Source organism: Enterococcus sp. DIV0183, from assembly GCF_050541505.1.
GTDB classification, from domain to species: domain Bacteria; phylum Bacillota; class Bacilli; order Lactobacillales; family Enterococcaceae; genus Enterococcus; species Enterococcus faecalis.
Window position 1 is genome coordinate 1,516,888 of record NZ_CP172932.1, and the last position, 57,671, is coordinate 1,574,558.

Here is a 57,671-nt window from a genome sequence, read left to right on the forward strand (position 1 = left end):
AATGCTTCTGGCAAAATAACTTTTTTAACTGTTTCCCAACGTGAAAGACCTAAGGCTAACCCCGCTTCACGCTGTGTATAATGAATGGCTTTCAAAGATTCCTCAACATTTCTAGTCAATAATGGTAAGTTAAAAAATGTTAATGCTAACGCACCTGATAAGATTGAAAAGCCATATCCGATTTGTACAACGAAAATCAAGAAGCCGAACAGCCCCACAACAACGGAAGGCAATGAACTTAAAATTTCAATCGAGGTACGAATTAAATCAGTTAACCAATTCTTTTTCGCATATTCCGATAAGTAAATTCCAGCACCCAATGAAATTGGAATACTAATAATCATTGTAATCAATAGTAAATATAGTGAGTTAAAAAGCTGAATACCAATCCCACCACCAACTTGATAGGCTCTGGATGGTTGTGTTAAAAATTCCCACGAAATATGTGGAATTCCTCTAGCTAAAATGTAAATCAGTAAGGCCGCCAAAATTAAAACAATGACGCCAGATACGGCATATAAGATACCTGTTGCGATTTTATCTGCTTTTTTTGCATTCATTATTTTAAGGCTCCTCTCTTACCGATAATTCGGATAACAATGTTGAATAGTAAAGACATCAACAATAGAATCAAGGCTAAAGACCAAAGAACGTTGTTTTCAACTGTTCCCATAATTGTATTCCCAATCCCCATTGTCAAAATACTTGTTAGTGTCGAAGCTGGTGTTGTCAAACTAGTTGGCATCACAGCTGCATTTCCGATTACCATTTGGATTGCTAAGGCTTCACCAAACGCACGAGCCATACCAAAGACAACCGCAGTTAAAATACCAGGCACAGCTGCCCGCAAGACAACTTTATAAATCGTTTGCCAACGCGTAGCACCAAGCGCCAACGACGCTTCACGATAATGTCGAGGCACAGCTTTTAATGCATCTACGGTCATCGTAGTAACCGTTGGTAAAATCATGACAAATAGCACAAACGTACCAGCTAAAATACCGAAGCCAGTTCCGCCAAAGATTGAACGGACAAAAGGAACAATGACAGATAAGCCAATAAATCCATAAACAACAGAGGGAATCCCTACAAGTAATTCAATAACTGGTTGTAAAAATTTCGCTCCTTTTTTAGGTGAAATTTCTGTCATAAAAACAGCCGCTCCAATCGCAAATGGCGTCGCAACAATCGCTGACAAAAACGTTACAATAAAGGAACCCGCAATCATTGGTAAAGCCCCAACCATAGGTTTACCGTCTGCGCCGATATCACTTGGGTTCCAGTTTGTTCCAAATAAGAAATCAAACACATTAATCTTATCTTTAAAGAATGTAGCAAGTCCTTTACTTGCAACAAAATAGAAAATTGAAACAACCACTGCTACAATTAAGGCAATACATAGGAAACTAATAAATTTCCCTCGTTGCTCCATCTTGGCTCTTTTCGATTTTGTTAATAATTTTTTCTGTACATCTTCCAAGAATATTTCCTCCTCAAACAATCCAACTTTTACAGATAAAAATAGTGTACCTTTTTTACATCAATTTGTTTTTAATAACATGTAAATTTTATGTTAAGTTTGTAAATTTTGTGTTAAGAGAATTACTTAATGACATTTCCTTGCCAATCCCGTTCAATTTCCATTTTCGAAACAGGAATATACCCTAATTGACCAATCACACGTTCTTGGATATCATCTGACAACATAAAGTCTAAAAACTCTTTGGTTAAATCACTTGGATTTTTACGGGTGTACATATGTTCATAAGACCAAATAATCCATTTATTGTTCATTACATTTTCATCTGTTGGCTGAACACCATCAATACTTAACGTAGCTACTTCATCAGTAACATATGAAAATGCGGTATAACTAATCGCTCCTGGTGTATCAGAAACAATGGAACGAACCATGCCGCTGGAATCTTGTTCTTGCGCACGAATGGCTGTTTTATCTCCCAAGACCCATTTTTCAAAAGTCGCACGCGTACCACTACCGGCCGCTCTGTTCAAAATAACAATTTTTTGGTCTTTCCCACCAAGTTCTTTCCAGTTTGTTACTTCACCTAAAAAGATTTTCTTTAAATTTTCCATTGAGATATCTTTGACACCGACATTTTTGTTAACGATTGGTGTAATCCCAACGACAGCAACTTTATGATCAATTAGGTCTTCCGCTTTGATGCCCTTTTTCTCTTCTGCAAATAAATCAGAATTACCAATGTCTACCGCGCCAGATTGGACTTGACTCAAACCTGTTCCGCTTCCGCCACCTTGGACATTAATAAATCTTCCCGGATTTTGGCTTTGATATTCCTCACTCGCTGTCTCTACTAATGGTTGTAAAGCTGATGAGCCTACCGCTGTGATGGATTCACCACGATCAATCCATTTTGCACATCCTGTCAAAGTAAGTATACTTGCCAAACCAATAAATAATAGCAATCTTTTTTTCATCGATTCATTATTCCTCCAATTAATTTCAATCTATTCTATTTTACCATTATATGTAGGACTTGAAAATTATAAGTTATCAATTTGTTGGTACAACTGAGAAAACTCTTAAATTAAATAACAAGTATTTTAAAACTAAAACAAAAAAAGCTCTCCAAAATGGAGAGCTTTTTTTCGTTTAAATTTTCAAGAAACGACGCATTGAAATAACTGAACCTAGTGATCCAATAATCATTCCTGTTGCAATCATTAATAGATTGACTTTCCAGATAAAATCTTCTGGACGAATTAATGAATAATTCGAACGCAATAACTGCGGGTTGAACATGTTATAAACTTGATGGTAGCCTAACGTCATAATAATGACTGGCACGATTGCGCCAATCAACCCAATCCAAGCACCTTCTAAGAAGAACGGCCAACGAATGAAACTGTTTTTCGCTCCTACAAGACGCATAATTTGGATTTCTTTTTGACGAGATAAAATCGTAATCCGAATGGTATTGGAAATTAAGAACACTGCAACGAATAAAAGTAATGCAGCAGCTGCTAAGCCCCAAGTTCGAACGGTTTGAGCGATTTTAAAGATTTTGTCTGAGTTTACACCACCGTAATCGGCTTTAAAAACACTTGGGAATTTAGCTGCTTGTTTCGCAATATCTTTCGTGTCTTCTGGTGTTTTCGCACGGACATAATACACATCGTATAATGGGTTACTGTCGCCTTCGAAAAGATTCCAGGCATCCCCCATTTGTTCTTGGATTTTTTTCAATTGTTGATCTTTGTTTGAATAAGAAATATCTTCAACATTGTCTAATCCTTTAAGTTGTTTTTCTAATGTTTTCATTTCATTTTGTTTTGTACCAATATCGACAAAAACAGACACTGTCACGTTTTTTTCGACATCATCAGCAAGTTTCGTTGCATTAAAAATAACGCCCATAAAAATACCAACTAAAACTAATGTAATTGTAACCGCACTTGCTGAAGCAACAGTCATCCAACCGTTCCGTTTTAAACTTTTGATACTTTCAAATAAATGAGAAAAGAATGTTCTAATCATCGTAGCCGTATTCTCCTTCCACTTGGTCACGGATAATGCGACCATTTTCAATGGCAATAACACGGTGACGAATCGTATTTACAATTGTACTATTATGCGTTGCCATCACGACTGTTGTTCCTTGTGCGTTAATCCGGTCCAACAATTTCATGATTTCCCATGAATTCTCTGGATCTAAGTTCCCAGTTGGTTCATCGGCAATTAAAACTTTCGGTGTATTTACGATTGCTCGTGCAATGGATACCCGTTGCTGTTCCCCACCAGAAAGTTCGCTTGGAAAAACACGTACCTTATGTTTTAGACCGACTAAATCTAAAACTTCCATCACGCGTTTTTTGATTTCGCGAGGACGTCGTCCGATAACTTGCATCGCATAGGCCACGTTCTCATACACAGTTTTCTTTGGTAATAGTTTATAGTCTTGGAAAACGATGCCGATTTCACGACGTAAATAAGGAACTTCTTTATTTTTTATTTTCATTAAATCATGACCTGCAACTGTCAAATTACCTTTTGTTGCTTTTTCTTCACGATACATTAATCTAATAAAGGTTGATTTCCCTGCACCTGAGGGACCAACCACATAGACGAACTCGCCTTGGTCAATCTCTACTGAAATATTCCGAATCGCTGTTGTACCATTCGAATATTTCTTCATTACATCTTTCATTTCAATCATGGCGTTCTCTCCATCTCTTTTTTCTTCAATCCTACTTATTATAACATGTGAATATTGCAAACTTCTTGCATTAAGTTACATTTTTATTTCAATTTAATGAAGAGCTTAACGTAAGCGCTGTTTTAAGTAGGCATCAATGAAACCATCAAGGTCTCCATCCATCACAGCTTGTACATTGCCGGTTTCGTAATTTGTCCGATGGTCTTTGACCATTGAATACGGATGGAACACGTAAGAACGGATTTGTGAGCCCCAGCCAATTTCCATTTGTTCACCACGTAAACTTGCTGCTTCTTGGGCTTTCTTTTCCATTTCCAATTGATATAATTTGGCTTTTAACATACTCATTGCTTGCTCACGGTTTTTTAATTGAGAACGTTGTGCTTGGCTTGCGACAACGGTGCCTGTTGGAATATGTGTGATTCGAACAGCCGATTCTGTTTTATTAATATGTTGACCACCGGCACCACTTGCTCGATAGGTATCAATTTTTAAGTCATCTGGATTGATCGCAATCTCTATTGTATCGTCTAATTCAGGCATTACATCAACTGAACAAAACGAAGTATGACGGCGTTTGGCGGAATCAAAGGGCGAAATTCGCACAAGGCGATGGACACCTTTTTCAGATTTTAGGTAGCCATAAGCATTGTAACCTTTGATTAATAAGGTGACACTTTTAATCCCTGCTTCATCTCCAGCTTGGTAATCCAACGTTTCAACTTGGAAACCGTGACTTTCTGCCCAACGTGTGTACATTCGTAAAAGCATACTTCCCCAATCTTGTGATTCAGTACCACCGGCACCAGGGTGTAATTCAATTAGGGCGTTATTATGATCATATGGCTCATTTAGTAGTAAGGATAGCTCATACGTTGTTAAACGTTCTTGCAAGAGATGAATTCTTTCTCCCAATTCTTCTTGAATCTCTGCATCATATTCTTCTTGTTGTAATTCAAACATCACCGTTAATTCGTCAAGTTCCTCAGAGAGCTGATGAAATTGTTGATATTTTTCTTTCAAACTATTGGTTTCATTAATTAGCTTTTGAGCCGTTTCTGTGTTGTCCCAAAAACCAGGTTCTCCCATCCGATTTTCCGCCTCGGCAATGTCTTCTTCTAACTGGTCTAAGTCAAAGAGACCTCCTGAAGCTAGTAATTTTTTGTGTCATTTCGTCTAATAATGTACGAATTTCTGGGTTTTCCAAAATGATTCCTTCTTTCTTTTTATTGTAAAAAGAGCAAAGGCGGGACAAATTGCCCCACCCTGCGTTTTTTCTTTAATTAAGCGTTTCTTCCATGACAATTTTTGAATTTTTTGCCACTTCCGCATGGGCATAAATCATTACGGCCCACTTTTTTATCTACACGCACAGGTTGACGCTTCGCACTTGTGTTGCTTTGTGCAGCTGCATCTTGTTCTGTTTCTGGATGTTCCGCTTGTCCTTGAGCTACTTGCTCACGTTGGACATTTTGGCGAATTTCCGATTTCATGAATAAACGTGTTACTTCATATTCGATTGAACCCACCATATTGTTATACATAGAATAACCTTCTGTTTGATATTCTACTAATGGGTTGTTTTGACCGTACGCACGTAACCCGACAGATTGGCGTAATTGATCCATTGCATCAATGTGATCTGTCCATTTAGTATCGACAACACGCAAGATGACTACTTTTTCAAATTCTAGCAATTGTTCTTGGCCATTCAATTGTTGAGATTTTTCTTCAAATACTTCTTGCGCACGTGCCACTAAGTAGTCTTTGATTTCTTCAGCTGATTTATTTTCTAAATCTTTTTTAGAAATCGTATCTTCATGGACAAGTGTTGAGGCTGCAAAATCGACAATCCCATCTAAATTCCATTCTTCTTTTTCTAATTGTGTATGGCTATCCACCACTCGGCCAATCGTCCGTTTTACCATGCCCATCAATACATCAGACAAGTCATTTTCTTCCATAATTACTTCTTGTCGTTGCGCATAAATAACTTCACGTTGCTCGCGCATCACGTCATCGTATTGTAAGACATTTTTACGTGTGTCATAGTTATTTCCTTCCACACGTTTTTGAGCAGACTCTACTTGGCGAGTAAACATTTTACTTTGAATAACTGCATCTTCTTCTTGCACATTCATTCGTTCTAAGAATGTTTTAATTCGTTCTGAACCAAAGCGTTTCATTAAGTCATCTTCTAAAGATAAATAAAATTGTGAAACCCCTGGATCCCCTTGACGTCCTGCACGTCCACGCAACTGATTATCAATACGACGTGACTCATGACGTTCTGTCCCGATAACCGCTAGACCACCTAGTTCAAGTACACCTAAACCAAGTTTAATATCCGTTCCACGACCAGCCATATTTGTTGCAATTGTAACTGCGCCTTTTTGACCGGCATTCATAATGATTTCGGCTTCTTTAAAGTGATTTTTCGCATTTAATACTTCATGAGGAATTTTAGCTGCGTTTAATTTATCAGAAAGTAATTCTGACGTTTCTACCGCAACAGTCCCCACCAACACTGGTTGCCCTTTGTGGTAACGTTCTTTAATATCTTCCACCACTGCATTAAATTTACTTTCTAAGGTTGGATAAAGTAAATCTGGACGATCGTCACGGATAATTGGACGATTGGTTGGGATTTGAATGACTTGAATATTGTAAATTTCACGGAATTCTTCTTCTTCTGTTTTAGCAGTACCAGTCATCCCGGCTAGTTTTTTGTACATCCGGAAGTAGTTTTGGAACGTAATCGTCGCCATTGTTTTTGTTTCATCTTCAATTTCGACGCCTTCTTTTGCTTCAATCGCTTGATGCAAGCCATCAGAATAACGACGACCATCCATGATACGACCAGTAAATTGGTCAACAATTAAGACTTTATTGTCTTGAACCACGTAATCAATGTCTAGTAACATGATATAGTTTGCCCGTAACGCTTGATCTAAATGGTGCGTTAATGCTGTATTTTCAATATCGTACAGGTTATCCAATCCGAAAGTTTGTTCAGCTTTTTCAATACCTGCTTCTGTTAAACCAATTGTTTTAGACTGAATATCAATTTTGTAATCTTCGTCTTCTTTTAAGCGTTTGACAAAATTATCGGCACGCGTATAGAGTGCTGTCGATTTTTCAGCTTGTCCAGAAATAATTAATGGGGTTCTTGCTTCATCAATTAAGATTGAATCCACTTCATCGACAATTGCATAGTTTAATGGACGTTGAACCATTTGGCTGCGATAAACAACCATGTTATCACGCAAATAGTCAAATCCTAATTCGTTATTTGTACTATAAGTGATATCACAGTTATACGCTTCGCGTTTTTCATCAGAAGATTTAGAGTTAATGTTTAAGCCAACGCTTAAGCCTAAGAAATTATATAATTCTCCCATTTCGTTAGAGTCACGGGTTGCTAAGTATTCATTAACTGTAACAACGTGTACTCCTTCGCCAGATAGTGCATTCAAGTATACAGGCATTGTGGCAGTCAAGGTTTTCCCTTCACCTGTTCTCATTTCAGGAATGTTCCCGTCATGAAGTACAATCCCACCCATTAATTGGACACGGTATGGGAATAAACCTAGTACTCGTTTAGCAGCTTCACGGACAACCGCAAACGCTTCTGGTAATAGTTCGTCTAAGGTTTCCCCTTTTTGATAACGGGCTTTAAATTCATCTGTTTTTTCACGTAATTGTTCATCGCTTAGTTGTTCCATTGCACTTGCATGTGCATCAATTTTATCGGCGATTTTTTCTAATCGTCTTAATTCTTTTTTATCGTTTTCAATCATTTTTTTCAAAAAATTTGCCATTGGTATCTGTGTTCCTTTCAATTACCTCTTTTTATTTTTGTATCCTTTTTGTACAAGAAGCACAATCTATCCGTTTTATTTTATCATTACTTGACGAGAAAGAAAACCATTTCTCTCTATTTTGCAGACATTTTCCTTTAAAAGAGGAACTTTTAAAGTTATTTTATGTATTTCTTTATTTTTTCTTTACTCCGTGCTTTAAAGATGTTTAAAGAGCTGAAATGCACGAAGGCATTTCAGCTCTTATTTTAAGCTTTAGTCTGTTTCAATCAAGCCATATTTGCCATCTTTACGACGGTAAACAATGCTTGTTCCATTTGTTTCAGCATCTTCAAAAATGAAGAAGTTGTGTCCTAACATGTTCATTTGTAAAACAGCTTCTTCACTGTCCATCGGTTTTAATGATAGACGTTTTGTACGAACGATGTCTAATTCTGAAGGTGTTTCTTCTGTTTCTTCACCAACTAAGAAGACAGCGGCTTTTGTATTGTTACGTCCTGTTTCACGAGATTTTCTGTTGATTTTTGTTTTAAATTTACGAATTTGTCGTTCTAATTTATCGACAACCAAATCAATACTTGCGTATAAATCAGGTGACGTTTCTTCAGCTCGTAAAACTAGATAAGGAAGAGGAATAGTAACCTCGACTTTGGCTGTTTTTTCAGTGTACACTTTCAAATTCACGTGAACCGTTGCTTCAGGTGAATCGCTGAAATATCTTTCTAATTTACCGACTTTTTTCTCAACATAGTCTCGAATCGCTTCGGTTACCTCGATATTTTCTCCACGTACATTATATCTAAACATAACAATTACCCCTTTCATCTACCAGTAAAGAAAAGATTAAAGGACCACTCTTTAATTCCCTTCTTCTTAATTTCATTATATCGAATAATCTGGGTTTTGCCAACAAAATAGTCATCAAATTTATGAATTCTTTTCTTTTTACCGCGCGAGAGTAAACGTATTCAAACTTTTAGGATAACAGTCATTGATAACAGCAGCTGCGTGGAAAAGAGTTCGTCCAGTGGTATAGATGTCATCCACCAAAATAACAGAACAATTTTTTAATTTTTTTTGGTTTTCTTTTTGGATGGCAAATGGTTGTTGCAACTGCATCCTTTCCTTTCTAGTTTTCTTAGATTGAGGAACATTTTCCTCTTTTCTAATTAAAAAAGGGCTGTACGTAACATCAGCCGCTTCTAGTAAGCCAATTACTTGGTTGAAGCCTCGTTCTTGCATTCGTTTTTCGGATAAGGGCACCGGAATAATATAGTCCGCAGATTGTTGCCGAAAGTAAGAGTTGATTTCCTCATTAAAACACGTTCTTAAGCGATAGTCTCCTTGAAATTTATAGCGTTCCATCCACTCTTGCATTCCTTCATCATAATGAAACAACGCTGCATTATGAAAAGAATACTCGGGATAAAGCAGCTGCCACCTTTGACAATCAAAACAATAGCGCTCTTGGCTGACGCGACTACAGCCAAAACAAGTGCCTGTCATTGGCAGTTTCTGGAACTTTGCTTGGCAGTGTTGGCAAAGTGAAGGCCTCGCCCATTTTTTAAAACGTAAGAGCATTTTTAATGTTATCTCCAAACGAATGGGGCTTGCGCAATTTTTACAATCCATCTAACATCCCTCGTTTGCTAGCCAAGCGATTCATTTGCTTTATTTGCCGAATTGCCTCTTTCATGTCTCTTGTTTCCCCATCATGTAAAAATAAAACTTCGCCGTAATTGAATTCTTGTCTTCGATCGACTCGGCCCGCAATTTGGACAAGTGTTGAAGAAGTGAAGACTCGATGATTGGCACCATAAACAATAACTGAGACTGCATCAAAAGTCACACCACGTTCTAAAATGGTTGTAGTGATCAAAATATCCGTTTTCTGCTGACGCATTGCTTGAACTTTTTCTAGGCGAAGCTCATCACTACCATAAACGGCGACAACTTCTTTGTCGGAAAATCGCTCAGCTATTAATGCATGCAATTGGTGAATTAATGGAATGCTTGGGCAAAATAATAAAACTGAATTACGCACCAATAAACGTTTCAAATGATGTGCAATGATTTTAATATTTTTGGTAGAAATACGTTGCCACGACTGAACCCAAAATCGGCGTGGCACAGGTAATGGCCTACGATGATATCTTGCTGGCAAAATACTGGCCGCTAACTTCTTTTGCTGTAAAAGCTTCCGTAATTCTTTCGTAGGGGTTGCTGTTAAGTACACCAAACTACTTCTTTTTTTTCGTGCGTTACGCACTCCATAATAAAGATGCTCGTTATTAACAAAAGGAAAAGAGTCGACTTCATCAACGATAAGTAAATCAAACGCTTGATGGAATTTCAATAATTGATGGGTGGTGCAAATCACTAGTTTCGTATAACGATACGCTTCTTGACTGTTTCCATGAAGTAAAGCAATTGCTTCGTGAGGAAAAACCGCTTGGATTCTGGGAAACAGTTCTAAGCAAACATCGACACGCGGCGAAGCCAGCGCAATCCGCCCCCCTTCTTGTAAGGTTTGGTGCAAAACAGCAAATAACATTTCTGTTTTGCCTGCACCTGTAACTGCCCACACTAAGCGATTCTCTCTTGCTTTTGCTGTCTCACAAAGTTCAACCGAGATCGCTTGCTGTCCCTTTGTTAATTGTCCAGACCACTCAAAAAAGACAGTTCTTGGGCTATTGAGCCTTTCTGGTAAATGACAAAATTTTTGACAAGAAGTCACACGGCCTAATTGAATGCATGCATGACAGTAGTATACATTTGTCGCCAGTCTGTTTTCTTTTTTGGATACGACTTCCCCGCACCGCTGACATTGAATTGTTAGGGGTGAACGCTCTAGCATTGTTGGTAAATAAACCAGTTTTGTCTGTATTGAACGTTCTGTTTCTTCAATAATTATTTTACGTCCATGCAAATCTTCCATGTTAACCACCTCATTTATAAAATACGCATTTCTCTAGCTTTTTTGCGAAAAAGGAAATCTCCCACCGTTATCTTTCTATTCTTATCTAGTCGTTACCTACTAAACAAACTCTTGATACGCTTTATTGTTTACACGAATCTTCCACTTTCGACTTACCTATATGCAGATTTTTTATAACAAATTTATCTACCTTTAAAGAAAAATTAATGTTAAAGTATATCTAGTAATTCAAGCTTTAATTTGAAAAGACTAGAGAGGAGCAAGCTTTATCATGGAAAATATTTTTTTAAAAAGACTAGAACTCAAAGCTTTTGAAGAAGATTCTGTTTTTTCAAAAATTGAAGGGCTGAATAAATTTAATTCACTAAATTTTAAAAAACCTATTACTTTTTTTTCAGGTGAAAATGGAACTGGAAAATCCACTTTATTAGAAGCAATCGCAGTCAATTGGGGATTTAATCCTGAAGGCGGTAGTATTAATTTTAATTTCTCTACAAACGATACTCACTTGGATTTACATAATTATTTAACTGTTGGAAAAAGTGTAAAGCGTGCTAAGGATGGCTTCTTTTTAAGAGCTGAAAGTTTCTACAATGTTGCTACATATGCAGAAAATATAGACTTAGATTTTTCTGAATATGGCGATAAATCCCTACATCATCAATCACACGGCGAAAGTTTTTTGAATCTGGTGAACCATCGGTTTAGAGGAAATGGTCTGTACCTGTTAGATGAACCTGAAGCGGCTCTCTCACCTCAACGCCAACTAGCCTTAATGATATCTATAAAAAAACTAATTGATGAGGGGTCTCAGTTTATTATTGTCTCTCATTCACCTATATTACTTGCAATGCCTGACTCACAAATTATTTCTTTTGATAAAGATAGTCCTTTAGAAATCACGTATGAAGAAAGTATGCCTTATGAAATAACCTCATTATTTTTAAACAACAAAAACAGAATTCTCTCTCATTTATTTGCTGAATAAGTCTGTTATTCGAATTGCTTATGCCATACTGTAATGACTTGTATATAATAATATTGTTAATCATTCTTTGAATTACTACTTTCAGACTACGGAAAAAGGCGTTCATTATTCAGAAAATAGATTGTTAAGTATGTTTTTTTAGTATCTAGATTAAAGTAAAAAATTAAAGACAGTTGTCTTTCTCTAGCTCACAGGACTAATTTCGGCTCTATAATTTATGGAACTGATAAACCAGAATGACTGCTTCAGCTCAATTCCAATTAACTAAAGTCATAAAAAAAGACAAGTTGCTTTTTCGAAGATTCTCGAAAAAACAACTTGTTTTTACTCTTTTTTATCTGCTTGTGCTAACAAACCCAAGGCTTGTTCCAGCACTTTTTCCCCGTTCATTAAGCCGTAATCAGACATGCTAATGACATCTGTTGGGATACCTTTTGGTGATAGACGCTTTTCAAAATCACTCTTCATATAACGAACTTGTGGACCTAACAATAACACATCGACTGGATTATTTTCTAAATTTGTTTCTGCTTCCGATGCAGAAGCCGCAAATATATGGGCATCTAAGCCTTGATTAAATGCTGCTTTTTGCATTTTTGTAACAAGTAAACTAGTACTCATTCCTGCGGAGCAAACTAACATAATTGTTTTTTTTGACATTTTAACAGCCCCTTTTACCATTGCCTTTTTCAATTTTCAACATTATCTATTAAAAATATTATAGTGTAAAGTTAATTTTTGTCAATCATTCTTGTTTTTTAAAGCGGATACAATCCTAGTTTAAACGTACCATGCTGACTTCAGCAATTTATTAAATACCACATATTCTTTTTCCAAATTCACTTGAACTACTTGGTAACTCGCATTCAACCAACCATAAGCGCCCTTTTCTGGATGCTTATAATCGTTCGCCCACCAATCGACATCTGTTTTAGCAGTTTTTGGTAAACCAGAATGAGGGAATAACAATTCATCAAACTGAGTAAAAGTCAAAGTAACTTGGGAACCGCCATTCGTTTTCAAATAATGAGTAATTGTATCATATTTTTTCTGTCGTGTATGTACCATTTTCCAGCGCCTCCCTTTTCTCTATCATACCTTATTATAACGTTTTTTTCCAAAAATCTCACAAAAAAGATGAGAGAAAAAGTTGCTATTCAGTTGATTCTTTTTTATACTGACTTTATTACGAGAGAAAAGGATGCCCATATGTTAGAAAGCTATATTACAGTCAAACAAGATGGTTTCAGCGAGATTGAAATCAAGAAATCGCGGTTTATCTGTTCTGTAAAGCGCGTAACATCAGAAGAAGAAGCAAAAGCCTTTATCGCCGCAATAAAAAAAGAACATTGGAAAGCCAATCATAATTGTAGTGCTTTTGTGATCGGCGAAAAAAATGACATTCAGCGGAGCAGCGATGACGGCGAACCTAGTGGCACTGCTGGTGTTCCAATGCTGGAAGTCTTAAAGAAAAAAGAGTTAATCAACGTAGTGGCTGTTGTCACTCGTTATTTTGGCGGAATAAAATTAGGCACTGGTGGTTTAATCCGAGCATATAGTCATGCTCTTTCCCACACTTTAGATGAAATTGGTTTAGTCATTGGCAAATTGCAACAAGAGCTATTGATTACGATCGCCTATCCTTTATTAGGAAAAGCCCAAGCCTTTTTGGAACATAGTCCCTACACGCTTAAAGAAACTATTTACACAGAGTCTATTCAGTTAATTTGTTTAGTAGATGAACAAGCAACAGAAACATTTATAGCTGAAATGACGGATCTACTTAACGGCCAGTTGACAATTGAAAAAGGCGCAACAAGCTATCACGAACTACCATTTAACGAAAAAGGAGCACAAGCAAATGACATTTGAAGAAGTATTGCCACAGATTAAAGCAGGAAAAAAAGCCGTACGTAAAGGCTGGAGCGGTTTTGAACTTTTTATTGAATTACGTGATGAAATTGGCACCTCCGAAGGTGAATTTTTACAAGTTACCCCGTATTTTTTAATCAAAACTTCTGATGAAGGCTACAGCATGTTTTCACCAACACCTTGTGATATCTTAGCAGAAGATTGGGTGATTGTTGAAGCATAACTACACACATAAGGTCTGGCAGATTACGGCGATTGCTCGTTCTTCCAGACCTTAATTTTTAAATGTTTAAAGGAGTTTTTCTTATGCCAAAAGAATTTGAAACAAAACGGGTGCTTGTAACTGGTGCAGCTTCAGGGATTGGCCAAGCACAAGCAATTGCCTTTGCTGAGCAGGGCGCTGAGGTTATTGGCATCGACCTAGACGAAACGGGGTTAAAACAGACAGCCGCACTGGTTAATCCAGATTCTACTAAGCCATTTACTTATTTTGTCGGTGATGTGTCTTCTCCCTCATTTGTGCAAGCCACGATGAATCAAATTGTGAAAGACAACGGCCAAATTGATATTTTATTAAATACGGCAGGTATTTTAGATGATTATCGTCCTTCTCTAGAAACTTCGGAAGCTTTATGGGATCAAATTTTAGCAACCAATTTAAAAAGTGTCTTTTTAGTGACCAATGCTCTATTACCTTATTTCCTCCAACAAAAAAAAGGAGTAATCGTTAATATGGCATCTATCGCTGGCTTAGTAGCTGGGGGCGGCGGCGCAGCATACACTGCCTCCAAACACGCAATCATCGGGTATACAAAACAACTTTCCTACGATTATGCCAAATTAGGCATTCGAGCAAATGCGATTGCGCCAGGTGCCATCCAAACACCCATGAACGCAGCTGATTTTGCAGGAGAAGGTGAAATGGCTACTTGGGTAGCACGTGAAACACCCGCGGGCCGTTGGGCACAGCCACAAGAGGTAGCAAAACTTTCATTATTTCTAGCTAGTGATGACGCTGATTATATCCATGGCACAGTTATGACCATTGATGGTGGTTGGACCATGAAATAAAAAGACTTTACAGAGTGTCTGTTCTTCAGTAACATGTAACACAGTGAGGCAACTCACACCATAACACTTCAGTTGGCTTTACTGCCCTTCCTTTGGTTATGGTTATCACTAAAACACGTCGTTGTTTTATAAAGGAGAATCTTAAATGAATCATTCATCAAATCCACAAACCAGTACGTGGTCAGCTACGGCTTTGGCTAAAATGGCGCTGGTTACCGCTTTGTATGTCGTTGTCACTGTACTTCTCGCTCCGCTTAGTTTTGGTCCGATACAGCTTCGTCTTGCCGAATTATTTAATTATTTAGGCGTTTTTAACAAGCGATATATCTGGTCCATTACGTTAGGGGTTGCGATTGCCAACACCGCTTCACCTCTTGGTATCATCGATATAGTTATCGGTAGCGCTGGAACGTGCGCAGTCTTATGGATTGCCTATTTTGCGACAAAAAATCAGCAAAATTTATTGATTAAACTAATGCTAACGGCCATTCTTTTTGCTTTGTCCATGTTCACTGTCGCCGGACCCTTAACGTTCTTTTATCAGTTACCTTTTTGGTACACATGGTTGACCGTTGGACTTGGTGAACTTCTTTCAATGACCGTCGGCGGTATCCTGATTTACGTATTAAATAAAAAAATACAGCTTGTAAAACGCATCGAAGAATAAAAAAGCGCTTGGGGTTTAAACCCCAAGCGCTTTTTAGCACTATCCTTTAGGTTGAATGAAGTCTGCTTGCCATTTTCCAAGAGATGGATTGTAATCAAAATACCAAAGTTGTGAAAAATATTGTTTTTGATGCTTGTATCCCGATAAAACACGACCGCTTTGAGTATCTTCCTCGTAGTCAATACAAGAAAAATGAAGCATCAGTGAAAAACTGGTTTCACTAATAGGATGATAATTCGAAGCTGGCGCTACTTTCACTTTTTTTACATGATTTCTGATGCCCGCTTGTTGATTTTCTTGTAATACTGCAAGATGTTTTTGATAAAGTTTTTCTGTATAGTTATCTTTGACTACAGACAAATTTTCTTGATCCCACGCTTGTTGTATTTCTAAAAACGTTTGTTGTATTTCTTTTAAGAGTGCCTTTTTTTCTTTTGATGTTCCAGGTAATGCTGCCCACATTTCTTGAAAAGCTCCTTCATCGACTGGTTGATTTCTGCGGCGTCTTTGCCAAATCATCGTGCCCCCAAAAAGAACAAAAAACACTGTTGAAATTAAGCCTTCCAGTGGCGTTGTGTTGCTGGTCCCGGTCTCGTTATGATAAACATAACTTCTTGATCCGTCACCGCCTGGCGAAAAACCATTCGAGGGATTACCTCCGCTAGGACTTTCTACACGTCCGCCGCCATAGCCACCAGCTACAGCCGCCGATTGATTAGGCCATAAACAAAAGGCCATGGCACAGACCACAAAAACCAAAATTAACTTTCTCATTCTCTCACCTTTCGACCCCTTCAAACCAACAAATGAATAAATAGACGCAGAATACTAAACAAAGCGCCAAGATTAACAATGATTAAGAACACCTTCAGCCACCTACCGTATGGTTGTACTGATTGATAACTTCGTTGATAAATACTCAAGCCAAACAGGACCACCGGCCACATAAATATACTATATGTTGGGCCAAACGAATTACCCTTGCCCCAAAAATTCACATGAATGGGCACATGAGCTGGTAAATCAGGATAAACCACCGCACTTAATAACAGTAAACTGACTGCCAAGACACTTGTAACAATAAACAACCGTTGACTAACTTTTTCAATCTGCTTGTTTCTCATTATCTTAGTTTTCTCCTCTATTTAATGATAGATATACTTTCAGTTTATGCCTCCCTATCTGAATTTGCAATAAAAAAAAGACAAGGAAACATTCGATTAAATGTCCTTGCCTCTGTTTTTAAAAATCCTAAATCAAGCCTTTCACACCTATATCTTTTCGATAGTACATTCCAGGAAATGAGTAATTATCCAATGTTTGATAAACTTTTTTGCGGGCTTCTTCAAGAGTCGAAGCAGTTGCTTCTGCTAAAAAGATTCGTCCGCCAGCCGAAACCAGAGCCTGTTCTGAACGAGTTACCCCTGCATAATAGATGGTTTCACCAGACATTTCGGGCAATGGTAGATTTGTCTTGTATTGATTAGGATAGCCTTCTGCTGCTATAACAACACCAACACTCGCTAACTCATTCCATACAATCGTTGGTTGCTCTTTCGCCAGCAATGAAGAAATTATTTCTGAAAGGGGACTCTCTAAACGTGCCAACACAACTTGTGTTTCTGGATCCCCAAATCGAGCATTAAATTCAATAACCTTGGGGCCAGTTGCTGTTTGGATTAAACCAGCATATAAAATCCCTTGAAACGGACGTTTTTCAGCCACCATTCCTTTAGCAGTCGGTTTCAGGACTTGGCTAATGGCTTGCTGAACCGCTTCTTCTGGGATCTGAGGCACTGGTGTATAAGCGCCCATTCCCCCTGTATTCGGCCCAGCATCCCCATCGAAAATCCGCTTATGATCTTGAGCAATCACCATAGGATACACCTTCTCATTAGAAACAAAGGCCATTAAGGAAAATTCTTCTCCTTGCAAAAATTCTTCGATTACGACCGTTTGACCGCTTGCTCCAAATTGTTGGTCCTCCATCATCGCAACTAGCGCCCGTTTTGCGGCTGCTTTTGTTTCGGCAACTACTACTCCTTTTCCAGCTGCCAAACCATCTGCCTTAATAACAATTGGTACGCCTTGCTGTTCAATATATTCTAAGGCAGGTGCCAAACGTCGAAAGACCCGATATTCCGCCGTTGGAATCTGGTATTTTTGCATAAAATCTTTCGCAAAACTTTTTGAACCTTCAATAATTGCAGCTGCTTTTGTCGGGCCAAAAATCAGTAATCCCGCTGCTTGAAAGGCGTCTACAATCCCTTCAATTAATGGCGTTTCTGGTCCGACGAATGTCCAATCAATCTGATTATCCTTCGCAAATTGAATTAGTTCCGTTTGCTGCTCTTCACTGATAGGTACGGTCCGAATATTATCACCACTCATACCAGGATTACCTGGTGCACAATAAACAGTCTTGACTTTGTCTTCTTGCTGTAATTTTTTGGCGATTGCATGTTCACGACCACCACGCCCAATCACTAATATATTCATCGGTTTCTCCTTTAAAAATTAATGTTTGAAATGACGAGTCCCAGTAAAAATCATCGCAATACCATAATGATTCGCTAGATCGATTGATGCTTGGTCTTTAATGCTCCCGCCTGGTTGAATAATTGCTTGAATGCCATGTTGTGCAGCATATTCCACGCTATCTGCCATGGGGAAAAAGGCATCACTTGCTAAGACGGCCCCTTGTAATTTTCCAGCTGCTTGGGCTTGATCAACTGCAATTTTTACTGAACCAATTCGATTCATTTGACCAGCGCCAATCCCCACCGTTTGGCTTTCATTGGCTAAAACAATAGCGTTTGATTTTACATGCTTGACTGCTTTCCAAGCAAAGTTCAATGCGTCTCTTTCAGCTAGTGTGGGTTGGCGCTCTGTAACAACTTGCCATGCTTGGTCATTTTCAACAACTGTATCCTGTTCTTGAATTAATAACCCGCCCATAACAGAAACTAATTCCACCGCTTTTTTTTCTTGAGCATGAAAATCTAACGTTAACAAACGAAGATTCTTTTTCTGAGATAACAGTGCCAAAGCTTCTTCCTCAAAACTAGGCGCAATAATTATCTCTAAAAAGATTTGATGCATTTCAGCCGCAGTCGCTTGGTCCACTGGACGATTCAAAACAACAATGCCACCAAAAATTGAAACTGGATCTGCTTCAAATGCCTGACGATAGGCTGCCAAAATCGTTTTTCCTGTTCCGATTCCACATGGGTTCATATGTTTAACAGCGACGACCGTTGGTTCTGTAAACTCGCTAGCAATCCGGAGTGCTGCATCAGCATCTCGAATATTGTTATATGAAAGTTCCTTGCCATGAAGTTGTCGAGCGGAAGCAATGGATAATGATACAGGTACAACGGATTGATAAAAGGTGGCCTGTTGATGGCTATTTTCACCATAGCGCAATGTTTGCTTACGTTCATAAGTAAGCGTCTGTTTCTCTGGTTCAGTTTCACCCACTTGCGCCGTTAAATAGTCAGCGATAAGCGCGTCATAAGCAGCGGTATGACGAAAGACTTTTGCTGCTAATCTTTTTCTAGTGGCTAACTGGCTAGTTCCAGTGCTGCTAATTTCACTTAATACCTGTTCATAATCACTAGGATCAACCACTGCTGTTACGTCTTGATAATTTTTTGCCGCTGAACGTAACATGCTAGGACCGCCAATATCAATCATTTCAATCGCTTCTGCTTCAGAGATCGCTGGTTTTAAAATTGTTTCTTTAAATGGATAAAGATTCACTACTACAAGGTCAATAAATTGAATGCCTTGTTCAGTCAGTGCTTTTTGATGCGCTTGGTTTCCCCTTTTTGCCAAAAGTCCGCCATGGATATTCGGATGTAACGTTTTGACACGGCCATCTAACATTTCTGGAAAGCCAGTGATGTCGTCAATAGCAAGTGTCGGTACCCCCGCTTCTTCTAAGACACTCCTTGTACCCCCAGTGGAGATAATTTCAAAGCCATTTGCAACTAAGCCTGCTGCAAATGTTGTCACTCCTGTTTTGTCTGAAACGCTAATCAATGCTCTTTTGGTCATTTCATTGTCTCCTTTACAATTTGTGAAATTATTTTTGGGTACCATTCGTGCTCAAGAGCATGAATTTTCTCTGCTAATGTGTCCAATGTATCTTCAGTATCAATCTTGGTGGTTGTTTGGAAAATAATCGGTCCTGTATCAACCCCAGAGTCAACATAATGGATAGTGATTCCTGTTATTTTCACTCCATAATGAAATGCCTCTTCAATTCCGTGAAGACCTGGAAAACTAGGTAACAGAGAAGGATGAATATTGACGATTCTCTTTGGATAAGCCTCCAGTAAAGTCTTGCCGATAATTCTCAAATAACCAGCTAACACGATTAAATCGATCTGATGCTCTTTTAAATGTTTCAATACTTGTTCTTCATACTGCCCACGAGATGGAAAATCAGATGGCGAAAAGCAAACAACGGGAATCTTGCGTTTTTGGGCACGGGTCAATACATAGGCTTCAGGCTGGTCACAAAAGACTAAGCTCAACTGCCCTGCGATTTTTTTCTGGGAAAAAGCTGCAGCAATCGCCTCAAAATTGCTACCATTGCCAGATGCAAAAACAGCTATCTTCATAAGGCTTCCTTAAAAATAACGGCTTTCGTTTTCCTAGGTACCAAACGACCAATTTCAAAAGCTTCTGGCAAAAGCTCCTGAACTTTTTTAACATGCTCTGGACTCACCGCTAAAATCATCCCTAAGCCCATATTGAAAATTTCATACATTTCTTCAGATGGAATTTCACCATATTTTTGAATCAATTTAAAAATTGGTAGCACTGGCCAACTATTTAATTGAATCTCTGCAGCTAGTGAGGAAGAAAACATTCTTGGTAGATTTTCTAAAAACCCGCCGCCAGTAATATGCGCAGCCCCATGCACGAGTCCTGCTTTTAACAATGGCAATAATTCCTTCACATAAATTTTTGTTGGTGTTAATAATTCTTCCCCTAACGTTTTGGGTGCCAATTCTGGAAGCTCGTCCGTTGTTTTAAACGAATGTTTCTTAAAAAAAACATTTCTTACTAAAGAGTAACCATTAGAATGAAGACCACTTGAAGGAAGACCAATCAAGAAATCGCCTTCTTTTACGTTACTTGGAGTCAAGAGTTGACTTTTCTCAGCAATACCCACGGCAAAACCAGCCACGTCATAAGCATCTGCTTCATACATATCAGGCATTTCAGCTGTTTCGCCCCCAATTAAGGCTGCATTCGCCTCACAACAGCCAGCCGCAACACCCGCAACAATTGCTTCAACTTTAGCTGGATTAACGGTCCCTAACGCTAAATAATCTAAAAAATATAACGGTTCGGCGCCTTGTGCGACGACATCATTGACACACATTGCTACACAATCAATTCCGATTGTCTCGTGTTTCTGTTCTTCAATTGCCAAGAGTAACTTTGTGCCTACGCCATCCGTTCCTGATACCAAAACTGGTTCTTTAAGCTTGTAACTACTTAAATCAAAACAACCACCAAAACCACCAAGCATGCCCAACGTTCCCGTCCGTTGTGTCTTTTGGCTATGCTTTTGAATTCGTTCCACTACTTCGTATCCTGCCTCAACATTTACGCCAGCTTTTGAATAGGCATTTTCCATGTCAATTCCTCCTAGTTTCTTTTTTCAAGGATGCTTGATATTGTTCTTCATAATCATACAAAGGCGTTGGATAGTCTCCATTAAAGTAAGCCATACACAGCCCAGAATAAGGAGCATCATAATTTAATTGAATCCCATCAATCAGCCCTGCTTCACTCAAAAAAGCCAGCGAATCTGCGCCAATCTGCTCTTTGATCTCTTCAATTGAATAGTTTGCCGCAATTAGTTCGTCCCTCGTCTGTATATCAATGCCATAAAAACACGGATATTTTAATGGCGGTGAAGCAATTCTGACATGAACTTCTTGCGCTTCTGCTTCTTTTAATAAATGGATAATGCGCCGAATAGTGGTTCCGCGAACAATCGAATCATCTACTAAAATGACTTTTTTTCCTTTGACCACGCCACGAACTGCCGATAGTTTCATACGGACACCTTGTTCTCTTAATTCTTGTGTCGGCTGGATGAATGTTCGAGCGACATATTGATTTTTTACTAAACCTAGTTCGTAAGGTATCTGTGCTTCTTCTGCATAGCCGCTAGCTGCAGACAATGATGAGTTTGGTACCCCAATTACCATATCAGCTGCGACTGGACTTTCGATTGCCAAGTTCTTCCCCATTCTTTTACGAGCTGTATGCACATTAACTCCAGCAATATTTGAATCTGGTCGTGCAAAATAAATATATTCCATTGCGCAAATCGCCGGTTGGACTTCCGTAGTGAAAACCTCTATTTTCAAGCCTTCATCAGAAATGATGACTACTTCACCAGGCGCCACATCTTGAATAAAGCGAGCCCCAACTGTTTCTAATGCACACGTTTCGGATGCCACAACGTACGCCCCATTGTTCATTTGTCCGATGGAGAGAGGGCGAAAGCCGTTGGGATCCAGTGCAGCAATCATCATCGTTTCTGTTAATAAAAGATAAGCAAAGCCACCCTTAACCAAATTCAAGCTCTCTTTTAGTTTATCGAGAAACGAGGCAGCAGTGCTTTTTCGAATCAAGTGCATTAAAATTTCAGTGTCTGAATTGGAATGAAAAATAGCGCCTTCTCTTTCTAGTTGTTTTCGTAAACGCTTGGCATTTGTCAAATTGCCATTGTGTGCTAACCCAATTTGACTATCATAAAATTTAAATAAAAATGGCTGAATATTATCCACGCTACCCGTACCAGCGGTTGCATAGCGTACATGACCAATAGCCGCCGTTCCTTCTAACGCATTCAGTTGTTCTTGCTTTTGGAATACTTCTGCTAATAAACCTAAATCACGGTGGCCATCTAATTTCCCAGAATTGTTCGCCACAATTCCCGCGCCTTCTTGGCCTCGATGCTGTAAGCTGTGTAAACCAAAATAGGTCACTTGTGCCGCATCAGGATGACCCCAAATACCAAAAATACCACACTCTTCATTTAAGCTTTTTGCTTCATAAGACATGGAATCGCATCCTCCCATAAGGCTTTGGCTTCTTTTGTTGAACAATTGATCACATCATCTAACGCATGAATGATCAAACCAGTTTCAGTCACTTTCCCAATATGTTGAGCTTTTCTTCCGATAAGTGTTTCAAATGCTTCTTGATGCTGGGGACTAACTGAAAGAATAAAACGGGATTGCGTCTCCGCAAATAGATATTCTTTTGCTAATGGCAGTGTCACCTGTAACCCCAGTTCGTTGGCAAAAGCCGACTCGGCTAAAGCAACGGCAACGCCGCCTTCAGCGCAATCATGCGCGCTAGCAACTAGGCCTGCTTGAATTGCTTTTAAAACTAATTCTTGGTTTGCTTTTTCCTCTTTTAAATCAAATGAGCGTAATTGCCCTTCAATTCGCCCCAGTTGCATTTTTTGAATTTCTGAGCCGTTAAAATCTGCGTGGGTTTCACCGATGAGATAAATTAAGTCATCAACTTGTTTAAACGCTTGTGTGGTAATTTGTGAAACATCTTCAATCACTCCCACCATGCCGATCATTGGCGTTGGATAAATGGCTTGACCATCTGTTTCATTGTAAAGAGAGACGTTCCCTGAAATCACGGGTGTTCCTAGCTGACGGCAGGCTGCGGCGATTCCATCCGCCGACGTCCATAATTCCCAAAAACTTTCTGGTTTATCAGGGGAACCATAATTCAAACAATCAGTGATAGCCAAAGGTTGTGCTCCACTTGCTACAATATTACGGGCTGCTTCTGCAACCGCAATTTGCCCACCTATTTCAGGATTTAAATACAAATAACGGCTATTACAATCTGTCGTCATCGCTAAGGCTTTATTGGTGCCCCGCACTCTTAAAACAGCTGCATCACTTCCTGGTTGCACCACTGTATTCGTTTGTACTTGACTATCATAGGTTTCGTAAACTGATTTTTTTGATGCAATCGTTGGCTGTTGCAATAGGCGTTTTAATAATTCCGTGCTATTCGTAATTTCTGGAATGAAGGGCGCTAATTTTTTAAAAGCACGCATCCGCTCTGGTTCTTGATAGGCTTTCTGGTAGACAGGGGCTTCTTCTGCCAAAGCATCTACTGGTACATCTGCGACTATTTTGCCACCGTGAAAGACACGATACTGTCCATCATCTGTTACGGATCCAATCGCTACCGCTTCTAAGTCATACGTTTGAAACAATTCACAAACTTGCTGTTCTGCTCCTTTTTCCACACAGATTAACATCCGTTCTTGGGACTCAGACAAGAGCATTTCATAGGGGCTCATCAGCGTCTCTCTCTGCGGAACTTTATCCAGCTCTAGAATCAAGCCTGAACCTGCTTTTGATGCCATTTCAGCACTTGAAGAAACCAAGCCAGCCGCCCCCATATCTTGGATGCCGATTAAAATATCTTGATGATTTTTGATTAAATCAAGACAAGCTTCCAATAATAATTTTTCCATAAACGGATCACCTACTTGTACCGCAGATCGTTGCTGTTCTTCACCTTCACTAAATTCTTCTGAAGCAAAGGTCGCACCATGAATTCCATCACGTCCTGTTTTCGCACCTACGTAAAGAATGCTATTTCCGACGCCTTTTGCTTGGCCTTTTTGAATCTCATCATGACGAATCAATCCCACACACATAGCATTGACAAGTGGGTTTCCTTGATAACATGGCTCAAAAGCAATTTCGCCGCCAACGGTTGGAATACCAATACAATTTCCATAACCGCTAATCCCCGCCACAACTTCTTGAAACAAATAACGTGTTCGTGCATCCGTCAGTTCGCCAAATCTTAACGAATCCAGTAAAGCAATCGGCCGCGCCCCCATACTGAAAATATCGCGAATAATTCCACCAACGCCTGTAGCTGCTCCTTCGTAAGGTTCTACTGCAGAAGGATGATTATGGCTCTCTGCTTTAAAAACAACAGCTAATCCGTCACCAATATCGACAATCCCAGCTCCTTCACCAGGGCCTTGAAGCACTTGTGGCCCTTCCGTCGGAAACTTTTTTAAAACGGGCTTGGAATTTTTGTAAGAGCAATGTTCACTCCACATCACGGAGAATAAGCCAGTTTCTGTATAATTAGGTTCTCTTTGCAAAATGGTCTCAATCTGATGATATTCTTCATCTGTTAGTCCCCATTCTGCATACAACCGTGTCTCCTTGATTTCTTTTGGTGTTGGTTCATTCATCATTGGCTTAATTCCTTTCCAAAGTTTTTAATGATTGAAGCAAAAAAGCTGCGTCCATCTGTTGAACCTAACAATTCTTCCATCGCTCGTTCCGGATGAGGCATCATTCCTAGAACATTGCCCTGTTCATTACAAATACCAGCAATATTCGCAAGACTACCGTTCACCTTTTCTTGATACGTAAAAACAATTTGGTTCTTTTCTTTCAGCTCTTTCAACGTTTTTTCATCACAATAGTAATTCCCTTCGCCATGCGCTACTGGTAAATGTATCGAAACATTTTCAGGATACTCGCTTGTAAACTTTGTGTGCGTATTCACTTTCAATGGGACACTTTTACAAATAAAACGAAGCGAATCATTTCTTAGCAACGTGCCAGGAAGTAAGCCAATTTCTGTTAAAATTTGAAAGCCATTACAAGTACCAAAAACCATTTTGCCTTCTGTAGCAAAGCGAATCACCTCATTGATAATTGGCGAAAACCGAGCAATTGCACCACAACGTAAGTAATCGCCATAAGAAAAACCGCCCGGCAACAATACGCCATCAAATTTTGCTAAAGAAGTGGCATCGTGTCGGACAAATTCTGCATCGACGCCCATCACCTCTTTGACAGCCCACAATAAATCTGCATCACAATTGGATCCTGGAAAAACAATCACTGCCAATTTCATTTAAATTTCCTCCAAAGATAAAATTTCAAAACGATAGGATTCCATATTTACATTGGCTAATAGTTGATCACAAATTTGTTCAATTTTCTCTTCAATTGCTTCTGTCTGCTGGACGTGCATTTCAAAATACTTACCGACACGGATTTCGGCTACTTCTGTAAAACCAAGCCGATGGACTGCTTCCTTAACCGCTTCACCTTGGGGATCCAAAATTGATTCTTTATACGTAACATAGACTTTGACAAAATACATACGCGCTTCCTCCTCAATTAGCTGTTAGTAAACGTTGTAAAACTTCTTCATATACAGGAACTATTTCTCCTAATTCACGGCGATAAACATCTTTATCCAGATGTTCGTTTGTGTTTAAATCCCATAAACGACAGGTGTCTGGAGAAATTTCATCTGCCAGTAACAATTGATTGGCCTTCGTCCGACCAATCTCGATTTTAAAATCGATCAAACAAATATTGAGGCGTTGAAAGAGTTGACTAAGCGCCTGATTAATTTGTAAAGCCAATGCTTTAATCTCCACAATTTCAGCAGGAGTGGCTACTTTTAGAAATTGAATATGGTCTTCGTTAATAAAAGGATCATCCAGACGATCTTCTTTGTAATAAAATTCAATAATGGGCGTCACTAATTTAGTGCCTTCTTCAATCGCTAAACGCTTTGAAAAACTTCCTGCCGCATAATTACGTACGACAACTTCCAAAGGAATCATTTCTACGGCCTGAATTAATTGTTCGTGTTCAGATACTTTTTTGATAAAATGATTGGGAATCTTCTGTTGCTGTAAATGTTCAAAAATTAGACTAGTGATTTGATTATTTAAAGCGCCTTTCCCAAGAACTTTATCTTTTCTTTGACCGTTTAAAGCTGTTGCTTGATCAAGATATTCCACAAAAAGAACCGCTGCATTTTCTGTTTGATACAACTTCTTCGCTTTTCCTGTATACACAAGTGCTTTCTTTTCCATTCTTTCCCTCTTCTCGTTAGCTTCATGAACCCTATTCTTTCTAACTCAGCTGATTTACATCAGATAAAGACTTACATTAGTTGCAAAAAAACAATAATCGTTCGTGTTTGTTGAATGTAAAAATAAAAAACTTGCTTGGAGCAAGCATTTATTAAGTTACGTTCCAAATACCAACAGTCTCAATTTCCTTTAACGTTTCTGATAAGCAAGGTGTTGTAATGGTGACGTGGCCCATTTTTCTGCCAACTTTTGATTCGGCTTTTCCATAGTAATGGACTTGCCAAGTGGGTTTTGACGTGCATAACTTGTAGCTTTTTTCTAAGTGTTCGCCTAAGAGATTCACCATAACTACTGGTTGAAGTAACTGGGGTAACCCAATGCCCCAATTGCTAATCCCTCGAATATGCGCATCAAATTGACTAAATGAGCAAGCTTCAATAGAGTAATGACCTGAGTTATGAGGCCGTGGCGCTAATTCATTGACGTACAACTCTTCTGAATCCGTTAAAAACAGTTCGATAGCTAAAACCCCAGATAGATTTAATTCCTCAGCAATGTATTGCGCCAATTCCGCTGCTTTTTGTTGCACATTCTCAGAAATTCGAGCTGGCACAATTGATTCATGCAAGATATTCTTTCGATGAATGTTTTCAGATACAGGAAAGCTTTGGTAACCATGCTTATTCCCTGCAACGATGATTGAAAGTTCTTTAGTGAAAGGCACCCACTTTTCTAATTCACAAGTGGCGTTAGCTAATAATTTAGTCGCTTGGGAGAAATCCTCTTCGCATTTTAAGACGACCTGTCCTTTTCCATCGTATCCACCTTGAATAGTTTTTAAGACACATGGAAAACCAATCTTTTCTGTTGCTTGTGGCAGCTCTTTCTGACTTTTCACTTCCGCAAAAGAAGCAATCTTACAGCCAATCGATTGAAGAAACGTTTTTTCAAGCAATCGATTTTGAGTAATTTTTAACAATTCTGTTCCTTGTGGCAGCTTTTCTAGTGGAATGGCCTTTTCTAGGGAGGCCACTTCAATATTTTCAAATTCATAGGTGATCACATCGCATAACTCTGCTAGTTCAGTTAAAGCAGATGTCTGATCAAAGGCTGCCACAATTTGACGGTCAGCTACTTGACCAGCTGGACTATTGATCGTTGGGTCCAACACAATCATTTGGAAACCCATTTTTTTACCACTCATGACTAGCATTCGCCCTAACTGTCCCCCACCTATAATGCCAATAGTTGCTCCGACTTTTAAAGGTTTATTCAAGTTGTTCCCCACTTTCCATAACCGCTTTTTCCAATGATTGTCGTCTTGCTTGGATTCTTTCTGCTAACTGTAAATCATCAATACTTAGTATTTCTGCAGCTAATAACCCAGCATTGGTAGCACCTGCTGAGCCAATCGCAGTTGTTGCTACAGGAACTCCCCCTGGCATCTGCACAATAGACAACAGTGAATCAATACCGTTTAATGTTCGTGTTTTAACTGGAACACCAATGACAGGTAAGGTTGTCTTTGCAGCTACCATCCCTGGTAAATGGGCCGCTCCACCAGCGCCAGCGATAATAACCTTCAATCCTTTTGTTCGTGATTCCTCTGCAAAACGAAACATCAAATCAGGGGTCCTATGTGCTGATATCACTCGTTTTTCATAAGGAATTCCCAACTCTTCCAACACAAGACAAGCAGCTTTCATCGTTGCCCAGTCTGAGGTACTTCCCATAATCACAGCGACTAATGGTTTCATGAATGTAATAACTCCTTCCGCCTTTTTTCACTGTTATTCTAACAATGAGAAAAAGAGATGTCAAAGAAAAACCGAAATATTATAGATTAAAATTATATAATGTTCGTGTTTATCAAAAAAGAGTCATCGGAAAGATGACTCTTTTTTTGCTATTTTTAGCGTTGCTTCCTCTTTAAGAAGAAACGTCGCCTGTATTAATAACTGGTTGTGTGCCCTTATCAGTAATGATTGAGACTAGTAAATTATTAATAAGTTGTACTTTTCGTTCATCGGTAAAATTAATTTCTTGCCCTTCTTCAATCTGTTCTAAGGCCATTTGTGTCATGCTTACCGCACCTTCAACAATTGTTTGTCGAGCCGCTAAGATTGCTTTTGCTTGCTGTCTTTGCAACATGGAGCTAGCAATTTCAGTTGCATAAGCTAAATGATTCAACCGTGTTTCGATAACCTCTACACCAGCCACTGCTAAGCGTTCTTGCAATTCTTTGGTTAACTCCTCGGAAATTTGTTCGGTATTTCCTCGCAGAGTTACATCATTATCTGAAAAAGTGTCATAAGGATATTGTGTTGCTACATGCCGGATTGCCGTTTCGCTTTGAATTTCCACAAAGTCTTGATAATAATCGACATTAAATAACGCCTTAGCTGTATCGACTACCCGAAAAACGATGACCGCAGAGATTTCGATTGGATTCCCGTCAGAGTCATTGACTTTTAATAGAGAACTATTGAAATTTCGTACTTTCAAAGAAATGTTCATTTTTTGCGTAAATGGAATGGTAATAAACAACCCATTTTCTTTAATCGTACCTAAGTAGCGACCAAAAAATAAAATAGCTTTCGCCTGATTGGGACTAACAATAGTTAAGGAACTTAAAAATAAAATAGCCCCAACTAACAAAATAATACCTAAAACAACAAGAACACCATTAGTATGACTCGCTCCATAAATAAATAAACCAATTCCCGCAATTAAAATAACTAATAAGCTCGCAATTCCTACGTAGCCACTCATATAAAATGTTTTTTTCTCTTCCATCTGTTTCACTCTCCTAACTCATTTATCTGGTCCTTATTATACACCTCATTACCTTCAATAGAGTAACTTTTAACATTAAATAAACTGATTTTTTCGGGGCTCTTGTAGTATACTGAGAACAAAGAAATCCCAAGAAAAGGAGTGATAGAATGCGCTATTTAAGCAAGGACATTTTAGAGGAAGTCATCACTCAACGCCCCTCCGACTCTTATAAAAGTAATTTTGGGCGTGTTGTATTAATCGGAGGAAACCGACAATATGGCGGAGCCATCATCATGAGTACCGAAGCGTGTATAAATAGTGGCGCTGGTCTCACCACTGTGATTACTGATGTTAAAAATCACGGGCCTTTACATGCAAGATGCCCAGAAGCCATGGTCGTGGGCTTTGAAAAAACAGTCCTTCTGACGGACGTCGTAGAGCAAGCGGAGGTTATTTTAATTGGTCCAGGTTTAGGCTTAGATGCTACTGCACAACAAATGTTGAAGAGGGTGCTTGCCCAACATCAAAAACAACAATGGTTAATTATCGATGGCTCAGCGATTACCCTCTTTAGCCAAGGCAATTTTTCCCTTACCTATCCTGAAAAAGTTGTTTTCACACCTCATCAAATGGAATGGCAACGTTTGAGTCACTTACCTATTGAGCAACAAACACTGGCAAATAACCAGCGCCAACAAGCAAAATTAGGCAGTACGATTGTTTTAAAAAGTCATCGCACCACAATTTTCCACACAGGAGAACCTTTTCAAAATACAGGCGGCAACCCTGGGATGGCTACTGGCGGAACTGGGGATACCTTGGCTGGCATCATTGCTGGTTTTTTGGCTCAGTTTAAGCCGACAATTGAAACCATTGCTGGCGCCGTCTACTTACACAGTCTCATTGGTGATGATTTGGCCAAAACCGACTATGTTGTTTTACCAACGAAGATTAGTCAAGCCTTGCCGACATATATGAAAAAATATGCCCAGCCACACACTGCACCTGATTCTGAACTATTAGAACAGAAGCGTTCGAGATAAAACCCGAAAAGGCTAAATGGTGACAAATTTTGGGTTAAAAAGCAGGATTTAAGCCTGGGCCGAAAATCAAAAGCGATTTTCAGCCCAGGCTCTCTTTTTATTTTTCCTTATAAACATTTTTTAACGTTAATGGAGCGCCAAAGGTATGAAAATTCAAGCCTTTGACTTTATCATTTTGCAGGACTGTTTGTTCATTTTGGCTAAGTGGAATCATGCCAGCAGTCGTTTCAATCACTTCTTTTTCAGCCGCAATCAGTGTCGCCCATCTTTTTTCTGGCTCTAAGGCATAGGTTGTGGCTGCTTCATCTAATAATTTGTCATAGACAGGGTTCTGATAATTGCGATCATTGCCCTTGTATAAAGTCATCAGGGTAGAAATAGGATCTTGATAGTCTGGTGTCCAGTAAATTAAGAATAAATCATAGTCACTTTCTCGCCCAAAGTTCAATGCAGCTTCGGTCGGCAATGCGGTTAGCTCTATTGTCAAACCAGGAAACAGTTCTTGTAGCGAGCCTTGCAAACTTTCACCAATTTTTTTGTAAGAACCATCATCTGTTACCATCAATTCAACGTTAACCTTTTCTCCTAATTCTGCTTGTGCTTTTTTCCAATAACTTTGCGCTTTTTCTTTGTTATAAACCATTAAATCACCTGCTTCTTGACGAAAATCGAGTCCCGTTGTGGGATTCGCCACAAAGCCTTCCGTAACCGCACCATGTAGCGCTTTAGAACCATCTGCAATAATATTATTGACTAGATTTTCTTTATCTATTCCTAAAGCCAACGCTTTACGCAGGTTTTCGTTTGCAAGTGGCGTTGCTTGCCCTTTCCGTTTTTGATTTAAGCGCAAATAGTTCATTGTCGCTGTTGGGTACGAATGATACAACGTATTATTTTTATTCTGTTGCGCCAATTCACCACTTAGTGTAGCCACATCTAATTGTCCATCTTCAAAAAGATTCAATGCGGTAGATGTTTCTTTGATAACCGTATAATTGATAATGTCTGAGCGCACGTTCTGGTAATCCCAATAGCGATTATTTTTTGCTAGTTGCCAGTCCATCTTTGTTTGCTGCCAATCTTTTACCACGAACGGACCATTATAGACGACTTTATCACTAGCAGTTCCATAGTCCGCACCAAATTGTTCGACTACTTTTTGATTTTGCGGGAAAAATGTCGGAAAAGCTAACAAGGACGTAAAGTACGGTTTTGGCTCTTTGAGCGTCACCTTTAATGTATAATCATCCACAGCTGTGACACCTAGTTCATTGGGTGCTAATTTCCCAGCTGAGATTTCTGCACCATTTTGAATTGTTTCAACGATGAGGAAACTATAGACAAAGCCGTTTTTAGGATCAATCATTTTTTTCCAAGCATATTCAAAATCATGTGCTGTGACAGGATCATCGTTACTCCAAACCGCTTCTTTTCTCAAAGAAATCGTGTAAGTTTTTCCATCTTCTGAAATCGTCGGCAATGCTTTTGCTACGGCTGGTACCAATTGGTCTTGTTCATCTAAACTATATAACCCTTCAAACGCTGCTGTTTGGACAATAGCATCTGGAAAATCCAATAATACAGAGGTGTTGAGCGTTGTTAATTCCGAGGGTGACATCAGTTGAACGGCTTCTTTGGTATTTTTCTGTTTCTTTTTATTTTCATTTTTATTGGTACACCCAGCTAAAAATCCTACCAATAAAATACAAACTATTATGATTTTTAAATACTTTTTCATCTTCTTTCTCCTATAACTCTTCATTTTTTTATGCTTTTACTTACAGAAAGACAGCTCCCCTTTTATTTTGTCCTTTCCACAAGCATCCAGACAACGACCGCTGGCTCCAACCCATCATTATAATTAATGTGCCCCTCACCAGCTTCAATTAATTGGGCTTGTCCAGCTTTTCCGACTAAGTCTTGACCATCTTCTAAAATCGTATGTGCTTCGCCAGAAATCACATAAGAATATTCATCCTGTTCATGGCGAGCATATCCAGCTAAAGGCCGTTTTTCACCAGGCTGTAATGTAATAATGCCCATTTGAACTTGTGTATTTGGTTGGTTTTCTTTATCAAAAAAAATCGTCATTTCTTCTGATTCTGCTGATTTAATAAGCAATAGCTTTCCCTCCTTTTTTAAATCTTGTATCTTCCATTATTCCTTTAAATAGAATCAAAGTCAATCTTTTTATAGAAAATTCTGAATATTCTACACAAAAAAAGAGAGCATGAATTCTCTCTTTTTTGTCTCTTTAAACTTTTACAATCCAGCCTTCTGGCGCTTCTTTGTCACCAAACTGTATGCCAACCAGTTCATCATATAGTTGCTTAGTCACTGGTCCAACTTCCGTTTCACTATAAAATACATGGAAATCTGTGCCGTTTTGAATCCCACCAATAGGAGAAATAATCGCCGCTGTGCCACAAGCACCCGCTTCGGAGAAGTCCGCTAATCGATCAATGTAAACGTCTCCTTCAAGCGCCGTCATCCCTAAACGTTCTTTTGCTAGCGTCAATAATGAATATTTAGTAATACTTGGCAAAATAGACGCTGATTTCGGCGTAATAAAAGTACCCTCTTTGGTTATGCCAAAGAAATTGGCTGCACCAACTTCTTCAATTTTCGTATGCGTATACGGATCTAAATAAATGCAATCACTAAATTCTTTCTCATGTGCTTCTGCACCTGGTAAAAGACTAGCTGCATAATTGCCCCCCACTTTAGCGGCCCCAGTTCCTCGACCCGCTGCTCGATCATATTCAGAAACGATAAAGTTGGTTGGTGCTAAACCATTTTTAAAATACGAACCAACCGGCACGCAAAAAATAGAAAAAATGTATTCTTTGGCAGGTGCTACGCCAATATTATCGCCGACACCAATCATATAAGGGCGAAGATACAACGTACCGCCCGTTCCATATGGCGGTAAATAAGCAAGGTTGGCTTTCACCACTTCTTGGCATGCAGAAACAAAGGTTTCTACTGGCACTTGTGGCATCAGTAGACGCGCACAACTTTTTTGTAGCCGTTTGGCATTTTCATCTGGACGAAACAAATTGACAGAACCATCTGCACATTGATACGCTTTTAATCCTTCAAAACATTGTTGGCCATAATGTAGAGCAGGCGAACCTTCACTAATCGTTAACTGATTGTTATCTGTTAGCGTGCCTTCTTCCCACTTGCCATCTCGCCAATAACTAATATAACGAAAGGGCGTTTTAATGTAAGAAAATCCTAAATTATTCCAATCAAGATTGGCTTTTTCCATTGTCGTAGCACCTCAATTATTTTGATTTTTTATCTTAATTAGTGTAATTGTACCCACCAAAAACTAGAAAAGCAAGTCTTATTCTCATTCTTAACTTTTGTTATTTTTTCTTACTTGTCCATTTCTCCCTCGCAAAAAAACCTTGATAACCGTTTCTTGAATTGCAACGGAATATCAAGGTTTCGAAAAATTATTCAGTATACTCTTTGGTTTCTTGTAACGTACCATCTTTCTTATAGATTTTCAGCTTTGTTTGCTTATTCCGAGCAATTTCTTGGGCTCGTTCAATCGCCTCTTGTTTGTGGGTAAATGTATTACTTGCTTTTTCAGCGCTGTCTGAAATCACCAACCATTGGCCGTCTTTATATTTAACGTTGACAGCCGCCGTTAATAATTTTCCCGCATGTTTATCCTGTTTATGCGAATCTTGTTTCGTAGGATTTGCTTCTTGTTCAAATGCCTTTTTGTCTGCTGCACTTGCCTCTTGATACCATTTCTCCGCTTGACTAATCGCAATTGGAATGGCGCGATCATCAGGGTAGCCATACGCAAGCAACGCATTGCCAATATCTATCGCTTTTTTCCGAATCAAAGGTGCTAAATTTTTCATTGATGTAGGATAATCATTCATATTCCAAGGCATCAAAATCTCCTCCTTAAATTCTGTCTATTACTAGCTTACTACAGAAAAGGAACATTTGAAAAAGAAATGAATCAAAGACTTATTTTTTTTAAGGTTAACTAAAAATATTTGTTTACAATGTAAAAAATGCTATCTTTATTTATGGAAGCTTAAGCAGAAGTAAAAATTTATAAATCCAACAAAAGGAGTTGCTAATTTATGGCTAATGTAAAATATATTGGAAACGATACAAAAAAATCTGAAAAAGGGAAAATCCACGTAAGAAATGGCAATTATACAGCTTGTGGAGCTCGAATCGATGACAATCCTGAAGACTGGGAAAATACAACCCAATATGTTACTTGTGAAAAAAAAGGCTGCAAAAAATAAAAACTATTAATAAAAAAGAAGCTAAAAACCATCAAATTCTAAAAAAATGCTTAAGTTTCCAATTTATACTACTGATTATATAACAATAAATTGTTAAAAATATAAATACATTTTAAAGTGGGTTCCCCTTCCAAACTTCTCAATCTTTGAGTGTATGATTACTCATTTCCCTTTGAATCAGTTATGATAAAGGAAGAAATAAATAAATTTTTTGGAGGGATTTTCATGAAAATGTCTAAAGTACTCACCACTGTTTTGACGGCAACTGCTGCTCTTGTGCTGCTTAGTGCTTGTTCATCTGATAAAAAAACAGATAGTAGTTCTAGTAGCAAAGAAACAGCTAATTCAAGTACAGAAGTAGTCTCTGGTGCTTCAATTAGTGCCAAGCCTGAAGAGCTCGAAATGGCGTTAAGTGATAAAGGAAATTGGATTGTCGCAGCTACTGACAATGTCACTTTTGATAAAGAGGTAACAGTTGCTGGTACTTTCCATGATAAGGGGAAAGATTCCAACGATGTCTATCGTAAATTAGCGCTTTATTCTCAAGATGATAATAAAAAAGTAACTGCTGAATATGAAATCACAGTTCCTAAGCTAATCGTTTCTTCTGAAAATTTCAACATCGTTCACGGGACTGTCAAAGGTGATATTGAGGTGAAAGCAAATGGCTTTACTTTAAATGGTACCAAAGTTAATGGCAATATTACTTTTGATAAACAAGAATACAAAGATTCTGCTGACTTAGAAAAAGATGGTGCCACTGTTACTGGTGAAGTCACCGTAGCCAATAATTAAGTTATTACCAGACAATTTTAACTAGTAAAAAACCAATGACAAATGTTCAATCAAATTTGTCATTGGTTTTAGTTTGTAAACACAGTGCCAGCATTGGTAGATAATTACAAAATGAACTCACTCTTTGCCATAAGCCTAAATAATTAAATGGTTTTACCTGTTGCAACTGTGGAATCCTTGCTAAGCCATATAAGCCGGCTGCAAGCATACATAAAATAAACAAAAAGCCAAAAAGGTTTTTATTTTTTTGCGAACCGTATTTACTATAGATAACGGTTAAGACGCCTGATAACAACAAAAAGCCTGTATAACCAACTGCTGATCCTCCGTTATGAAGCGCGGCAGCAACTGTGCCAGCGCTTGAAGTGTCTACGCTGAAGAGCCCACTGAAAATACAATCAAATAAACCATAAGCGCCAATCATTGCCACTACTAACCAAGCACCTTTTTTCGTTTTTCTGGAAAAAATAGCATATATCCTAGGTAAACTTGCTAACATCAACATTCCCGCAATGATAGTTAACCGATTAAAGTTTTCCCTAACTGGACTATTCACATCACCTAATAAGCTAATTACTTCTGTCAATTGATTGTAACCTTGATCTTTGAATCCGACATAATAAGGTGTAAAAAAATCAAGTAAGACCCCTAAAACTAAAAAATAGCCGCCATATTTTTTTAAAAACTGCATCTATTCACCTCAATTTTGATTTTTTATTTACTTTAAGTATAGCATATCAAAAATTCCAAATAATTAAACTTTCTTTTCCACTAAAAAACTTTTCGTCAACGCGCGACGAAAAGTTTTACTTTAGGATTCAATAGAATCTACAATCTTATCATTTTCTTTTGATTCATTTAGCCACTCCGAGACAATAATTTTAATGATTGCAGCAACAGGAACTGCTAAAAACATCCCTAAGACGCCGAAGTACGCTCCCCCAATCGTGATTGAAACAATAATTAAAATCGGATTGACATTTAGGGCATCTCCCATAATTCGAGGACCAATAATATTGCCGTCAATTTGTTGTAAAATTAATAAAACTAGTAACACCGTAATTGCTTGAGTAACACCACCTGTGAAAAGCGTAATCACACCAGCAACAATTGACGCAAAAATCGAACCAAAATAAGGAATCATATTACAAATACCTAATAAAATCCCCAAAGTCACAGCAAATTTCACATTCAAAATATTTAACAAAATCGTTGATGAAACGCCAATTATACAAGCATCAAGAAATTGGCAGCTGATAAATTTATAGAAAATTTTATTCGTTGTATTTAACCAAGTTTGTGTTTGCTTGTACACTTTTTCAGACAGCAATTTGTGGGCAGCCTTTTCAACAAATGTCAAAATAGATTGCTTAAATACCAGCGCATATATTGAGATAATCAACGTCAAAAATGCATTTAAAAAGAATGATGAAACATTTTTAGTCAACGTTCCTAATGAAAACAACGCTTGTGTCCATTGATTTAAAAAACGTTCTGGCGACAAATCTTTAAGGACACTATTTAAATATTTTTCAATCGCGGCTGTTTTTAAAATCCCTTTATCTTCTAAACTCATTACAAACTGAACCATGTGATCATAAAAAGTGGGTAAAGAGTTTGCTAAATCTACTAAATTACTAATGAGTAGCGGAACGATATAGTTTAATGTCAAAACAAAAATAAACAAAATAATCAGGTACAAAAGGAGTACGCTCAAGCCGTGTTTCGCTTTTTTAACGACTGGTAAAGGAACTCTTTCTAGTAATCCCTCGATTTTTTTCTGACTTCCACTCAATAAATAAGCAATCACAAACCCAGTAATGAATGGGGATAAGATGCCTAATAAACCCGAAACACTATGGACAAAGTGCTGATAATTCGTGATTAATAAATAGCCAACAATCAGCGCCATTACAAATAAAAAGCGGACAACCCAGTAATTCCAATCAACATTGTATTTCTTCAATCACTTCACCTCTAAATAAATTATGCCTATCATTGTAATTGTAAACGATTTGTGGCAAAAGGCAAGTTTGTCCATTCGTTCTTGATGAAATACACAAAGAAGCCTGACACTTTAAAAAATGTGTCGGTTTATTCTGCAGTATAAAAATGAGGCACTAGACCTTGCTTCTTTTCATAAAAGAAGCAACTTGGGCTACAAGTACGTTTAACTTGTAGACCAAGTTGCTTAGATAGACTAAATTTATTTTTTTGATTCCACTGTGACCGTAAAGTTATCCATAATGAAATCTTTATCGGCACCTGTTGTAAAAATACCAAACGTAGTGTTTCCTGAAGCATCCCCAATTATTTCTGCTTCATAATGCTTGGTTTGACCATCTGCTGCTGTCGAAGTTAACTCACCGACTGGCTTAAAGTCATTGTTATTTTTCAACTCCCCATTAATGGTCCCAGCAGTAAAGACATTTTCACCATCAGTTTGATAATCAAATTGGACCGTATATTTCTTGTTCGGTTCAAATTTAATATTTTGCGGAATTGTTTGAAGCATCAATCCTGCTCCTTGTTTATGGGCTTTCAAGGACCAGTTGCCTTCTAATACATCTGAAACAAGGTTTCCATTCCAACCATATTGTGTGTAAGGTTCATTTCTTTCTGATAAATGAATCCGTGGATCTTCTACACCACCAGCTGAGCCTTTAACAAACGGATATAACCCAACTGCTTGTGTGTCTTCAAAATCTTGCTTAATAACTGTTTGTTTGTCTGGGTTCATGATATCCGTTTGACGCTCAACAATTCGTAAATCATCAAATTTTGTAACGGAATTGCCTTTATCAACCGCTAATGTCACCGAGCCTTTTTTGGCATTATCTGGGATTTCAAAATCAATTCGCATATTTTGCATATACTGCGGATTTTTCCTGCTTGTATGGTTAATATCTGCCTGAATGTAGTTTTGGGCAACCGAATTATTCACTGTCCGCGTATATTTTTTACCACCAATTTTAACAGTTACTGTGGCTTTGCGATCATGTGTTTCTGTGTTTAAATACAAACTATATTTTCCTGGTTTAGGAAGATTGATGTCTTGTTTGATTTCGGTTCTTTCTTTTTCTGAACTAAAGACATAATCACCGTTAGCATCTTTTTTAACCTCTCCATCACCTCGGAAAACTTTCCAGTTATTTTTTAAGGTATTGGCTTCATTAAATCCAGGATCTTTAAATGGTGTTCCTGTTCCAAATGTCATCGGTTCAATACTGTCAGGTTCAGCAATGACATACGGTGTATTAGCCTCGGCTTGGATGGTCACTTGGTTATTTGTAGTGGCAATTGCGCCTTTGTCAATACGCCCTTGATCTGTTAATTCATATAAATGTAAATTCGTTTTTCCTTGCATTTTCTTATCCAATGACCAAGTGCTGGTACCGCCTTTTGGATTCCAGTGATATAGTTTGTCTTGACCATTGACATTCCAAGGCAGTAGATACGCATCACCTTTTAGAACTTCTGTCTCATTTAACGTAATGCTTCTTGGCGAATTAGCATCTGCTTGAGTAACGGTCACTTTTTCAGCACCGTTCGCTAATTTAATCGTACCATAGATTTGACCATCTGCTGCTGTTGTAGTTTCCCAGTTTGTAATTTGGTAATGTTGTAAGAACTTAGTTGGGACATTAATGGCAAAAGTTTTTTGGCGATAGGTATTAAAATTGGTTTTACCCACCCAACCTTCATAGGCTTCAAATTCAGCTCCACCTAACAAAGGGTTGTCGGAAATAATCCAAGTGTCTTTTTGATGATTCCGAATAAAACGAACGATTGTACTGTTAAAGCCCTTCGTTGTTGTACCGCCGTAATCTTTTTCTGCAGACCAATGGTTCCAAACCGAGTCATACTCTAAAGCATTCGGAAATTCATTGGTTGTAAACCAACCGAGTGAATTAATTTCTTTACTTAGTTGACGACTTGCCCAACCTGATTCGCCTTGATTGCCCCAAACATCAACATAAATATAATCTAGATTCGGTGCTTTTTGTTTTAATTCTTTAAAGCGCTCATAGCGACGACCACTCAATGCATCGGGTCTTTGTTTAATAAAATAAGACGGATCTAACCAATCCCAGCCACGCTTCGTTGGATCAACTAATTCCTCATTAAATCCTTTTGCTTCTGGGTAAGACTCGGTGTCATTAATATGCACACCGAAAACGGCATTTAATTTATGGCCTTCATCAATTAATTGATTCAACGCTTGTTCCCCACCAGGTCGCTGACCAATAGCACCGTAATCTGGATGCGCAGAATCATGTCCTTCATTTTGATACCCTTTTAGTAAATTCATTTGTCCTAATCCATCTGTTAAATTGTAAATGCGTTTTGATTCGTCTAACGTCACTAAGAACGGGTTCGTCGCCTGACTAGCAAAGTTAAAAGGAATCCGTTGGTTGACTAATTCAGGGACTTTTTCCGCGCCCATTGGGTTATTCATAATTGAACGGAACCCAATTGCCGCATCTTGCCAATCCACCCGATTGTCGTCGTTGCTATCTTTTGAGAATTTAACTTTCACTTCTGGCGTTTCTCCAGTTGTGTAATCTTCCGGTGCATCAAATGGTCGATAGGTCCATGCCCCACTTGACAAGGTTGTTACAAAACCAGTCGCCGCTTCTTTTGTTTGTTTATGGATTCGATTGTTGTCACTACCATCGACAGAGCCGTCTCCATAGGCGTTCGTCCAAAAACTTGCAGCATAATTCGCCGTATTTAAGAAACCATACATATATTTTTTCGTTTCTTCTTGGCTTGTTGTAGTTAAATCTTGGATAGTATCACCATTTTTATTTCCGTTATTTGCATTTGTCCCAGTATTCATCACAACGCCAGCAAAAGTCGCCCCTTCATCTGTACTATTGACAGAAATCAAGCCTTGATTTGGAATTGAAATTGTGTGTATTTTGGTTCCTTCTTCACGAATATCTGAGAGTTTCATAGCTAATTCTTGGCCTTCGGAAACAGTCAATGTTGTTGTGAAACGCAGACCAATTTCTGGGACAGCTACGTTATAAACGGCTTGATTTGCTTCACTCTTTTGTTTTTCAGCAGTTGCTTTATATGCTTTGCCATCAATCATTACTTGGTCAATTTTCTCGTGTTGGCCATTAAAAATCACTTGATTACTCTGAGGGTCTTCGTAACGAATAATTCGTGGAAATTGTGGGTCAACCACGGCTGTTAAATCTGCAGAAGAGATTTTGTCGCCTTTTTCAGCTTCATTGTCTTTAGCAACAACAATGCTGGCTTTTGCTTTGATGTTTGTATTTTCCAAAGTACCGTCGACTTCAAAAGTTCCTGGTTCTTTGTATGCATCAGGATCGATTTCATCCCAACGGACTGCTTCATTGGCTTCTTTACCAGTATTATAGGTCACTTTTACTTGTTTCGGTAATTTTGGTGCGACACCAATTTTTGTAAAAACTTTGACTGGCGCAATTTGTGTCACTTCTGGCACAATTTCTGGAATGCTATCTACGGGGCCATTTTTAAAATAGTCATAATTGACAATTTTTTTGTCGTACCACAAACGGACACCCACATGTCCGGCTTCTGTTGGAATTTTGTCTCCGTTGGTCAAAACAGGTTCTCCTTCGTAAATCAACGTGGTGTTAAGCCAGATAGTAATTTTTTCACCAACATAACGTACTTTCAACAAATAATTCGTATCTTCATTTAACGTTGGCCCAGAAATCGAATCATTCCACGAATTAGGGCTTTCAACTAACCATTTGCCATTCGCGTTATAGCCTACAAAAACCCAGCTATCTTTGGTATTACCACGAATAATCACACCCGTCCGACCGCTTCCAGCAGTGTATTTAAACCTTGTTTCTACTTCACCATCAGCTAATTTAGGGGAATCTAAATTTAAAGATACGGCATTATTACCTGCTGCTGCATCTCGTGAAATCGCCAATGACTCTCCTGCTAATTCTCGATTTGTTTTACCAATCACATCTTGCCACTCACCAATTTTCCCTCCTGGAAAATCAGATTGCCACAATTTTTCTTCTGTTGCGGTAGGTTCCACCATTGATGAGCTTGTTTCAGTGCTGCTGTTTGTTGTTTCTTCTGCAGACGTACTTAATGGTACTAAAATCGTTGCGCTTGCCAATAGTGTCAATGTACTAAATCGTTTTATTTTTCCATGTTTCATCTGATAAATCAGCCCCCTAACATTTTTGAACACGCTTTCATTATTAACAATTAAAGGGGCGTTCCAAAAATAAATTCTTTTATTTTTGGAACGTCCATCTCTAAATCATTCTCTTAAAAACTTTAATTACTTACGACAACAAGTCAGAATTATTCATCCTCATCATCTACTGCAACATTTAGCAGCAATTCGTTGACTTTCACAATACTTTCTGCTGATTCCTTAACATAGTCACCTTCAATCGCTAATAAATTTGCATTTACATAGCTGATAACCATCGGTAAATTCATCCCAGTATATAAGTCAAACGAAGCACCTTGCATAATTTTTTTGGATAAAATATTACAAGGTGTTCCCCCTAATAGATCAGCAAAGACAACAAAATCTTCTAACGATTCCGTAATCGCTTCAAATTTTTCTAAAAAGTCAGCTTCACCTTCTTCTGGTAATAAAGCAACAGTGGAAATTGTTTCTTGCGGTCCCATAATCATCTCCGCACTTTTTTTCAATTCCTCGCAAAAACGGCCATGACTTACTAAAACTAAATGTTCACTCATCGATTTTCTCCTGTCTTACTTATTTTGAAATAACACCTAACGCAGACAATGCGACACAGACAATTAATACGATAAAAATGGCTTTAGTAGACGTCATATTCTTTTTACCTAGCATCCAATAAACGCCACCGACAATTCCTGCAGGAAGTAGACGTGGTAAAATCATATCCAAGTTATTTTGCATGTTAAGTGTTACATCCCCAATACTTGGTGCCCATGATAGTTTGACATTAACCATTGTTGCCACTAAAGCGCCAACCATGAAGACCCCTAGTAAAGTTGCAGCATCTGTTAAGGCAGTTAAGCGGTGTTGCATAGTTGTTACCAAAGAAATTCCTTCGCGATACGCAAATTCCAATTGTTTCCAACGGAAGACCATCACGGCAATTTGAGCAACAATCCAGATAAAGATACCAGTTGGGTTACCATTAATCGCCATGTTAGCAGCTAGCGCCCCAAAAATAGTTGGAATTAAAGCTGCGAAAATTGAATCCCCAATTGCTGCAAACGGTCCCATTAAACCAGTTTTCAAACCTGAAACTGTTTGTTTTCCAGCAATGCCTTCTTTTTCTTCAATGGCTAAATCGATCCCTGTAATAATCGTATTAAAGAAGTTTGAAGTATTGAAAAATTGCGTGTGTGTTTTCATCACTTCTTTTAATTCAGGCGTATCATCCCCATAAATTTTACGCAATTGTGGCAAAATCGTATACAAGTAACCTGATCCTTGCATTCTTTCGTAGTTCCAACCTAATTGGAAAGTAAACAAGCTTCTGCGATTAATTTGTTTAAAGTCTTCTTTCGTCAATTTATAATTAGATTTCGTCATCTTCAATCTCTCCTTCGTCTGAATCATTCGCTGCATGTTCTTTTTTGGCTGCTGGTCCACTCGGAATCATTTGGCCATTTTTGTAGCTAATTGCGGCTAAAGCGAAACCAATTAAAGCGACTGCTAACATTGGTAGTGCGTTAAATACACCACTGAAGTCTTTCACAACGCTCGCAACAGATGTTCCTAAAAGTTGCATGTTTGTAAAGATTGTTCCTAGTAAAGCAGTTACAGTGAAACCAAGAATTAAATAAGGGAAATGTTTTTTCACTGGTAAGTAACGTAGTAAAATTGCAAAACCGACCGCTGGTAAGACCGCCCCAGCAACAGACAAGCCATCACCTAACCATTTCAAATCGCCATTTAGGACAGATACAACTTTTTGTACTAAACCACCACCAAAAGCAAGTGCTAAGAAGACTGGAATCATTCGAGAAAGAGACCAAGGTAAGGCACCCATTAAGAAGTTACGTTCAATTCCTTTGTAGTTCATATCTTCGACCATTTTATCAATCCGATGTGCAAAGTAGGTATTCGCAAAACGAGCCAAAATGTCTAATTGAATCATTAAACTAGCAACTGGTACTGCAATAGCAGCGATTGCTTGTTCAGGGTTCATTCCTAAAGACACAGAAAATGCTGTGGCAAGAATCGTGCCTGAGTTAGCATCAATTTTGGAGGCACCCCCGAAAGTCCCAACTCCTAATACAGTTAATTGCATGCTTCCACCAATAATAAGTCCTGCTTTAATATCCCCCATCACTAATCCTGCAAAAAGACCTGCAAACACTGGCGCACTTAATGAAGAATAAATTTGTAATTCATCTAAAATTTGGTATCCTGCGTATAATGTTAATAATAAGATCTGCCACCATAAGATATTCATTTTTTGTTCCCTCCTATTTTGTTATCAAACTCATAAAGTCTTCCGCTTTGTCACTTGGCACCATTTGAGCAATCAGATGGACACCTTTAGCATTTAACTCTTTAAAAACCTCAATATCTTGATCGACCACATTGATTGACTTAGTAATCGACCGTGTTTCGTTTGTTTGAGACATGTTCCCAACATTGATTTCTTTAATCGGCACCCCAAGTTCTACTAGTTTTAATAAACGATCTGGTTTCCGTACCACAATTAATAAACGTTGTGAGTCGTATTTTCCTGCTAAAATATTTTGAGCAGCTTTTTCAACTGGTAACACGCTTAGTTTCACGCCAGCTGGTGTTGCTAATTTCAAGCCACTTTTTTCAATGGCATTCCCTGCAACCTCATCATCAACGACCATAATTCTGGAAATATTCAATTTTGTCGCCCATAAATTTGCCACTTGTCCATGAATCAAACGTCCATCAATTCTTACGCCAATAATACTCATTGTAATCCCTCTTTCATTTCTTTATATAGTGGTTCTTTTACTAACTGAATTTCTGGTTGGTACGTTCCTTCCGTTTCAAAAATGACGATCTCATTTTGCCCTTCTTTTAATAATCCTTTGGGAATATATAAGGAAAGCGTCGGACCAACATTCCAGAAACGACCAAGATTGGTTTGGTTAACAAAAACAATTCCTTTGCCGAATTTAGAAACATCAATAAATGTATCTTTCACTTCTGCTAACTCCATATGATACTGGTAAAAGCTTGGTTGATCAGGTTGCCATTCTCTTGAATAGTCTACCTGTTCACAGCTTGTCATAGGTAAACAATATTGTTGCCATTGCGTCATAAAATGTAAATCTGCCATGACACCCGTTCGAATCCCTTTTTTCTGAGTATCTGCAAATAATTTGTGCCCGTAATTGACACGACCCATATTTTCCATTAAAACATCGATTTGATTATTCTCTTGCGGCAGTGTAACGTAAATATCTTCGCCGATTTCCGTTTGATATTGCGTTGCTTGATGTATCTGATTGACAAATAGTTGCAGACGATCACGACCGTCAATCACTCTTAGCTTTTCTTCTGCAGCATCTTTTTCAATGCTTGTTCGGTAAAGAAGATAGCCGGTATTTTGTTCTAATTGTTCCATGGTTTGCGGATAAACGCTGACCACTGGCTGACTAATCGTTTCTAAAGTCGCAAACAAACTCACTTTGTTGGTTAAAGGAATTGCTGTTTGCGCAAAAGAATCTTTTACTAATGGTTCAGCTTGTGGTAACGCAGGGTACTCTTCGTGAAGCATTTTTTGTAACGCGAAATACTTTTCGGTTGGGTTCCCTTGTTCATCAAGTGGCGCATCATAATCATAGGAAGTGATTTGTGGTAAATCAATGGTTCCTCGTGCGGAGCAGCCATTCATAAACCCAAAATTGGTGCCGCCATGAAACATATATAAGTTGATACTGCCTAATGCTAATGCTTCTCTAACTGATTCAGCCAATTCTTGCGGATCTCGTTTAATAATTGGCTCTTTCCAACGATTAAACCAGCCATCCCAAAATTCCATACACATTAACGGCCATTTTTTACCATGTTCTTCAAAAAAGGCTTGCATCATACCGAAATTTTCTTTGGCTTTTGAGCCAAAATTCCCAGTTACTAAAATATCATCTTCAATCATGCTGCCTGCCCGCAATGTTGCGCGCCATGGCCCGTCAGAAGTAAAAAATGGTGCTGTCACGCCACGTACAATCATCAAATCACGAATCGCCCGTAAATACGCTTTTTCTTCGCCAAATGAACCATATTCGTTTTCGATTTGAATCATTAAAATATTGCCACCGTTAGCAAGTTGATGCGGAACAATTTTTTCCATTAAAACATCATAATATTCCGCAACATGCTTCAGATAGGTTGGATTATTCGAACGCATCCGTCCTGGTTCATTTAATAGCCAAGCTGGAAAACCACCAAACTCCCATTCTGCACAAATATAAGGAGACGGCCGCACAATCGCATATAGTCCAAGTTCTTGTGCTAATTTTAAAAAGCGCTCCAAATCTAATATTCCCTCAAAATGAAATGTTCCTTTTTGCGGTTCATGTAAATTCCATGGTACATATGTCTCAACTGTATTGAAGCCTAAAGCTTTCAAGTTATAAAGTGAATGATACCAATCTGAGGGATCTACACGAAAATAATGAATGGCGCCCGATAAAATTTTAAATGGTTGACCATTTAAAAGAAACTCCTCTTTAATTTCAAATCTGTCCACATTGCCACCCTTTCTAGTAAACGCTTTCAATTGCTGGATAATTGCTAAATAAAGAAAGCTCTTTATTTAGCAATTTCAACTACTTGGATGTTCATAAGATGTTTCTTCACGTTCTCTACGTCTACATGCCCAGTCGTTCTTTCTTGGGCATTAGCCATTCCAGCCGCCATGCCCCATTTTAGCAGTTCGGCAGCTGGTGCATCCTTGACTAGTCCATAGGCAAGACCAGCAATGGTTGCATCTCCTGAACCAACAGGATTTTTAGCTTGAATCGTTGGAATTTTTACACGATAGAATTGATCGTGATGTTTGGCAATTGCACCATCTTTTCCTAAAGATACGACAATCCATTCAATTCCAGCAAACATTGGTTTTGTTAAAGCTGTTTGCACAGCTGCTAATGGATTTTCTGAAAAATCTTGTCCTAGTAATCCTTCTAGTTCCTCTAAGTTAGGTTTAATTAAATACGGTTTCCATGGTCCTTGAAGAACTTGCCTTAAACTATCTCCAGAAGTATCTAGTAGTACTTTAACCTCTTGTGCGTGAGCTTTTTGAACTAATTCTTGATAAAAATTTGATGGTAATCCTTTCGCTAAACTGCCAGAAATTGTGACAATTTCTGCTTGCTTAATTAATTGATCGAAATTTTCAAGGAAGTTACTGATTTCTTCTGGGGAAACAGTCGGTCCAGCTTCTAAAATTTCAGTTTGATTCCCTTCGTGCAAAATCGCAATCGAATCACGCGTTTCTTCTTTGATTGACGTAAATGCTTGGGGGATGTTTGCTTTCTTTAACTCGTTTGCAATAAACGCCCCATGAAAACCACCAAGAACGCCGGTAGCGATAACATCTCCACCTAAATCATGTATAACGCGAGTGACATTTAATCCTTTGCCACCAGGGGTTTTGGTCACCTGACTGGTCCGATTAACGGTATCAAGCTTTAGATGATCTAATAGGTAGGAGATGTCAATTGACGGATTCATTGTTACTGTTACTATCACAGCTATGCCTCCCAATTACCCTTCGTTTACTTGAACTTTCGCATGCCAAGAGCTGGCGGTTGCTGCGATGACTTCATTTAAACTTTCAATGTTTTCTCGGCCTTCTGTTTTTAACCAATCACAAGCCGCAGTTTCTCCTGCTTCAACGAAAGGTTTCACGCCATTTTTCCACGTAGCACGGCCACATAAAACACCATTAAATGTTGAACCAGCTTCTTTAGCGAAACGTAGTGTTTCTTGGAATAGCTCTGTTGAGACACCGGCACTTAAAAAGATAAATGGTAAATCAGTGGCTTGACTTTGTTCTAAGAAATAATTCGCCGCTTCCTCTTTTGTATACGCTGTTTCAGCCGGCGCAAAACCTTCTACAAAATTCATATTAACTGGAACTTCCACTTTCAATACATCTACTTTATATTGGGGTTTAGAAAATTCTTTCATCATTTCATTCACTTTATGCGGTTTAACTTTTGCATATTCTAAAGAAGTCGCATCTGCTATTTGTGCATCATAAGAAACTAATTCTAAGTAAAATGGTAGGTCTTCTTCTGCACATTCACTTCCTAAGCGTTCAATGAATACATGTTTTTGATGATTGATTTCTGGATCCTCATCCACATCATAGTATAGTAAAAATTTAATCGCATCTGCGCCTTCTTCTTTCAAGCGTAAAACAGACCAATCTGCTAGTAAATCAGGCAATCGTCCCGGAGTTGTTGCATCATAGCCCGTTTTTTCATAAGCGAGTAACAATCCAGCCTCGGTATCGCGTGCTTTTGCAGCAGGCAATCCATATTCAGGATCCAATAAAATGGCGGACGCATAAGGTGTCAATTCTTTCGAGACTAATTCTTTAAACGTTTCAATTTGTGCATCAGTTGGCTCTACATCTAGCGCTTTGATCATTTTTTTCAAGGCACCTCGTTGATCAATGGCTAATGCGCTAATGATTCCTTCTTGGGTTGACAAACGATCCATTGCCGCTTTTTTTCCAGCTGTTAACGTAAGCATAGTTCCTCCTCCAAATGTTGTATTATTTATAGTCATAAATCGTTACGCCTTTAACCACACGATTCACTGTACCTGTCGGTGAAGGGGTATCCGGTTTATTTCCAACTTTAATAGATGTTAAAAGTGCGACTGTTTGGGCTACCATGATATCTGCTAATGCTAAATAGCCATCAGGTAATAGAGCAGTTTCTGCGGAATATTCAATAGTTGAACCTGAGAAATTACGTTTGCCAGGTTGAGCAATCGCAAAAACACCCGCCGCAATTTCGTCACCGTGAACTTCTTCTAAGATATCCAAGTCGTAATCTCTTGTGTATGGCGTATTATTAACAAAACCAAACATTATTGTTTTTTCATTAATAAATGATTTTGGTCCATGACGGAAGCCCATAGAAGAGTCAAAAATTGTGGCAACTTTGCCGGCTGTTAGTTCTAAAATTTTCAATTGCGCTTCTCTTGTCAAACCAGCTAAACTTCCAGAACCAACATAAACAATTCGTTCAAAATCAAGGTTAACAATTTCATTTAATTCTTCTTCACGGGATAGCACTTCTTCACCTAATTTAATTAGAGCGGTTACATAATCTTGTTTTTGCTCAAAGGCTGTTTGATCAAAGAGTAGTAATGTACCCAAGGTCATGCAAGAAAAGCTACCAGTCATCGCAAAACCACCATCATTGGAACGTGTTGGCATTAAGAATAAAAAGCTGTTTTCTTCTTTTTGGCTTATTTGTGCCAGTTGTCCTTCTTCAGCACAAGTAATCGCTAAATGATGAATTGTTTCAACCACTTGATTAGCTACTTCAACTGCCGCTAAACTTTCAGGACTATTTCCACTTCTTGCAAACGAAACTAACAGTGTTGGTTCGTCTTTAATCAGATAATCTTCTGGTTTGGCCACAATATCCGTTGTCCCAATACTTTCGAATGAAAAGGCTTGTGTGTCGCCGTGTGCTCGGAGATAAGGTACAACCGTATCACCGACATATTGTGAAGTCCCTGCTCCTGTAAAAATTACTCTTGTGCGTTTTCCTTGCGCTTTGGCTTGGACTTCTTTTAAAAAGTTTTCCAAAGCTGTTTGATTTTCATGATAAAGTGTCACGGTTTCTTGCCAAAGCTCAGGTTGCTGACGAATTTCACGTGTCGTGATTTCCGCTCCTAGTTGTTCTAGTTCTTCTTTTTCTGCTGTAAACATACTTAACTCTCCTAACTATTCCGAATATGGCGTATCTGATAATGAAATTGATCTGCTCGCGCCACACTCAACGTAAATTCAATAATTTCATTTTTCATGTTATATGTCTGGCGTGCTAAATGAAGGACTGGCGCTCCTTCTGGAATCATCAATAATTTGGCATCTTCTTTTGACGCAATGCTAGCGTATAATTCTTCATCAGCTAAACGAACGGTTTGCTTAAAATCTTCCGAAAATAGATCATATAATGGTTTGCTACGTAGTAATTGATCCGTGAGTGATAAGAAAAATTTCACAGGCAAGTATGTGTCTTCAACCATTAATGGCTCGTTATCAGCAATCCGCAACCGACTTAATTTAAAAACTGCCTCTCCTAACGAAAGATTCAAATGCTGACAAATAAATTTATCCGCTTCCAATTTTTCGAAGGATAATATACGGGTATGTGGTTTTCGACCCAGCCCTTTCATTTGTTCTGTAAAACTATATGCGCCAGCTAAATCAGCGGCCTCTTTTTTTATATCTGAAACAAATGTTCCTTTGCCATGACGACGATAGATGGAACCTCTATTTTCTAGTTCTTGTAGCGCTAACCGGACCGTCGTCCGACTCACTCCATATTGTGCAGTCAATTCACGTTCAGAGGGCAACTTGTCATGAGGAATCATGCATGTTTCGATTCGTTCCTGCAGCAAATCAACAAGTTGATGATACAAAGCTTTGTTTTTAAAGGCATTTTCCATAACTTTCTCCTTTACCCTAACTGGTTATAACCACAAACCAATAGTACGGTGGTTTTTTTTATTTTGTCAATAAAAAGTATTAATAAATATCTTCATACCGCTATAACCTTGAAATGACAACGTTTACATTTTTTTATTTTTCTTTATTGTAATATTTTTTTCCTAAAGAAATCATTTTTTTATAAAAAACCATCCTTAAATATGATACCAGTTGCTGGCTTTATTTTAAATAGACAAAAAAGAGTATGAGACAAAAATCACTTTAGATTTTTGTCTCATACTCAAAATCTGAAAAACAGTTCGATCCCGACTTCTTCGTTTCTATTGTTTGGTTCTGGCAACAACTAACAAGTAACTGATTTTACGAAATCCATGACAATATTCATTATTGAGCATATTCAATCCTTCTGCTAATTTTCGTATAAGATAAATATTGATTGAATGTGTTGACACAACGAAAGGCCGTCCTATTCGCATATTGATCATAATAACGCTTGGTATACCACTGAAATTCTTTCGTCCAAGGTTTGACATGACCAGTAAAGTGGATAATGGATGGTGCTCTTCTCGTTTCGTCATATTGTCTTTCTCCATAAATAGTTGGATGTTTTTTCGCTTTTGACAGAATATAGCCTTGGGCATTCCACTTAGGATGCAACAGGGTCCAACAGTCGTGTAAAACCGCATTCAATGCATCTTGATCATGGAAACGTAATTTATCTGGATTTTCTTCAATAAATCTTAAGACTTTAGTGGTTACATCTAAATTCAACCATTTTTTAACATCGATTAGCAACAAGCCTGAGTTAAAATAACACATAGATTCTGCAGGAATCGCCATTTTTTCCAAACGTTGATGGAACCCTGCATCTTCAACAGCGGCAATGATATTTTCACCTAAATCAACTGTCCATAATTTTGCGACATCATCTAAGGCAATCATGTCACAGTCCATATACAACAGCCGTTCGATCTGGCTTCCTCTAAACAGCTCTGGAATAGCAATCCTGTAGTAAGCTGTTTTGGGAATTCGTTCACTGGTTACAACATTTTTGAAAAAATGGGGGTTGATTTTTAAAAATGTTAACTCTGCATTGAGTTGGGTATGTTTAATCGTAAAGTACAATAGTTGCTTGCTTTCAAAATTGATATTGTCATCAATTACATAAAAATGAACAGCTGCCGCTGAAGGACTATTTTCTAAAATTGAAACAAACATAGCAGCAAGATGCGGTACAAAGTTGGTATTGCAACATGAGACAATCGCTAATTCTTTTCTATTTTCCATTTCTTGCACCTACTTTCTTTAACTTGTTTAGATAAAGAGCTGTATAAGGATGATTTTCTAACGTATTCCAGGGTTTATCGTGACCAGTAAAATGAATAATCGCTGGCTCTTGATTTCCCGCTGCATATAATTTTTGGTAAGCCTCATTAGGCGCTTCATGACGATTAAAAACTAAAGACGTCTGCATATTCCATCTTGGTTCTAAAGCTAGCCAATCTTCATAAAGAACGGCGTTTAAAGCATCTTGGTCATGATAAACTATGCGGTCCCCATTTTCTTCTAGATACTGAATTGTTTTTTGCGTGATTGCTTTCTCGTACCATCGGTCAATATCAATAATCATAACTCCTGAATTAAAATAATAATCGGAGGAATGGATGCCCAAACGTTTCAAGGCATATGCTTGACCAGGATCAATAACCGCGCCAATCGTTTGGTTCACTAATGGCGTATCATACAACTGGACAATATCATCTAAAACCAGCGTATCTGCATCTAAATAAAGAACCTTTTTATAGCTATATTTTTGTAAAAGTGACGGTAAAGAAATGCGTAAGTATGCGGTCGTTGTAATATGATCACTCACTAAAAAATTTTGATAGACTTCTTTGTCTGCTGTTAGAAATTCAACAGTCGCACTTTGTGAGATACTACTAACCGTTTCTCGGAGTGCTTTTTTGCTAGATAGCGACAGCCCATCATCAATCACATAAAAATGAACAGATCTCTCCGCATGACAATTTTCTAAAACAGTTGTCATCATTACATTCAAATAAGGAGCATAATTTTCGTCTGAAGCTGTCACAATTGGCACAATCTTCTGATTTTTTCTCATCAAAACCACTCTCCTCTTTTATTTTTATAGCTAAGTTACTATTCAGAATAGGCCCTGAAAAACTTATCTGCAAATCATATGCTCATTATTTTATAATATAATTATAATAAAAATATATTTTATGGCTATAAAATAATTTTGTTTTCCGTTAACAACTATTAAAAAAACAACATTTCTCTTACTTTATCCTCAAAAATACTATTTATTTAATACTTGTTTTACTAATTTTTTTATCTAAAAATTCGCCTGTTGTATTTTCTGTTGATGGTAATTTTAAAATGTACAGCAAAACTTAATATAAATTCTAAACTGACTTCTTACTCAATAAAAGAGCGAAAAAGCCTGGGACAAAAATCACTTTGGATTTTTGTTCCAGGCTCAAAACCTGATAAATGGCGGAAACAGAACCAATTGCTTCGAAAATAAACGACTCTGTTCTGACCTCTTTCACTTCATATATGATTCTCTTTCCCTTCCAAAAGTTATCCTTCTTAAATGATCTATGGCGTAGTCGGATAATTTTGGACTGTCGTTTGATTGCCATTTTGACTAAACAAGCTGGTTGATTGTGCATTTTTTTGTTTTTCTACTTCTAAGACTTTGTTTTTTTCAAAAGCCACATCATAGTTGTAGTCCTTTGGTTGCACTTCTTGGAATCCTTGTGGTTTATAAAAACGTAAAAGGTTTTCCTGATTTAATTTGTCAGATAAACTTAACGATTTTTTCACCCAATCGTTATCTTTCGTGACTTCTGCTTTTAAATCTGCTGGAACTTGGTCTAATTTTTTTCCTTGATTATTGTAGATTTCCCCACCTAGATACGAAAATTGAGGCGTTACAAAATCGCCATTTCTAAAAGGAACCACTTGTTTATATTGAGGAGATAAAAGGTCCGTGCCAAAATGGATATAATTTTTATCATTGACACCTAAAAGATGGTACAGTGTCGGTAAAACGTCAATTTCCCCACCATATTCGTGCATGATTTTCCCTTGCGTATAGCCTGGCATGTAAAACATCAAAGGTACTCTTTGCAATTGCGCATTGTCATAGTTTGTCCACGTTTTTGGATCGCGGTTGAAGGCTTTACATAAGTCCTTGTTGTTCGCATCTGAAATACCGAAGTGGTCACCATAAATAACAAAAATAGAATGATTGTATAAACTTGTTGTTTGCAAGTAATGGAAAAATTGTTCTAGCGATTGATCCAAATAGTGCGCTGTTCGAACATAATCATCCACAATCGAATTGCCTGTGTTCAATTTAGGAAACGGGAAGTTTTGGTCATCCGTATAATAAGGGGTATGATTGGTCACAGTTAAAAACTTCGCATAGAATGGCTGCTGTAAATGCTCAAGCTCACTAGCTGATTCACGCAACAATTGTTTATCTAAAATACCGTAACCTAGCATTTTGTCATCTTTTGAAAAATATGACCGATCAAAAAAGTATTGATAACCTAAGTTTTTATACACATGGTCTCGATTCCAAAAACTCCCCACATTCCCATGGAAAACAGCGGTTGTATAGCCTTTTTGTCCTAAAACTGCGGGAGCCGCTTCGAAAGTATTGTCTGATCCTAATTGTGTAAAAAGAGAGCCTTGCGGTAACCCGAATGTTCCTGTTTCCAACATGTTCTCCGCATCACTCGTTTTTCCTTGCCCTACTTCATGAAAGAAATTATCAAAACTGATTGTCGCTTTGTTTTGATAAAGCTGATTTAAAAACGGTGTAACCTCTTGGCCTTGGACTTTCATATTAATCAAAAATTGTTGAAAACTTTCTAAATGAATCACAAATATATTTTTCCCTTTGGCAATCCCGGCATACTGCGGATTAAGCGGTAAATTGTTTTGCTTGGTAAATTTCATGATTTCAGGTAATTCGTTTGAACTAGCTTCTGCTCTTACCTCATTTGACATGGCTGTTTTGACACCATCGATGGCTGTGAATGCATCCAAGCCAAGATATTTTACAATATAATTACGGTCAAAAATTCTTTGAAGCAATTGAGGACGATCGGTTTCGCTTAAAAATAAGTTAACCGAAAAGAGCAAGACACTTAAACAACTAATTGAGATTGCCAATCTTCTGTTGATAGGTTTGGTCATAAAGACTTGATGATTCCGTCGCTGTTTAAAAGAGTAAAATACCAAAACGAGCAGTACTAAAGTATCTAGCCAATAAAAGACATCGTGGACTCTCATTAAAGCAAGTAAATCACCAGAAATCCCTTCTGAAACTTTTGAAAAGCCAAAAACAGATTGGATGGTAATAAAGTCAGTGAATTCACGATAAAAAATAATATTCAAATATAAAATTAATGTATTTAAAACATTTAAAAGAGTTAAGCTAAGCATAAATGTTTTATGCTTTTTAAAATACAAACTAAAGCCAAATAATAACAGCGTAGTAGCAACTGGATTGAACCATAAAATTTCTCGTTGGAGACTGCCCTTAACGCCCAATGAGAAATCTAGGTAATACGCCAGAATCGTTTTTGCCCAAAAGAGTAAAACAAAAAATAAAAAGAGTCCTAATCGGTTATTTATTTTTTTCATCTAAGTTTGTCTTCCTTTCCCTTCAAAAAAATCTTGATTTGTTAAAAATAAAACCTAACTCTGCGCAATGACTTTTTCGCTAGCGGAGAATTGGATAAATAACTTAAAAAGATAATCGCAATGGCGCAACATCCAAATAAAAGCCATACGTTTGTAAAAGGTGTTCGAGTAAGCGAACTAGTAATAGGCTTTGTAATTAAAAGACTTGGTAGCGCAACCCCTAAAGAATTGCCAATTTGCTTACATGTCACCGCAATGGCTGCTGCCGTTCCTGACTGAGAAAGTGGCATTCCTTCAATCGCTGTAATGGTAATCGGCGAATTTAACATCCCAAACCCAATGCCTAAAAAGATATAAATAACAAATAAAATAATCATAGGCGTTGTTTTAGTTACAAATAATTGTAAAAAGCTAACAGCCAACATTGAAATACCACAAAGCATAATAGGACGTTTCGTCCCTATTCTCCCTACCATTTCGCCGGCTCTCGGTGCAACAAGAAAACTAACAAAAGCCAAAGGAATGGTTGATAAGCCAGCTTCCAACGGGCTGAAGCCTCTCATTTCTTGCAAATATAGCGTGTTTAAAAATAAATAGCCGTTATATATGATAAAGCCAAAAATAGCTAAAAAAGAAGCCGATGTAAATGGAATAGATAAAAAGAAACGCGGGTTGATTAACGGATTGTCAATGTTATATTCATAAATAAAGAAAATGGCAATGGCTAAGCAGCCGATTATCCCAGTACTTAAAATATCAGGCGCGAAAAGCCCTTTTCTAGGTAGTCCGATAATGGAATAGATAGAACTAAATAGAAAAAGAATCATCAATGCTTGACCAACAAAATCATTTTTCGCCGTTTTCTCTACTTTTGACTCTGGTACAAACTTTTGTGTAAGGATGATTGCCGCAGCAATGATCGGTACATTTACAAAAAAGACATACCGCCAGCTAAAATAAGAAACAATCAGTCCGCCAATAATCGGACCCATGCCTAAGGAAATCCCTGTAACAGAGCCCCACAAGCCAATTGCTTTCGCTCGTTCTAACTTTTCAGTAAATACCTGTGTAATAATAGACATTGCTACCGGATTTAACATAGAACCACCAATCCCTTGCAACATGCGAAACGCGATCAATTGCCCTGGGGTTTGCGAAATCCCACATAGGAAAGACGCTAAACCAAAACAGGCTAAGCCCAATTGAAGAACTCGTTTACGGCCAATTCGATCTGCTGTAGACCCAGACAACAATAATAAGGATGCTACCATTAAAGTGTACCCATCTGTTACCCACTGTAATGTAGACAGATTCGTGTGAAAATCACTTTGAATGGATGGTAACGCCACATTGACAACCGTAACATCCATGGTCACTACAAACAAACTCATGCAACAAGTATACAAAATAACTTTTTTTCTATCGATCATAAAAACAGTCCTTTCTAGCAACTACATAAAACAGGAAAAGCAACAATGACACTTAAACTTCTAACGACACAGTTATCGCAAGTACTCACGTATCAACAGTTCTTTATATTCCTTGCCATTTAGTTATTTTATATTTAAAAAAGTAAATCTTTAGATAGCCAAACTATACACCAGAACCCCTTTAAATTGAACCGTAATAGATACGATTTATCGATTCTTAAGTTATTAAATAATTGAACATTCTGTTCAGAAATATCGAACAGCCCCATAATTGAGCATCTCTTTTAAACAATGAACAACAAAAATAGCCTTATCCGCAGCAGAAGTAAATCTAAGCGAATAAAGCTATTTTTGGTAACTATTCCAAAGTAATTTTAATGGCTAAGTCTCTAGCAACTTTTGTAAAGTTGCCTTGATTTGACCAGGTTGGACAAAAACCGAACTGGAAACATTTCGGTATAAATAAAATTTTTGTTTTCGTTCAATCGGTAAAAAGAAGAGTTTAGAATCAATTTCCTGCAGTTGTTCTTTCCGAAGAGAGATTACCGCATAAACTCCTTTACCTTTTTCAATGAGACGAGTAAGCATCAATGTATCGTAGCAACAAACAAGCGGACTTGTTAATTGCAACATTTCTAGCACACTCTTGGTAGCTTCTAAATGATCTAAGTGATGAGGCAAAAATAGAAATGGATAGTTGGTCAAACAGGTGAAGCCTTCTTCCTCAATTTCTTGTTTAATTTCTCTTGAAACACAAAGATACATTTTTAGTTCAATTAATTGTTCTTTCTTTAAAACTGGACTATTCACATCTGCAGAAGTAATCACAAAATCCAACTCATGATTCTCCAATTTATTCAATAACTCAAACGATGAACCATGGTAACATTCCCAAAAACGATTCAGTTGATCCTCATTCTCTGTCACTTTATACATCAAGGACGTATTTCCAAAACCTAAACGCATCACTGGATTCTCAATCATTTCATGCAAATTAAGTTTCATTTTCTTGGCCTCGTTTAAAATGATATATACAGATTGGACGATTTTATCACCATAGGAATTTAACGTCAAAGAATTACCGTTACGGTCAAAAAGTAAATGGCCCAATTCACTTTCCAAATCTTTTAATGACGCACTTAAGGTTGATTTACTAACATGGAGTTCAGAGGCTGCTTTGGAAATACTATTATATTTTGCAATGGTATAAAAATATTCTAATTTTTCAATAGTCATCTTTTGTCATCCCTTTTATTCAAATTCATTTGCCCACGCAACCTGTTCAAAACACGCCTCACTCTTTATCAATAGCGTAGTTATTTTTGCTCTAATAAGCTATGTCCATCTTGTTATTTTTCTATAACTAATAGTAGATGAATATGAAAGTGCCTTTGGTAAAACTTTTTCTCGGAAATAGCATGAACATTCGCAACAAATTCAGCTTATTAAAAAAGGCGTCTAGCTTTTTCTATTTTACGCA

At 38.0% G+C, this 57,671-nt stretch carries 55 protein-coding genes (1 of these 55 running past the window's edge); 8 read left to right on the forward strand and 47 right to left on the reverse strand.

The annotated features are described in order from the left end of the window. The 10 genes from pstA to IGK72_RS07550 all read right to left on the reverse strand — a co-directional run. Nucleotides 1–560 carry the 5' portion of a phosphate ABC transporter permease PstA gene (gene pstA, locus IGK72_RS07505; protein WP_002357300.1) on the reverse strand. It extends 325 nt beyond the left edge of the window, so the window shows 560 of its 885 coding nt (coding positions 1–560); its start codon is at nt 558–560; its stop codon lies off the left edge, out of view. Then, nucleotides 560–1,480 (reverse strand): phosphate ABC transporter permease subunit PstC, encoded by a 921-nt coding sequence (pstC, locus tag IGK72_RS07510; RefSeq protein ID WP_002357299.1) that lies wholly within the window; start codon nt 1,478–1,480, stop codon nt 560–562. Before pstC ends, pstA begins: the two co-directional genes overlap by 1 nt. A gap of 122 nt (nt 1,481–1,602) precedes the next feature. After that, nucleotides 1,603–2,457 (reverse strand): phosphate ABC transporter substrate-binding protein PstS, encoded by an 855-nt coding sequence (locus tag IGK72_RS07515; protein WP_002357298.1) that lies wholly within the window; start codon nt 2,455–2,457, stop codon nt 1,603–1,605. A gap of 175 nt (nt 2,458–2,632) precedes the next feature. Beyond that, nucleotides 2,633–3,517, reverse strand: coding sequence for a permease-like cell division protein FtsX (ftsX, locus tag IGK72_RS07520; protein WP_002360154.1), 885 nt, complete (start codon nt 3,515–3,517; stop codon nt 2,633–2,635). Continuing rightward, a complete protein-coding gene (gene ftsE, locus IGK72_RS07525; RefSeq protein WP_002361935.1) occupies nt 3,510–4,196 on the reverse strand; it encodes a cell division ATP-binding protein FtsE in 687 nt (228 codons plus the stop codon). Before ftsE ends, ftsX begins: the two co-directional genes overlap by 8 nt. Nucleotides 4,197–4,301: 105 nt before the next feature. Further along, nucleotides 4,302–5,403, reverse strand: a protein-coding gene (prfB, locus tag IGK72_RS07530; protein ID WP_165548481.1) for a peptide chain release factor 2 whose coding sequence is annotated in 2 segments (ribosomal slippage) — nt 4,302–5,330 and nt 5,332–5,403 — 1,101 coding nt in all. Because the reading frame shifts where the segments join, the coding sequence is not laid out codon by codon here. A gap of 76 nt (nt 5,404–5,479) precedes the next feature. Next, nucleotides 5,480–8,017: a preprotein translocase subunit SecA gene (gene secA, locus IGK72_RS07535; RefSeq protein ID WP_002381826.1), complete on the reverse strand. Its 2,538-nt coding sequence runs from the start codon at nt 8,015–8,017 to the stop codon at nt 5,480–5,482. Nucleotides 8,018–8,272: 255 nt separating this feature from the next. After that, entirely contained in the window at nt 8,273–8,824 is a 552-nt protein-coding gene (gene hpf / locus IGK72_RS07540) for a ribosome hibernation-promoting factor, HPF/YfiA family (RefSeq protein WP_002357293.1), read from the reverse strand. 138 nt (nt 8,825–8,962) lie between these two features. Further along, entirely contained in the window at nt 8,963–9,649 is a 687-nt protein-coding gene (locus IGK72_RS07545) for a ComF family protein (protein WP_430619596.1), read from the reverse strand. After that, complete coding sequence (locus tag IGK72_RS07550) at nt 9,639–10,955, reverse strand: DEAD/DEAH box helicase (RefSeq protein WP_033786263.1); 1,317 nt, start codon at nt 10,953–10,955, stop codon at nt 9,639–9,641. The genes IGK72_RS07545 and IGK72_RS07550 overlap by 11 nt, the downstream gene beginning before the upstream one ends. Nucleotides 10,956–11,226: 271 nt before the next feature. Between IGK72_RS07550 and IGK72_RS07555 the strand changes: the two genes are divergently transcribed. Further along, entirely contained in the window at nt 11,227–11,943 is a 717-nt protein-coding gene (locus IGK72_RS07555) for an AAA family ATPase (protein WP_002357289.1), read from the forward strand. A gap of 324 nt (nt 11,944–12,267) precedes the next feature. Here IGK72_RS07555 and IGK72_RS07560 read toward each other — a convergent pair whose 3' ends face one another. Next, complete coding sequence (locus tag IGK72_RS07560; protein WP_002360150.1) at nt 12,268–12,603, reverse strand: PTS sugar transporter subunit IIB; 336 nt, start codon at nt 12,601–12,603, stop codon at nt 12,268–12,270. 120 nt (nt 12,604–12,723) lie between these two features. Next, nucleotides 12,724–13,011 carry a DUF7662 domain-containing protein gene (locus IGK72_RS07565; protein WP_002357286.1) on the reverse strand — a complete coding sequence of 96 codons (288 nt, stop codon included), beginning with the start codon at nt 13,009–13,011 and terminating at the stop codon, nt 12,724–12,726. A 141-nt stretch (nt 13,012–13,152) separates the two neighbouring features. Here IGK72_RS07565 and IGK72_RS07570 point away from each other — a divergent pair, with 141 nt between their 5' ends. The 4 genes from IGK72_RS07570 (at nt 13,153) to IGK72_RS07585 (ending at nt 15,553) form a co-directional block, all read left to right on the forward strand. Then, nucleotides 13,153–13,815, forward strand: a complete 663-nt coding sequence (locus IGK72_RS07570) for a YigZ family protein (RefSeq protein ID WP_002357285.1) — start codon at nt 13,153–13,155, stop codon at nt 13,813–13,815. Then, a complete protein-coding gene (locus IGK72_RS07575; protein ID WP_267580214.1) occupies nt 13,805–14,038 on the forward strand; it encodes a DUF2829 domain-containing protein in 234 nt (77 codons plus the stop codon). Before IGK72_RS07570 ends, IGK72_RS07575 begins: the two co-directional genes overlap by 11 nt. A gap of 62 nt (nt 14,039–14,100) precedes the next feature. Beyond that, nucleotides 14,101–14,886, forward strand: a complete 786-nt coding sequence (locus tag IGK72_RS07580; protein WP_031324501.1) for a 3-oxoacyl-ACP reductase — start codon at nt 14,101–14,103, stop codon at nt 14,884–14,886. Nucleotides 14,887–15,031: 145 nt separating this feature from the next. Further along, nucleotides 15,032–15,553: a QueT transporter family protein gene (locus tag IGK72_RS07585; RefSeq protein WP_002385866.1), complete on the forward strand. Its 522-nt coding sequence runs from the start codon at nt 15,032–15,034 to the stop codon at nt 15,551–15,553. Between the two features lie 39 nt (nt 15,554–15,592). Here the strand turns inward: IGK72_RS07585 and IGK72_RS07590 are convergent, their stop codons facing one another. The 14 genes from IGK72_RS07590 to IGK72_RS07655 all read right to left on the reverse strand — a co-directional run bounded on the left by IGK72_RS07590 (nt 15,593) and on the right by IGK72_RS07655 (nt 29,291). Further along, entirely contained in the window at nt 15,593–16,327 is a 735-nt protein-coding gene (locus IGK72_RS07590; RefSeq protein ID WP_023895650.1) for a TIM44-like domain-containing protein, read from the reverse strand. 20 nt (nt 16,328–16,347) lie between these two features. Next, nucleotides 16,348–16,677 carry a DUF1648 domain-containing protein gene (locus IGK72_RS07595; protein ID WP_002397372.1) on the reverse strand — a complete coding sequence of 110 codons (330 nt, stop codon included), beginning with the start codon at nt 16,675–16,677 and terminating at the stop codon, nt 16,348–16,350. A 127-nt stretch (nt 16,678–16,804) separates the two neighbouring features. Next, the gene (gene purD, locus IGK72_RS07600) at nt 16,805–18,052 is read right to left on the reverse strand and encodes a phosphoribosylamine--glycine ligase (protein WP_023895649.1); all 1,248 of its coding nucleotides are present in this window, start codon (nt 18,050–18,052) and stop codon (nt 16,805–16,807) included. An 18-nt stretch (nt 18,053–18,070) separates the two neighbouring features. Further along, nucleotides 18,071–19,657 carry a bifunctional phosphoribosylaminoimidazolecarboxamide formyltransferase/IMP cyclohydrolase gene (purH, locus tag IGK72_RS07605; RefSeq protein WP_430619597.1) on the reverse strand — a complete coding sequence of 529 codons (1,587 nt, stop codon included), beginning with the start codon at nt 19,655–19,657 and terminating at the stop codon, nt 18,071–18,073. Further along, entirely contained in the window at nt 19,609–20,181 is a 573-nt protein-coding gene (gene purN, locus IGK72_RS07610) for a phosphoribosylglycinamide formyltransferase (RefSeq protein ID WP_002360141.1), read from the reverse strand. The genes purH and purN overlap by 49 nt, the downstream gene beginning before the upstream one ends. After that, complete coding sequence (gene purM / locus IGK72_RS07615; protein ID WP_085444218.1) at nt 20,178–21,209, reverse strand: phosphoribosylformylglycinamidine cyclo-ligase; 1,032 nt, start codon at nt 21,207–21,209, stop codon at nt 20,178–20,180. The genes purN and purM overlap by 4 nt, the downstream gene beginning before the upstream one ends. A gap of 1 nt (nt 21,210) precedes the next feature. Further along, the gene (purF, locus tag IGK72_RS07620) at nt 21,211–22,650 is read right to left on the reverse strand and encodes an amidophosphoribosyltransferase (RefSeq protein WP_002382407.1); all 1,440 of its coding nucleotides are present in this window, start codon (nt 22,648–22,650) and stop codon (nt 21,211–21,213) included. Continuing rightward, the gene (purL, locus tag IGK72_RS07625) at nt 22,626–24,845 is read right to left on the reverse strand and encodes a phosphoribosylformylglycinamidine synthase subunit PurL (RefSeq protein WP_192190043.1); all 2,220 of its coding nucleotides are present in this window, start codon (nt 24,843–24,845) and stop codon (nt 22,626–22,628) included. The genes purF and purL overlap by 25 nt, the downstream gene beginning before the upstream one ends. Further along, entirely contained in the window at nt 24,842–25,516 is a 675-nt protein-coding gene (gene purQ, locus IGK72_RS07630; protein WP_002361952.1) for a phosphoribosylformylglycinamidine synthase subunit PurQ, read from the reverse strand. The genes purL and purQ overlap by 4 nt, the downstream gene beginning before the upstream one ends. Beyond that, nucleotides 25,517–25,768: a phosphoribosylformylglycinamidine synthase subunit PurS gene (purS, locus tag IGK72_RS07635; RefSeq protein WP_002357271.1), complete on the reverse strand. Its 252-nt coding sequence runs from the start codon at nt 25,766–25,768 to the stop codon at nt 25,517–25,519. 13 nt (nt 25,769–25,781) lie between these two features. Beyond that, a complete protein-coding gene (gene purC / locus IGK72_RS07640; RefSeq protein WP_010822912.1) occupies nt 25,782–26,495 on the reverse strand; it encodes a phosphoribosylaminoimidazolesuccinocarboxamide synthase in 714 nt (237 codons plus the stop codon). A gap of 151 nt (nt 26,496–26,646) precedes the next feature. Further along, nucleotides 26,647–27,771: a 5-(carboxyamino)imidazole ribonucleotide synthase gene (gene purK / locus IGK72_RS07645; protein ID WP_023895641.1), complete on the reverse strand. Its 1,125-nt coding sequence runs from the start codon at nt 27,769–27,771 to the stop codon at nt 26,647–26,649. Continuing rightward, a complete protein-coding gene (gene purE, locus IGK72_RS07650) occupies nt 27,764–28,252 on the reverse strand; it encodes a 5-(carboxyamino)imidazole ribonucleotide mutase (RefSeq protein WP_002360132.1) in 489 nt (162 codons plus the stop codon). The genes purK and purE overlap by 8 nt, the downstream gene beginning before the upstream one ends. Nucleotides 28,253–28,424: 172 nt before the next feature. Beyond that, a complete protein-coding gene (locus tag IGK72_RS07655) occupies nt 28,425–29,291 on the reverse strand; it encodes an SPFH domain-containing protein (RefSeq protein ID WP_002357267.1) in 867 nt (288 codons plus the stop codon). 149 nt (nt 29,292–29,440) lie between these two features. Here IGK72_RS07655 and IGK72_RS07660 point away from each other — a divergent pair, with 149 nt between their 5' ends. Then, entirely contained in the window at nt 29,441–30,316 is an 876-nt protein-coding gene (locus IGK72_RS07660; RefSeq protein ID WP_165548489.1) for an NAD(P)H-hydrate dehydratase, read from the forward strand. Nucleotides 30,317–30,413: 97 nt separating this feature from the next. On the opposite strand, the gene IGK72_RS07665 is transcribed toward IGK72_RS07660, so the two are convergent. From IGK72_RS07665 to IGK72_RS07680, 4 genes are all read right to left on the reverse strand, one after another. Further along, nucleotides 30,414–32,054 (reverse strand): peptide ABC transporter substrate-binding protein, encoded by a 1,641-nt coding sequence (locus IGK72_RS07665; RefSeq protein ID WP_023895637.1) that lies wholly within the window; start codon nt 32,052–32,054, stop codon nt 30,414–30,416. A 62-nt stretch (nt 32,055–32,116) separates the two neighbouring features. Then, nucleotides 32,117–32,437, reverse strand: coding sequence for a cupin domain-containing protein (locus IGK72_RS07670; RefSeq protein WP_002378407.1), 321 nt, complete (start codon nt 32,435–32,437; stop codon nt 32,117–32,119). Nucleotides 32,438–32,570: 133 nt separating this feature from the next. Then, a complete protein-coding gene (locus IGK72_RS07675) occupies nt 32,571–33,590 on the reverse strand; it encodes a branched-chain amino acid aminotransferase (RefSeq protein ID WP_010707490.1) in 1,020 nt (339 codons plus the stop codon). Nucleotides 33,591–33,780: 190 nt separating this feature from the next. Then, the gene (locus tag IGK72_RS07680; protein WP_430619598.1) at nt 33,781–34,233 is read right to left on the reverse strand and encodes a DUF2188 domain-containing protein; all 453 of its coding nucleotides are present in this window, start codon (nt 34,231–34,233) and stop codon (nt 33,781–33,783) included. A 198-nt stretch (nt 34,234–34,431) separates the two neighbouring features. On the opposite strand from IGK72_RS07680, the gene IGK72_RS07685 reads away from it, so the two are divergent. After that, nucleotides 34,432–34,602, forward strand: a complete 171-nt coding sequence (locus tag IGK72_RS07685) for a hypothetical protein (protein ID WP_002380379.1) — start codon at nt 34,432–34,434, stop codon at nt 34,600–34,602. A gap of 183 nt (nt 34,603–34,785) precedes the next feature. Next, the gene (locus IGK72_RS07690; protein WP_002382413.1) at nt 34,786–35,397 is read left to right on the forward strand and encodes a lipoprotein; all 612 of its coding nucleotides are present in this window, start codon (nt 34,786–34,788) and stop codon (nt 35,395–35,397) included. Between the two features lie 46 nt (nt 35,398–35,443). Here the strand turns inward: IGK72_RS07690 and IGK72_RS07695 are convergent, their stop codons facing one another. The 17 genes from IGK72_RS07695 to IGK72_RS07775 form a co-directional block, all read right to left on the reverse strand. After that, entirely contained in the window at nt 35,444–36,088 is a 645-nt protein-coding gene (locus IGK72_RS07695; protein ID WP_023895634.1) for a DUF998 domain-containing protein, read from the reverse strand. Between the two features lie 120 nt (nt 36,089–36,208). Further along, a complete protein-coding gene (locus IGK72_RS07700; protein WP_023895633.1) occupies nt 36,209–37,363 on the reverse strand; it encodes an AI-2E family transporter in 1,155 nt (384 codons plus the stop codon). Between the two features lie 240 nt (nt 37,364–37,603). Beyond that, nucleotides 37,604–41,578 (reverse strand): endo-alpha-N-acetylgalactosaminidase family protein, encoded by a 3,975-nt coding sequence (locus tag IGK72_RS07705; RefSeq protein WP_023895632.1) that lies wholly within the window; start codon nt 41,576–41,578, stop codon nt 37,604–37,606. Between the two features lie 149 nt (nt 41,579–41,727). Next, nucleotides 41,728–42,135: a PTS sugar transporter subunit IIA gene (locus tag IGK72_RS07710; protein WP_002365775.1), complete on the reverse strand. Its 408-nt coding sequence runs from the start codon at nt 42,133–42,135 to the stop codon at nt 41,728–41,730. 19 nt (nt 42,136–42,154) lie between these two features. Then, nucleotides 42,155–42,964 (reverse strand): PTS system mannose/fructose/sorbose family transporter subunit IID, encoded by an 810-nt coding sequence (locus tag IGK72_RS07715; protein WP_002357254.1) that lies wholly within the window; start codon nt 42,962–42,964, stop codon nt 42,155–42,157. Continuing rightward, nucleotides 42,951–43,850 (reverse strand): PTS mannose/fructose/sorbose/N-acetylgalactosamine transporter subunit IIC, encoded by a 900-nt coding sequence (locus IGK72_RS07720; RefSeq protein WP_002357253.1) that lies wholly within the window; start codon nt 43,848–43,850, stop codon nt 42,951–42,953. The genes IGK72_RS07715 and IGK72_RS07720 overlap by 14 nt, the downstream gene beginning before the upstream one ends. A gap of 13 nt (nt 43,851–43,863) precedes the next feature. Next, complete coding sequence (locus tag IGK72_RS07725) at nt 43,864–44,343, reverse strand: PTS system mannose/fructose/N-acetylgalactosamine-transporter subunit IIB (protein ID WP_002361968.1); 480 nt, start codon at nt 44,341–44,343, stop codon at nt 43,864–43,866. After that, complete coding sequence (locus IGK72_RS07730) at nt 44,340–46,154, reverse strand: glycoside hydrolase family 35 protein (RefSeq protein ID WP_031324498.1); 1,815 nt, start codon at nt 46,152–46,154, stop codon at nt 44,340–44,342. The genes IGK72_RS07725 and IGK72_RS07730 overlap by 4 nt, the downstream gene beginning before the upstream one ends. A gap of 32 nt (nt 46,155–46,186) precedes the next feature. Continuing rightward, complete coding sequence (locus IGK72_RS07735; RefSeq protein ID WP_207623144.1) at nt 46,187–47,128, reverse strand: hexose kinase; 942 nt, start codon at nt 47,126–47,128, stop codon at nt 46,187–46,189. A 15-nt stretch (nt 47,129–47,143) separates the two neighbouring features. Next, a complete protein-coding gene (gene lacD / locus IGK72_RS07740) occupies nt 47,144–48,139 on the reverse strand; it encodes a tagatose-bisphosphate aldolase (protein ID WP_002357245.1) in 996 nt (331 codons plus the stop codon). Between the two features lie 22 nt (nt 48,140–48,161). Beyond that, nucleotides 48,162–49,334 (reverse strand): SIS domain-containing protein, encoded by a 1,173-nt coding sequence (agaS, locus tag IGK72_RS07745; RefSeq protein ID WP_002357242.1) that lies wholly within the window; start codon nt 49,332–49,334, stop codon nt 48,162–48,164. Nucleotides 49,335–49,345: 11 nt separating this feature from the next. Beyond that, nucleotides 49,346–50,077, reverse strand: a complete 732-nt coding sequence (locus tag IGK72_RS07750; RefSeq protein ID WP_002360115.1) for a GntR family transcriptional regulator — start codon at nt 50,075–50,077, stop codon at nt 49,346–49,348. A gap of 385 nt (nt 50,078–50,462) precedes the next feature. Beyond that, nucleotides 50,463–51,365, reverse strand: a complete 903-nt coding sequence (locus IGK72_RS07755; RefSeq protein WP_023895629.1) for a glycosyltransferase family 8 protein — start codon at nt 51,363–51,365, stop codon at nt 50,463–50,465. Beyond that, nucleotides 51,355–52,200, reverse strand: coding sequence for a glycosyltransferase family 8 protein (locus tag IGK72_RS07760; protein WP_165548494.1), 846 nt, complete (start codon nt 52,198–52,200; stop codon nt 51,355–51,357). The genes IGK72_RS07755 and IGK72_RS07760 overlap by 11 nt, the downstream gene beginning before the upstream one ends. 500 nt (nt 52,201–52,700) lie before the next feature. Beyond that, nucleotides 52,701–54,761, reverse strand: a complete 2,061-nt coding sequence (locus tag IGK72_RS07765) for an LTA synthase family protein (protein ID WP_023895627.1) — start codon at nt 54,759–54,761, stop codon at nt 52,701–52,703. A gap of 41 nt (nt 54,762–54,802) precedes the next feature. After that, nucleotides 54,803–56,191, reverse strand: coding sequence for an MFS transporter (locus IGK72_RS07770; RefSeq protein WP_010774631.1), 1,389 nt, complete (start codon nt 56,189–56,191; stop codon nt 54,803–54,805). A 381-nt stretch (nt 56,192–56,572) separates the two neighbouring features. Beyond that, nucleotides 56,573–57,427: a LysR family transcriptional regulator gene (locus tag IGK72_RS07775; RefSeq protein WP_023895626.1), complete on the reverse strand. Its 855-nt coding sequence runs from the start codon at nt 57,425–57,427 to the stop codon at nt 56,573–56,575. Nucleotides 57,428–57,671 lie beyond the last annotated feature (244 nt).

Excerpts from the sequence above, each read along its gene's own strand:
- IGK72_RS07515 (WP_002357298.1), bottom strand. The coding sequence starts at position 2,457 with ATGAAAAAAAGATTGCTATTATTTATTGGTTTGGCAAGTATACTTACT.
- ftsX (WP_002360154.1), bottom strand. The coding sequence starts at position 3,517 with ATGATTAGAACATTCTTTTCTCATTTATTTGAAAGTATCAAAAGTTTA.
- ftsE (WP_002361935.1), bottom strand. The coding sequence starts at position 4,196 with ATGATTGAAATGAAAGATGTAATGAAGAAATATTCGAATGGTACAACA.
- secA (WP_002381826.1), bottom strand. The coding sequence starts at position 8,017 with ATGGCAAATTTTTTGAAAAAAATGATTGAAAACGATAAAAAAGAATTA.
- hpf (WP_002357293.1), bottom strand. The coding sequence starts at position 8,824 with ATGTTTAGATATAATGTACGTGGAGAAAATATCGAGGTAACCGAAGCG.
- IGK72_RS07545 (WP_430619596.1), bottom strand. The coding sequence starts at position 9,649 with ATGGATTGTAAAAATTGCGCAAGCCCCATTCGTTTGGAGATAACATTA.
- IGK72_RS07550 (WP_033786263.1), bottom strand. The coding sequence starts at position 10,955 with ATGGAAGATTTGCATGGACGTAAAATAATTATTGAAGAAACAGAACGT.
- IGK72_RS07555 (WP_002357289.1), top strand. The coding sequence starts at position 11,227 with ATGGAAAATATTTTTTTAAAAAGACTAGAACTCAAAGCTTTTGAAGAA.
- IGK72_RS07560 (WP_002360150.1), bottom strand. The coding sequence starts at position 12,603 with ATGTCAAAAAAAACAATTATGTTAGTTTGCTCCGCAGGAATGAGTACT.
- IGK72_RS07565 (WP_002357286.1), bottom strand. The coding sequence starts at position 13,011 with ATGGTACATACACGACAGAAAAAATATGATACAATTACTCATTATTTG.
- IGK72_RS07570 (WP_002357285.1), top strand. The coding sequence starts at position 13,153 with ATGTTAGAAAGCTATATTACAGTCAAACAAGATGGTTTCAGCGAGATT.
- IGK72_RS07575 (WP_267580214.1), top strand. The coding sequence starts at position 13,805 with ATGACATTTGAAGAAGTATTGCCACAGATTAAAGCAGGAAAAAAAGCC.
- IGK72_RS07580 (WP_031324501.1), top strand. The coding sequence starts at position 14,101 with ATGTTTAAAGGAGTTTTTCTTATGCCAAAAGAATTTGAAACAAAACGG.
- IGK72_RS07585 (WP_002385866.1), top strand. The coding sequence starts at position 15,032 with ATGAATCATTCATCAAATCCACAAACCAGTACGTGGTCAGCTACGGCT.
- IGK72_RS07590 (WP_023895650.1), bottom strand. The coding sequence starts at position 16,327 with ATGAGAAAGTTAATTTTGGTTTTTGTGGTCTGTGCCATGGCCTTTTGT.
- IGK72_RS07595 (WP_002397372.1), bottom strand. The coding sequence starts at position 16,677 with ATGAGAAACAAGCAGATTGAAAAAGTTAGTCAACGGTTGTTTATTGTT.
- purD (WP_023895649.1), bottom strand. The coding sequence starts at position 18,052 with ATGAATATATTAGTGATTGGGCGTGGTGGTCGTGAACATGCAATCGCC.
- purH (WP_430619597.1), bottom strand. The coding sequence starts at position 19,657 with ATGGTACCCAAAAATAATTTCACAAATTGTAAAGGAGACAATGAAATG.
- purN (WP_002360141.1), bottom strand. The coding sequence starts at position 20,181 with ATGAAGATAGCTGTTTTTGCATCTGGCAATGGTAGCAATTTTGAGGCG.
- purM (WP_085444218.1), bottom strand. The coding sequence starts at position 21,209 with ATGGAAAATGCCTATTCAAAAGCTGGCGTAAATGTTGAGGCAGGATAC.
- purF (WP_002382407.1), bottom strand. The coding sequence starts at position 22,650 with ATGTCTTATGAAGCAAAAAGCTTAAATGAAGAGTGTGGTATTTTTGGT.
- purL (WP_192190043.1), bottom strand. The coding sequence starts at position 24,845 with ATGATGAATGAACCAACACCAAAAGAAATCAAGGAGACACGGTTGTAT.
- purQ (WP_002361952.1), bottom strand. The coding sequence starts at position 25,516 with ATGAAATTGGCAGTGATTGTTTTTCCAGGATCCAATTGTGATGCAGAT.
- purS (WP_002357271.1), bottom strand. The coding sequence starts at position 25,768 with ATGTATTTTGTCAAAGTCTATGTTACGTATAAAGAATCAATTTTGGAT.
- purC (WP_010822912.1), bottom strand. The coding sequence starts at position 26,495 with ATGGAAAAGAAAGCACTTGTGTATACAGGAAAAGCGAAGAAGTTGTAT.
- purE (WP_002360132.1), bottom strand. The coding sequence starts at position 28,252 with ATGAAACCATTAGTCGCTGTGATTATGGGAAGTACCTCAGACTGGGCA.
- IGK72_RS07655 (WP_002357267.1), bottom strand. The coding sequence starts at position 29,291 with ATGGAAGAGAAAAAAACATTTTATATGAGTGGCTACGTAGGAATTGCG.
- IGK72_RS07660 (WP_165548489.1), top strand. The coding sequence starts at position 29,441 with ATGCGCTATTTAAGCAAGGACATTTTAGAGGAAGTCATCACTCAACGC.
- IGK72_RS07665 (WP_023895637.1), bottom strand. The coding sequence starts at position 32,054 with ATGAAAAAGTATTTAAAAATCATAATAGTTTGTATTTTATTGGTAGGA.
- IGK72_RS07675 (WP_010707490.1), bottom strand. The coding sequence starts at position 33,590 with ATGGAAAAAGCCAATCTTGATTGGAATAATTTAGGATTTTCTTACATT.
- IGK72_RS07680 (WP_430619598.1), bottom strand. The coding sequence starts at position 34,233 with ATGCCTTGGAATATGAATGATTATCCTACATCAATGAAAAATTTAGCA.
- IGK72_RS07685 (WP_002380379.1), top strand. The coding sequence starts at position 34,432 with ATGGCTAATGTAAAATATATTGGAAACGATACAAAAAAATCTGAAAAA.
- IGK72_RS07690 (WP_002382413.1), top strand. The coding sequence starts at position 34,786 with ATGATAAAGGAAGAAATAAATAAATTTTTTGGAGGGATTTTCATGAAA.
- IGK72_RS07695 (WP_023895634.1), bottom strand. The coding sequence starts at position 36,088 with ATGCAGTTTTTAAAAAAATATGGCGGCTATTTTTTAGTTTTAGGGGTC.
- IGK72_RS07705 (WP_023895632.1), bottom strand. The coding sequence starts at position 41,578 with ATGAAACATGGAAAAATAAAACGATTTAGTACATTGACACTATTGGCA.
- IGK72_RS07710 (WP_002365775.1), bottom strand. The coding sequence starts at position 42,135 with ATGAGTGAACATTTAGTTTTAGTAAGTCATGGCCGTTTTTGCGAGGAA.
- IGK72_RS07715 (WP_002357254.1), bottom strand. The coding sequence starts at position 42,964 with ATGACGAAATCTAATTATAAATTGACGAAAGAAGACTTTAAACAAATT.
- IGK72_RS07720 (WP_002357253.1), bottom strand. The coding sequence starts at position 43,850 with ATGAATATCTTATGGTGGCAGATCTTATTATTAACATTATACGCAGGA.
- IGK72_RS07725 (WP_002361968.1), bottom strand. The coding sequence starts at position 44,343 with ATGAGTATTATTGGCGTAAGAATTGATGGACGTTTGATTCATGGACAA.
- lacD (WP_002357245.1), bottom strand. The coding sequence starts at position 48,139 with ATGCTTACGTTAACAGCTGGAAAAAAAGCGGCAATGGATCGTTTGTCA.
- agaS (WP_002357242.1), bottom strand. The coding sequence starts at position 49,334 with ATGTTTACAGCAGAAAAAGAAGAACTAGAACAACTAGGAGCGGAAATC.
- IGK72_RS07750 (WP_002360115.1), bottom strand. The coding sequence starts at position 50,077 with ATGGAAAATGCCTTTAAAAACAAAGCTTTGTATCATCAACTTGTTGAT.
- IGK72_RS07755 (WP_023895629.1), bottom strand. The coding sequence starts at position 51,365 with ATGGAAAATAGAAAAGAATTAGCGATTGTCTCATGTTGCAATACCAAC.
- IGK72_RS07760 (WP_165548494.1), bottom strand. The coding sequence starts at position 52,200 with ATGAGAAAAAATCAGAAGATTGTGCCAATTGTGACAGCTTCAGACGAA.
- IGK72_RS07765 (WP_023895627.1), bottom strand. The coding sequence starts at position 54,761 with ATGAAAAAAATAAATAACCGATTAGGACTCTTTTTATTTTTTGTTTTA.
- IGK72_RS07770 (WP_010774631.1), bottom strand. The coding sequence starts at position 56,191 with ATGATCGATAGAAAAAAAGTTATTTTGTATACTTGTTGCATGAGTTTG.
- IGK72_RS07775 (WP_023895626.1), bottom strand. The coding sequence starts at position 57,427 with ATGACTATTGAAAAATTAGAATATTTTTATACCATTGCAAAATATAAT.